Origin of the sequence: Sphingomonas sp. (assembly GCF_017304615.1) — a bacterium.
GTDB lineage: Bacteria > Pseudomonadota > Alphaproteobacteria > Sphingomonadales > Sphingomonadaceae > Sphingomonas.
Map to the genome: position 1 here is coordinate 1009869 of NZ_JAFKLZ010000001.1, position 55896 is coordinate 1065764.

Genomic DNA, 55896 nt, shown 5'->3' on the forward strand with positions numbered 1-55896 from the left:
TTGACGACCAAGGGCGCCTATAAGATCGCCGGCTACGCGACGGTATCGCCCAAGATCGATTTTCTGTCGACGATGCCCAACGTGACGAAAAGCGCGTTTCGCGGCTATATCGACGCGGTCGCGAGGTTTCAGCTCGATCCCAACTGGTCGGTTTCCGGATCGCTGCGCGTGACGACCGACCGCACATTCCTGCGCCGTTACGATATTTCAGGCGACGACCGGCTGCGTTCGACGATCAGCCTCGAGCGGATCGACGCCAACAGCTATTTCGGGATCACCGGCTGGGCGACTCAGACGCTGCGGCTCGGCGACCGGCAGGGTCTGCAGCCGATCGCGCTGCCCGAAATCGACTATCGCCGCCGGATCGACGACGTCGCAGGCGGTCGCGTCGCGCTCCAGCTCAACACGCTGGCAATCACGCGCACCGCCGGCCAGGATACGCAGCGCGCCTTCGCCAGCGCCCGGTGGGATTTGCGCCGCCTGACGCCCTGGGGGCAGGAAGTCACGCTGACGGCCTTTGCGCGCGGCGATGTCTATAACGCGGACGACATCATGGCGACGACGGTCGCCAGCTATCGCGGCAAAAGCGGCGTGCATGCCCGCGGCATCGCCGCATTGGCGCTCGACGTGAAATGGCCGTTCGTCGGTGCGGCTCTGGGCGGCACTCAGCGCATCACGCCGCGCTTTCAGATCGTCGCGTCGCCGCCATCGGGCAATCTTTCGGTTCCCAACGAGGACGCCCGCGCGGTCGATCTGGAGGATTCGAACCTGTTCGCGCTCAATCGCTTCCCTGGTTACGACCGGTGGGAAGATTCGACGCGCTTCACGCTGGGCGTCGATTATGCGCTCGATCTGCCGGGCGTCGCGATCAACGCGACGGTTGGCGAAAGCTACCGGCTGTCGAGCAAGCCGACCATTTTCCCCGATGGAACGGGCCTGAGCGGTCGTTGGTCGGACATTGTCGGGCGGACGGAAGTTCGGGTTCGCGACTTCGTGTCGTTCGTCCACCGCTACCGGTTGGACAAAGACAATCTCGCCGTCCGGCGCAACGAAATCGACATGACCGTCGGATCGAAGAAAACCTATCTGCTGCTCGGTTATCTCCGCCTCAACCGCAACATCGCGCCGACCCTCGAGGATCTGCGTGACCGCGAGGAGGCGCGCGTTGGCGGCCGCGTCGCCTTCGCCAAGTTCTGGTCGATCTTCGGATCGGCGACGATCGACCTGACCGATCGGGCCGAAGACCCGGCGTCGCTGTCCGACGGATTCGATCCCGTGCGCCACCGGCTCGGCGTGCAATATGAGGACGATTGCCTCCGCCTGGGCGTGACATGGCGGCGCGATTATCAGACGACCGGCGACGCAAAGCGCGGCAACAGCTTCCTGTTGACGCTGGCGTTCAGGAATTTGGGTCGCTAAGCAACCGTTCATCCGAATTTGGGCAAGCGCGCGAGGGTTTGAGTGTTTCCCGCGTGTTCATGGGGTTTCTGACTAAGTGACAATTCTCTCGACGTCGTCGCGTTTCGTGCGCGCCATTGCCGGAACCACCATGCTTGCGGTCACTGGTGCCGCGCTCGCGCAGACTGTTCCGGATTCGACTGTGCCCGAAACCGGGCTCGACATTCCGAGCAATCTCCAGATCTTCGGCAAGATCGATCCGAACGTCCGCAAGCCGACCGCGATCGTCAACGGCACCGTCATCACCGGCACCGACGTCGACCAGCGCATGGCGCTGATCGTCGCGGCCAATCAGTTCCAGCTGAAGCCCGAAGAGGCGAACCAGCTTCGCCTCACGGTGTTGCGCGGGTTGATCGACGAGGCGCTGCAGATCCAGCAGGCCAAGACCGAGGACATTACGATCACGTCGGACGAACTCGACCAGGCCTTCGCCAAGGTCGCGACCAATTTCGGCAAGACACCCGCGGAGTTCGGCCCCTATCTGCGCTCGGTCGGCTCCTCGGCGCGTTCGATCCGCAGGCAGATCGAGGGCGAACTGGCGTGGCAGCGTTACCTGCGCCGCACGGTCGAACCGCGGATCAACGTCAGCGACGAAGAAGTGAAAAAGGTTCTCGACGCGATGAACGCGGCCAAGGGAACGCCCGAATTCAACCTGCGCGAAATCTACGTTTCGGCGACCCCCGATCGTGCGGGGGCCGTCGTCGCGGCGCTGCGCCAGGCGATGGAAGACATGAAGAACGGCAAGGCGCCGTTCGATTATTACGCACGGACCATGTCCGAAGCGACCACGTCGAAGAATGGCGGAGCGCTCGGCTGGGTCCGCGCGGCTGCGCTGCCGACCGAACTTGCGGTCGCTGCCGGTGAAATGCAGGTCGGTCAGCTATCTGGACCAATCCCCGTTCCCGGCGGATTTTCGGTCCTCTATCTGGAGGACAAGCGGACGGTTCTGGGTAACGATCCACGCGCCGCGAAATTGAGCCTGAAGCAAATCAAGGTGGCCTTTCCCGCCGGCACCACGCAGGAACAGACGCAGGAGCGCGCCGCGGCGTTCGCCAAGACGCTGCAAGGCATCAACGGCTGCGGCAGCGTGGCGAAGGCCGCCGCCGACATCGGCGCGGAAGTGGTCGACAATGACCAGCTGACCGTGCGGGACTTGCCGCCGGCCCTGCAGGAGATGGTCCTCAAGATGCAGGTCGGCCAGGCGACGCCGCCGTTCGGGTCGCCCACCGAGGGCATCAGCGCCCTGGTGCTGTGCGGCGTGACCGAAGCGACCAACAACCTGCCGAGCGCCGGGCAGCTGCAATATCAGATGGAGCAGCAGCGCGTGAATTTGCGCGCGCAGAAGATCCTTCGCGATCTGCGGCGCGACGCGATCATCGAATATCGCTGACCGAGGTCGCGGCGTGACACTCCCCTCCCCGCTGGCGGTCGCGATGGGCGACCCGGCGGGGATCGGCCCCGAAATACTGGCCAAGGCATGGTCGCGGCGTGGCGAGGAGCGACTCGCGCCGTTCTTCGCGGTCGGCGACGGCCGGGCGATCGCACGGGTGTGGGACGGCCCGGTCGCGCGGATCGGCGCGCCGGATGAGGCCGTGGCGGTATTCGGCGACGCATTGCCCCTCCTGACGGTCGAATGCGCTGGCGAGATCGAGACGGGTCAGCCGACGCTGGAGGGAGCGCGGTGCGCGCTTCACGCGCTGGAACTGGCAACGGGCCTGACAAGCGCTGGTGCCGCAGCCGCTCTGGTCACGGGGCCGGTGTCGAAGGCCCAGATGTATCAGATCGGTTTCACGCATCCCGGCCAGACCGAATTCGTCGCCGAACGCGTGGGTGTCGCGGCCAGCGCGACGGTGATGATGCTCGCCGGGCCGACGCTCCGGGTCGTACCGGTCACCACTCACGTCCCGCTGGCCAAGGTGCCGGGGTTGCTGACGCCCTCCTTGCTGATTGCCAAGGCCCGCGTGACGGCGCGCGCCTTGGCGCGGGATTTCGGCATCGCCAGCCCGCGCCTCGCCTTTGCCGGGCTCAACCCGCATGCTGGCGAGCAGGGCGCGATCGGGCGCGAGGAAATCGAGATCATCGCGCCGGCGATCGAGGCGCTTCGGGCCGAAGGAATCGACGCGACGGGACCGCTTGCCGCCGACACCATGTTCCACGGCCGGGCGCGTGCGACCTATGACGCGGCGATCTGCTGCTATCACGACCAGGCGCTGGTGCCACTCAAGACGCTGCATTTCGATGAGGGCGTCAATATCACGCTCGGGCTGCCGATCGTCCGCACCTCGCCCGACCACGGCACCGCGTTCGGCATCGCCGGGCAGGACCGCGCCGAGCCGGGGGCGATGATTGCCGCTATCCGACTTGCCGCCGACGCCGCTCGTCGCCGCGCCGACGCGCTCGCGACCGCGTGAACCCCGTCGACCTGCCGCCGCTGCGCGAGGTCATCGCGCGGCATGGGCTGTCGGCGTCGAAGGCGCTGGGGCAGAATTTCCTGTTCGATGGTCAGTTGCTCGCGCGGATCGCCGCGATTCCAGGCGATCTGGTAGGAGCCGAGGTGCTGGAAATCGGCCCCGGACCGGGCGGCCTGACTCGCGCGTTGCTCGCGGCTGGGGCGAAGGTTGTAGCCATCGAGCGCGACAGGCGCTGCATGCCGCCGCTCGCCGAACTTGGCGAGGCTTATCCGGGCAGGCTGGAGGTGATCGAGGGCGACGCGCTGGAAATCGACGCCCCCACGCTGTTCGCCGGCCAGCCGCATATCGTCGCCAACCTGCCCTATAATGTCGGCACCGCGTTGCTGGTCCGCTGGCTGTCCGCCGACTGGCAGCCATGGTGGCGGAGCCTGACGCTGATGTTCCAGCGCGAAGTCGCCGACCGGATTGTGGCGGCGCCGGGTAGCGACGCTTATGGTCGTCTCTCGGTGCTGGGGCAGTGGCGATCGACCGCCAGGATCGCGATGACCGTGCATCGATCCGCCTTCACGCCGCCGCCCAAGGTGATGTCGGCGGTGGTCCACATCGTGCCGACCGAGCCGCCCGAAGGCGTCGCGTTCGCCACGCTGGAGCGTCTCACCGCCGCAGCGTTCGGCCAGCGCCGCAAGATGCTGCGACAGAGCCTGAAGGGTGTGCCCGGTGCGGTGGAGGCGCTCGCGGGGATCGGTATCGACCCGGCACGCCGGGCGGAAACGGTGTCGGTCGCGGAATTCGTAGCGCTGGCGCGCGCGCTTACTTAGTCGCTTCGGGAGCTTCCGGCACCTTGGCCGCGGGTTCCGCGCTTGGCGGCGGACCCTTGGCGATCGTCGCGGTGAGCGACGCGGCGTCGGGGCACGCTTTCTTGCCGCACAGGGTCTTGATCCTGGCGAGGTTCTCGCGCGCCGGGCCCATCGCGCCTTTCGCGACCAAGGCTTCGCCCTGTCCACGTAGCGCTGCGGGATCGTTGGGTTCGATCAGCAACGCCTCGCGATACAGCCGGATCGCCTTGCCGGGCAGTTGCTGGTGCTCGGCGACGCTGGCGAGTTCGATGAAGGCGGCATGGTTGCGCGGATCGACCGCCAGCGCGGACTCGATCAGGTCGGTCGCCTCGTCGAGCTTGCCCGCCGCCGCGGCCGCGCGACCTTGCGCAAGCAGTGCCATCGACCGGGCGTCGACCGGGGCATCAGCGTTCTGCGCGCTCAGCGAGGTCGAGACGCTCAGCGCCGCAAAACCTAGGGCGAGTGCGGCGGGGAACAGGCGCATTATCGTCTCCGGGCGGGGCACAATGTCAGGCGGCTAGCATGGCCGGGTCAGCCGCGCGACAAAAAAGCCATCGGTGCGATCATGCAGCGGTGTCAGCCGACGGCCGGGAGTCCGCTCTCGGCCGAAGGGCATGGGCTGTTCGGCGGTCCAGCCGGGATGGTCGGCAAGGAACCGCGCCGCCTGCCCCGCCCCTTCCTCATCGAGCAGCGAACAGACGATATACACCAGCGCGCCGCCGGGCTTCACCAACGGGGCGGCGATGTCGAGCAGCCGCCGCTGCGTCGCGACCAGCCGGTCGATCCGCGCCGGAGTCAGCCGCCATCGCGCTTCCGGATTGCGCCGCCACGTGCCGGTGCCGGAGCAAGGCGCGTCGATCAGGACCACGTCGGCGCGGTCCTTCCAGTCGGCCAGCGCATCGCTTTCGCGATTGGGATCGAGCAACCGCGTCTCGACGATCGACGCACCGGCGCGTTCGGCGCGGGGGGCGAGGCGTGACAGGCGATTGCGGTCGGTGTCGCTCGCCAGAATCGCGCCGCGATTGTCCATTGCCGCGGCGAGCGCCAGCGTTTTGCCTCCCGCGCCCGCGCAAAGATCGATCACAGCCATGTCAGGTTGAGCGCTCGCGGCGAGCGTCACCATCTGGCTGCCCGCATCCTGTACCTCGACTAGCCCGCTGCGGAACGCCTCGGTCGCTTCGATTGACGTCCCGGAGGGCAAGCGTAACGCATCGGGAAGGTCGGCGATCGGTTCCGCGCCCAGATCGGCGAACAATGTACCTCGATTGCCCTTCAATCGGTTGACCCGGACATCGAGCGGCGCGCGAGCGACGAGTGCCGCGGCTTCCGCAGGGTCTATGTCCGACGCCCTGAAGCGTTTGCCGATCCACGCCGGGGCGGTCCCGGCCTTGGCGGCGGGTTCGTCGGGCGTGATCGGAGCAGGGCCGTGCGTCGAGCCGTCGAACGCGGCGGCGAACGTCTCATCATCCCGCGCCAGTCCGACCATTGCCGCGCGGCCATTCTCCGGTGCTTCTCCGGCACGGCGGATCGCGGCGTAAACCAGTTCGCGCACCGCGCGGCGATCCTTCGACCCGGCATAGCGGCGCTCGGCGAAATACCGTGCGATCAGCGTATCCGCCGCCGCCCCGCCCTCGCGCGCGGCCGCGATGATCGCATCGAGCAACTCGATCGCAGCCTGGACACGCGCGCCCGGTGTCATCGGGTCGGGTAATTCGGCGCCTCGCGCGTGATCGTCACGTCATGGACATGGCTTTCGCTCAAGCCCGCGCCGGTGATCTGCACGAACTGGGCGCGCGCCTGCAAATCGGGGATGGTGCGCGATCCGGTATAGCCCATCGCGGCGCGGATGCCGCCGACGAGCTGGTGGATGACGTCCCTGGCCGGTCCCTTGAACGCGACCTGGCCCTCGATGCCTTCCGGCACCAATTTCATCTGGTCCTTGATGTCGCCCTGGAAATAGCGATCGGCGGAACCGCGGCCCATCGCGCCGACGCTGCCCATACCGCGATACGATTTGTAGGCGCGGCCCTGATACAGGAACGTCTCGCCCGGCGCTTCCTCGGTCCCGGCGAGCAGCGAGCCGATCATGCAGGTCGACGCGCCCGCCGCCAGCGCCTTGGCCATGTCGCCCGACGTGCGGATGCCGCCATCGGCGATCACCGGGATGTTCGACTTGGCCGCTTCCTCGGCGCAGTCGATCACGGCGGTAAGCTGCGGCACGCCGACCCCCGCAACGACGCGGGTGGTGCATATCGATCCGGGTCCGATCCCGACCTTGATCCCGTCCGCGCCCGCGCCGATCAGCGCCTTGGCGGCTTCGGCGGTCGCGATGTTGCCGGCGATGACCTGGACCGAATTGCTGAGTTTCTTCACGCGTTCCACGGCGCGAGCGACGTCACGATTGTGGCCGTGCGCGGTGTCGATCACGACCAGATCGACTTCGGCATCGACCAAAGCCTCGGTACGTTCGAAGCCCTTATCGCCTACCGTCGTCGCCGCCGCGACGCGCAACCGCCCCGCCGGATCCTTGGTCGCATCGGGATAGTTCACCGCCTTTTCGATGTCCTTGACGGTGATCAGCCCGACGCAGCGATAGTCCTCATCGACCACCAGCAGCTTCTCGATCCGGCGCTGGTGCAGCAACGATCGCGCCTGTTCGTGCCCGACGCCGACCGAAGCCGTGGCGAGGTTGTCCCTGGTCATCAATTCGCTGACGGGCTGGCTCGGATTGCCGGCGAAGCGCACGTCGCGGTTGGTCAGGATGCCGACCAGCTTGCCTGATGCCTCGGTTACCGGAATGCCGCTGATCTTGTTGTGCGCCATCAGCGCCTGCGCCTCGGCGAGCGTCGCGGTCGGCGCGATCGTGATCGGATTGACCACCATGCCGCTCTCGTAGCGCTTCACTGCGCGGACGGCAGCGACCTGTTCTTCGACCGACAGGTTGCGGTGGAGCACGCCGATCCCACCGAGTTGCGCCATGACGATCGCCATGTCGGCCTCGGTAACGGTGTCCATCGCCGACGAAATGACGGGAATCGCCAGCGAAATATCGCGCGTCAGATGCGTCTGGGTCTGTGCTTCGCTCGGCAGGACTTCGGATTCCGCCGGGACCAGCAGAACGTCGTCAAAGGTCAGGCCGAGCCGGATGTCCATGGGGATGCGCCAATCTGTCGAATCAAAGGTTGGCGGGCCATGTAATCAAGACGGGTGACTCGCGCCAGTCCGCCCGGCCGCCAACGTCGCATTTCGCTATAACGCGCCCGTGGTTCTGCTAGAGTACGGCCACAACGATCCGGGGGAGTATGATGGGCGTGGTAATTGCTGGGCTGCTGCTGGTCCTGGTGCTGATGTTCATGCTCAGCAGCGTCAAGGTGGTGCGCCAGGGTTATCAATATACGATCGAACGCTTCGGCAAGCTGACCAACGTCGCGCAGCCTGGTTTGACCATCATCGTCCCGTTCTTCGACCGGATCGGCCGTCGCGTGAACATGATGGAGCAAGTGCTCGACATTCCCGGGCAGGAGATCATCACCAAGGACAATGCGATGGTCGCGGTCGACGGCGTCGTGTTCTTCCAAGTGCTCGACGCGGCCAAGGCGGCATATGAGGTGAGCGACCTTTACGTCGCGATCATGCAGCTCGCGACCACCAATCTGCGCACCGTGATGGGGTCGATGGACCTCGACGAATTGCTGTCCAAGCGTGACGAGATCAACGGGCGCTTGCTGGCGGTCGTCGATCACGCGACCGAGGCGTGGGGCGTCAAGATCACGCGCGTCGAATTGAAGGACATCCGCCCGCCCGCCGACATCGTCAACGCAATGACTCGGCAGATGAAGGCCGAGCGCGAGAAGCGCGCGACGATCCTAGAATCCGAGGCCGCGCGACAGAACGAGATCAACCGCGCCGAAGGGCAGAAACAGGCACAGATCCTCGAGGCCGAGGGCCGCCGCGAAGCCGCGTTCCGCGACGCGGAGGCGCGCGAACGCGCTGCTCAAGCCGAGGCGACCGCGACCAAGTTGGTGTCGGACGCGATCGAGGCGGGTTCGAGCCAGTCGCTCAATTATTTCATCGCCCAGAAATATGTCGAGGCGGTCAGCCAGTTCGCCAACTCGCCCAATGCCAAGACGATCCTGTTCCCGGTCGAAGCGACGCAATTGATCGGCACGCTGGGTGGGATCGGTGAGCTTGCCAAGAGCGCGCTGGGCAGTGATGGCGGTCTGCCTGGCAACGTCACCGTGCCGCGCACGCGGAGTCCGCAATGACGATCTTCGGCATCGACTTCAGCATGGGCGCGCTGTGGCTCGCGGCGGCATTGGTGCTGGCGATCCTGGAAGTGGTCGCGCCGGGCTTCTTCATGATCTTCCTGGCGCTCGGCGCAGCGATCACCGGGTTCGTGATGCTGATCGCTCCTGGCTTGCACTTGATCGTGCAGGCTTTGCTGTTCGCGCTGTTCACCGCCGGCGCCGTCGCGCTGGGGCGGCGCTGGTATCACCGCAGTCCGTCGACCGTTGGCCCGCCGGGGATGAACGACCGTACCGCGAACCTGATCGGCCGCGTCGTGGAAGTATGCGAACCGATCGTGGGTGGCGAGGGCCGGGTAAAGGTCGGCGACGGCGCCTGGGCCGCGAAGGGTGCCGACATGCCCGCCGGTGCGCGCGTGAAGATCACGGGCGCAGCCGGGAGCGTGTTGCTGGTGGAGCCGCTGGCTTAGGCTCAGCACATTCCACGAAATGCGCTCCGGCGAAGGCCGGAGCGTTGGCAATATGGCGCTTCGATCGCCGGCTCTCCGGCCTTCGCCGGAGCACGGGTAAGATCTTGCAGGATAGCTTTTAGGCTTTGCCGCCGCCGAACAGACCGCCGGCCAAACCGCCGAGCTTGTCCAGGATTCCACCGCCGCCTTCGCCGCTGATCAGGCTGGCGAACTGTCCCAGCGAGCCTTCGCCGCCGATATGGCCGACAATCTGGCTGAGGATACCCGAATCGAGTCCGGTTTCGGTGGCGGCGGTGTCGACCGTATCGCCCGGTTGCGGGTGCGCCTTGGCGAGCGCTGCGATCGCGGCCTCCGCCTGTTCGGGCGAGATGCCGACCTTCGCCGCGAGGTTGGCGACGTCGACGTTCGAGGTGACTTGACTGAGAATGCCGTCGAGTAGGGACATGGACGTTCCTTGCAGGTTGCGCGGGAGCGAGACGCTCACGCCCGCGCAGGATATACCGCCGCGCCGCTGCTAGGAAGCGAGATCGGGCGCGACATAACCCATTCTGGCCTCGACCGAGAACAGCCGCTCGCGCGAATAGAGCGCCAGCGGCCAGTCGCGGCGCCCCTCCGGCGCGGCGAGCAGCGCGTTGACCTTCTCCACGAGCGAAAGCGCTGGATCGCCGCGTCCCAGGAACCTGCGGACCCCCGCCAGGAATGCCATGGTGATAGTGTGATGATAGCCCTGAGTCGTATCGTTCACGCCCCCGACCGCCTCGTTATAGTCGGAGATTATCCCGCGAAGGTCTCGCTCCGGGTTGATGTCGGCGCGCTCGGTCAGCAGCCAAAGACAAGCGGCAAGGTGCGCCTCGTGCGTCCATTCCTCCTTGGGCAGGGTGCGCGCCAGCAGCCCCTCCCCCACATGGCGGACGGCGTCGTCGTCGGCGAAGAAACGGATCGGATGGTCGGTCATGGTCGGGCTTCCAGTTCGGCGGCCCGACGATGATCGGGCCTTGCTATACGGTGACGGCGGAACGGGGGCCGGATTGTCGCACCCCTTCGTCGACCTGGTCCGCGAATTGCGCGAAATTCTCGGCGAACAGGTCGACCAGGGTGGCCGCGGTCGCGTCATATTCGGCCTTGTTCGCCCAAGCCTCCCGCGGGTCGAGGATCGCAGGATCGACGCCAGGCACGTCGACCGGCACCATGAAGCCGAAATTCGGGTCGCGGCGGAATTCCACCGACTTCAGGCTGCCGTCTAGCGCCGCGTTGAGCAACGCACGGGTTGCCTTGATCGGCATCCGCTTGATCCCCGGCATCGTCGCCTTGCCGCCCGACCAACCGGTATTGACCAGCCAGCAATCGACACCGCCCTTGGCGATCCGTTCCTTGAGCAGGTTGCCATAGACCGACGGATGGCGCGGCATGAACGGCGCGCCGAAGCAGGTCGAGAAGGTCGCGTCCGGCTCGGTCACGCCGATCTCGGTCCCCGCCACGCGCGCGGTATAGCCCGACAGGAAATGATACATCGCCTGATCCGGCGTCAGCTTGGCGATCGGCGGCATCACGCCATAGGCGTCGGCGGTCAGGAAGATGACGTTGTTGGGCACTGGACCCATATTCCGTTCCGACGTGTTCGGAATGAAATCGAGCGGATAGGCGCCGCGCGAATTTTCCGCGAGGCTGGCGTCGTCCAGGTCGAGCTGGCGCGTGACGGGGTCCATCACGACATTTTCCAGCACCGTGCCGAAGCGCTTGGTCGTCGCGAAGATTTCCGGCTCGGCCTCGGCCGACAGGCGGATCATCTTGGCGTAGCAACCGCCCTCGAAATTGAACACCGCGGTATCCGACCAGCCATGCTCGTCATCGCCGATCAGCGTGCGGCTCGCGTCCGCCGACAGCGTGGTCTTGCCGGTGCCCGACAGTCCGAAGAACACCGCCGTGTTTGTGCCGTCGTGCGCCATGTTGGCCGAACAATGCATGGGCATCACGCCGTCGACCGGCAGCAGATAGTTGAGCAGCCCGAACACCGACTTCTTCATCTCGCCGGCGTAGCGCGTGCCACCGATCAGGATCAGCTTCTCGGTGAAATTGACCGCGATCACCGTTTCGGTCCGCGTGCCGTGGCGCGCCGGATCGGCCCGGAAGCTCGGCAAGTCGATGATCGTATAGTCGGGGATGAAACCCTTCAGTTCGCGCGCTTCCGGGCGGACCAGCATCGTGCGGATGAACAGATTGTGCCAGGCAAGCTCGGTCACGACACGCACGTTGACCCGGTTTTCCGGCTGCGATCCGCCGAACAGATCCTGGATGTACAGATCTTCCTTGTCGCGCAGGGCGGCCAGGAAGTCTGCCTTCAGCGCTGCGAAATGCTCGGGCGACATTCCCTTGTTGGTCTTGCCCCACCACACGGTCGATTCGGTTTCGGCGTCGCGCACGATGAACTTGTCCTGCGCGGAGCGGCCCGTGTGCCGGCCGGTTTCTACCACCAGCGGGCCGTCTGCGCTCAGCTTGCCCTCGCCGCGCTGAACCGCCGCATCGACCAACCGGGCCGTCACCAAATTCCAGTGGAGGTCGGCACGGGTCTCGATACCCTGCGACTCGAGCCCGGCGTCCGGGATGCGCTCACTCACGATGGTTTTCCTCAATCCGTTCTGTTTTAACCATGCATTCGTATGCATTGGCGTTGATCGCGCCCATATCGCTCGGCCCAATCGGCGTCAAACGGGCCATTGAGCGTTAACTCCCTTTCCTCTACCCAGCGCGGATGACGGCTACGATCGCGCTCGTTGACGACGACCGCAACATCCTGACCTCCGTGTCGATCGCGTTGCAGGCGGAAGGGTTTCTGACCCGCGTTTATTCGGATGGCGAGACCGCGCTGAAGGCGCTCGTCGACAATCCGCCCGACCTCGCGATCTTCGACGTGAAGATGCCGCGGATGGACGGGCTCGAACTGCTCCGACGGCTGCGCGAGAAAAGCCACATCCCGGTGATCTTCCTGACCAGCAAGGATGACGAGCTGGATGAAGCGCTCGGTCTCGCGATGGGCGCGGATGACTATATCGCCAAGCCGTTCAGCCAGCGCCTGCTTATCGCCCGCATCCGCGCGATCCTGCGCCGCACCGACGCCACGCATGCGGTAGGCGGCGAGGAAGCGGTTGCCGACACGCTGATCGTTCGCGGTCGACTGCAAATGGACCCGGCGCGGCACAAAGTTACGTGGGGCGGCGGCAACGTCACGCTGACCGTCACCGAATTCCTGATCCTGGAGGCGCTCGCGCAGCGCCCCGGCGTCGTCAAGACGCGCAACCAGTTGATGGATGCCGCCTATCAGGACGACATCTATGTCGACGATCGCACCATCGACAGCCATATCAAGCGCGTTCGCCGCAAGTTCCGCGAAGTCGACGACGGCTTCGACGCAATCGAAACATTATATGGCGCTGGCTACCGTTTTTCGGAGGAATAGGGGCGACCGCGACGCCGGCGACCTGTCGCTTCGCTGGTCCGGCAGCCTATCCCTCACAACCCGTATCCTCGCGCTGAACATCTTCGCGCTGGCGCTGCTGGCGGGCGGGTTCTTCTACCTCGATTCATATCGCAGCCGCATTCTCGACAGCCGTAGCGCCCAGGCGAGCCGCGAGGCGCGTTTGATCGCCGCCGCCATGACGGCGTCCTCGCCAGACCATCGCGCCGCGCTGGCGTTGCAACTGGCGCGTGACACGGGCGCGCGCGTCCGCTGGTTCAAGCCTGACGGCACGCTGGCCGGCGACACGCGCGCGATGGGCCTGCGCAACGTCCAGCTGATCGACCCGACGACGCAGGACTGGGGACAACAAGCCGGACGCTTCCTCGACGCGGTGATCGATACGGTGGTGAATTCGCCCCGCGCGCCGCTCTATCGCGAGCGCCAGGCGGGGACCGAATGGCCCGACGTTCGTACCGCGCGAACGACCCAGACTGCGTCCGCGACCGTGTGGCGCGCGCCGGACCGCACACCCGTCATCACCGCGGCGGCCGCGCTCGGCGATAGTGAGGTCGTGATGACCACGGTCAATGCGCGCGACATTACCCAGACGGTGCGCAGCGAGCGGCTCCGGTTGAGCATCGTGCTCGCTATCGTGACGCTTCTGTCTATCTTCCTCTCGCTGTTTCTGGCGCGGACGATCGTTCGGCCCCTGCGGCGGCTGGCGCGCGCGGCGGTGCGGGTCAGACTGGGCCGCGCCCGCGAAGTGGTGGTGCCTCGCCTGCCCTCGCGCCGCGACGAGATCGGTAGCCTGGCGCGTGCGCTAAGCGATATGAGCCAGGCGTTGCGGGCGCGGATCGATGCGACCGAAGCCTTCGCCGCCGATGTTGCGCACGAAATGAAAAACCCGCTCGCCTCGATGCGTTCTGCGCTGGAGGGACTCGGCTCGGTGAAGGATCCCGAATTGCGCGAGCGATTGCTGGCGATCCTGCGCGACGACGTGCAGCGGCTCGACCGGCTCATCACCGACATCGCCGAGGCGTCGCGGCTCGATGCACAACTCAGCCGCGCCAAGTTCGACGCGGTCGATGTGCCCGCGATGATCGCCGGTCTGATCGCTCAGCGTAGCGATCGCGGGATTGAGCGTGGCGTGCAGCTTCGATTCGACGACCGGACGTCCGGTGGTGGCACGGTGATGGGAGAAGGTGCCCGGCTGGAGCGCGTAGTCGAGAATTTGTTCGAGAACGGCATTTCATTCTCGCCCGACAATGGCCTGATCATCGTGTCGGCAACAATCGAGCAACGGGAGCTTGTGGTTAGGGTCGAGGATGAAGGACCGGGGGTGCCTGCCGAAGCACGCGAATCGATCTTCCAACGCTTCCAGTCGATCCGTCCGGAGAATGAGGAGTTCGGCAAGCATTCGGGCCTGGGTCTCGCCATTGCGCGGACGATCGTCGAAGGGCATCAGGGCACGATCGTCGTGGAATCGCGTGAGGACCGGCTAAGCGGCGCCCGGTTCGTTGTTCGCCTGCCGCTGTCGCCAAGTCGCTAGGAGACACGCCATCGCCCTGCCCTCGTCCGAAACGCTTCACGCCACTAGCGTCGCGATCGGCGATCGGGCGGTGCTGATCGAAGGCGCGTCGGGTGCGGGAAAGTCCGACCTCGCGCTGCGCCTGATCGATCGCGGCGCGATGCTGGTGAGCGACGACTATACGTTGCTCACGCGAGTTGGCGATGTCCTGATCGCGTCCGCGCCGGGCACGATCGCTGGGAAGATCGAGGTCCGCGGCCTTGGCATTCTGCCGATGGCTTATGTTGAAAAAGCACCCGTCGCGCTGGCGATCAGGTTGAGCGAGGCGCCCGAACGGATGCCCCTGGACGACCAACGTCGCAGCATCGCCGGGGTTACCCTTCCCGAGGTCGCGATCGACGCGCGATCGGCATCCGCGCCGATCAAGGTCGAACTGGCGCTGAGGCACTTTGCCGGAGCCGCCGCTTGACCGATGCTCGCGAGATCCTGCTCGTCACCGGCCTGTCGGGCGCGGGCAAGTCGACGGTGCTCAAGACGCTCGAAGATCTCGGCTGGGAAACTGTCGACAACTTGCCGCTGCGGTTGCTCGACCGCTTGCTGGCATCGCCGCCGGCGGAGGGTGCGGAGGACGATCATCGCCCGCTGGCGCTCGGCATCGACGCCCGTACGCGCGATTTCGATCCCGGTCGCATCGTCAAACGGATCAAGAAGCTGCGCGACGACCATGCCTATGACATCGGCACGCTGTTCCTCGATTGCGGCGGCGCCGAGCTGGAACGGCGCTATTCGGAGACGCGCCGGCGTCACCCGCTCGCGCTCGACCGCCCGGCGAGCGACGGTATTGCCCGCGAACGCGAACTGCTCGCGCCGCTGCGGCGCTGGGCGAACCGAATGATCGACACGACCGACCTGAGCGCCAACGAACTTGCGCAACAGGTTCGTGCGACTTTCGGCGGCGAGGGTCTGGGTGAACCGACGCTGGCGGTGATGTCGTTCGGCTTTGCACGCGGCGTGCCGCGCAACGCCGACCTGATGTTCGACATGCGGTTCCTGCGCAACCCGCACTGGGACGAAGCTTTGCGCCCCGGTACAGGCCTCGACGCCGACGTGTCGGCCTATATCGCCGCCGACCCGGCCTATGAGGCGGCGGTGTCGAAAATCGAGGACCTGCTCCTCCTCTTGCTCCCCCGCTATCGGGCAGAGGGGAAGTCGTATGTGACGATTGCGTTCGGGTGTACCGGAGGGAGACATCGGTCGGTGCATGTCGCGGATCGGGTCGCTCGGCGGTTGCGCGCGGCGGGGTTTTCGCCCACGGTCGCGCACAGGGACTTGGGGGCAGCGCCGCAGGACTCGCTGGAAGGTGCGCCGCGGACCAGTTTGGGATAGTAGGCAAGCATGATCGGGCTGGTTTTGGTGACGCACGGACGTCTGGCGTCCGAATTCGTGACCGCAATGGAACATGTCGTCGGCCCGCAGGAGCACGTCGAATCCATCGCGATCGGCCCTGACGACGATATGGAGGCGCGCCGCGCGGACATCGCCGCCGCCATCGCGAAAGTCGATCTCGGCCAGGGCGTGATCCTGTTGACCGACCTGTTCGGGGGCACGCCTTCCAACCTCGCCATCTCGCTGCTCGAACGCGGGCGAGTAGAGGTAATTGCGGGTATCAACTTGCCGATGCTGATTCGCTTGGCTTCCGCCCGGAAGACGATGAAGGTCATCGACGCCATTGCCGCGGCGCGCGAGGCGGGACGCAAGTACATCTCGGTCGCCTCCGAAGTGCTCGGCGAGGCCGCCGCTTGATGACGGTCAGCCGCAGCGTCCAGATCACCAACAAGCGCGGCCTGCACGCGCGCGCCTCCGCCAAATTCGTGACGCTGGCCTCCGGCTTGCCGGTCGAAGTCATCGTGGTGAAGGACGGCCCCGGCGTCACCGGCACGTCGATCATGGGGCTGATGATGCTCGGTGCGGCGATGGGCGACACGATCACGATCAGCGCTGAGGGTGAAGGCGCGGAGAGCGCGGTCGGTGCGTTGTGCGAACTGGTCGAGGCCAAGTTCGGCGAGGACTAAGGGTCCAAACTCAAGTGGCACGAGGATCGTGATTGCCCATGGAGGCCCGCCGACAAGGAGCGCAGCGCAGTCGCGTAGCAGAAGCTACGCGCAAGCAAGCGACGATGCTCGGCGGGCTTCCATGGGCAACCGCTGAGCGGCGGGCCGATTTTGGCCCCAGGACATCGTCGCTCCTCGATCACGATGCCTCCTGCATCGCTCTCTCGTCGCTCCTAGCCTGGAACCAAAATCGGCTCCGTCACGACATCGTGTCAATTGAGTTTGGACCCTAAGCATGCTCGAAGTGTTGCGCAACGCGCTGGCGAACAACAACAATATCCTGATAGTGCGGATTTGCACCGCCGGGCAGAAGATCCCCAACGAACGCGCGATTATCGCCGCCGACGAGATCGGCGTCGCTGTCCAGGGCGCGCAGGACGGCGAGTTCTACGTCCAGCCATGGAGCAACATTGCGTGGATCGCGGTGTCGTGAACCGCTAGGCGACCGTCGATGCCGCGCGAAATCACCGCCTTTTCCAACACGCTCGTCAAACGCGTTCGCAGCCTGCGCGACAAGAAGCACCGCCGCGCCGAAGGGTTATTCCTTGCCGAGGGCCTGCGCATCCTGACCGAGGCGCGCGAAGCGCGGCGACTGCCTGAATATCTGTTCTTCACGGCGGAGGGCGCGCGGCATCCGCTGGCGGCGACGCTGATCGACGCGGTCGAAGACAATGGCGGCGAGGCGATCCAGACCAGTCACGATATCCTGTCCAAGCTTTCCGGCAAGGATAACGCCCAGGCGGTGGTCGGCGTGTTTCCCGAATTCACCACCCCCCTCGCCGACCTAGACCGCGCCGCCTCGCCGATCTGGCTGGTCGCCGAGCGGCTGCGCGATCCGGGCAATCTCGGCACGATCCTGCGTACTGGTGACGCGGTCGGTGCTGGGGGACTGATCCTGGTCGACGATTGCGTCGATCCGTTTTCGGTGGAGGCCGTGCGTGCGAGCATGGGGGCGTTATTCACCGTCCCGATCGCACAGGCGCGATGGGAAGAATTCTTGCCATGGTTGCGGTCGGGGCCCGGTCAGCTAGTCGGGCTCAGCCTCCAGACCGAATTTGGCTACCGCGATGCGTCATACACCTCGCCGACGTTCCTGCTGACGGGAAACGAAGCGCAGGGTCTGCCCGAGGCATATGAAGCGGAGTGCGATTTGCTGGTGAAGCTGCCGATGCTCGGGAAAGCCGACAGCCTGAACGCGGCGGTCGCGACCGCAGTGATGGCCTATGAAGTGCTCGCCCGGCCGCGCGGCTGAGCGCTACACCGTCAGCTTGCGCTGCTCCTGGATATATTCGAGCTCGCGCGGCGAATCCTCGTCGTCCGGGTTGATGTTGAGGCACTTGCGATACGCCGCTTCCGCCGCGTTGAAGTCCCCGAGTTCGACGAGGTCATACCCCACTCCCTTGAGCGCCAGGCACCGTTCCTCCTTGGCGCGATCCGGCGTCAGGTCGGCGGCCGCCTCGGCGCGGCGATAGAGATCGAGTGACTGCTGCCACTTCTTCTGCTTCATGAAGATGTAGGCGAGTTCGTTGAGATAGCGCGAATTCTGCGGGGCAAAGCGGACCAGCCGTTCGAACGCGGTCTGCGCCTCGGTCATTTTTTCGAGATCGATCAGCGCATAAGCGGTGACGTATTGCGCGCGGCACCAGCCGGGCTCGATCGTCACCGCCGGCCGGTTCGCCTTGGCGGCCTCGGCGAGATAGCGAGTCGATTGTTCCGGGGTAAGCGCGCAAAATATATCACGCTTTTCCCCCGCATATTGCTTCTCGAAGTCCGCAAGAACCGGACGCATCAGCTCAACGGCCTTGCCTGGGTTCTTGGCGCGGATCGCGGCCATTCCGGCGTCGTATTTGGCGTCGAACGCGGACGAGCGGCCACTTCGATCACGCACCGCGACGGAGGGCATGTCATCGTCGCGGTCGGGCGTGCGCCGGGACGGTTTCACCGCTGGTTCGCCGTCATCGTCATTCTGGGGCACCGGCGTCGCGCGCTCGACAGATTTGCCCGGCGGCTGCTGTTTGATCGTCTGGCCGGCCGCGAGCGGCGTCGCCATGACGATCGCCGCCATGCCTATCGCACTACCCCCAAACACCCCAAAACGCATCGCCCGCTACTCCGACGAATCAAGCTTCCGCCGAACGATCCGCTATCTCGCTCACCGACGCAAGCTTCACGAGGGGGCGCGGCGTCTGTTCGACGATCGGCGGCGATTCGATCGAACGGCCGGCGGTATCGATGTTGAACTCCTCGAAGCGCTTGGCCTGGGTCAGCACTTGTGTCTCCAGGCTGCCGACGAACGCGTTATAGGCGTCGTTCGCGAGCCCGATATTGCGCCCGAGCTTGGCGACATGTCCGCCCATCACCGCAAGCCGCGCATAGAGTTCCTTGCCCAGTTCGGCGATCTGCCGGGCCTCGCCCGCCAGCTTCTCCTGCCGCCATACCGCCGCCACGGTGCGCGCGATGGCGATCAGGTTGGTGGGCGTCGCGAGCAGCACGCGCCGGTCGAACGCAAAATCCCATAGCGTCGGGTCCTGCTCGAGCGCGGCGGACAGGAAATGCTCGCCGGGCACGAACATAATGACATAGTCGGGCGCGTCGTCGAACTGGCTCCAATACGCCTTGGCGCCAAGCGAATTGACGTGGCTGCGCATCGACTGGGCGTGGCGTTGCAGCCCCAGCGCTCGTTCAGCGTCGTCGATCGCGCCGAATGCGTCCTGATAGTCGTTGAGCGAGACCTTGGCGTCGATCACCAGCGCATTCCCGCCGGGAACGCGAATGATCACGTCAGGGCGCAAGCGCCCTCCCTCGCCGTCCGCAACGCTGACTTCAGCCTGGAAATCGGCATGTTCGCTGAGGCCACAGCTTTCGAGCACATTGCGCAATTGCTGTTCGCCCCAGCGCCCGCGCGCCTTGGGTGCGTTACGGAGCGCGTTGACCAGCTTGGACGCTTCGGCGCGGACCGATTCGCTGCCCGCGCGCATCGATTCGATCTGACCCTTTAGGTCGCCGAACGCGTCGCGCCGCTCGGCCTCGACCTTCGCGACACCCTGCTCGTAGCGTTCGAGCCGTTCGTGGACGGGTTGCAACAGCGCCTTCAGATTCTGCCCGCTGGTCGTCTCCGCCTCGCGAAACCGCTCGTCCGCGCGCTGCAGGAACTTGGCCTGCGCCTCGTCGAGCAACTTCTGACCGACTTCGGCGAACTGGCTCGCCAGCGCATCCTTCGCCGCCACCAGCTCGGCGAGCCGCGCCTCGAACGCCTTTTCGCGTTCCGCCGTCGCTGCACGATGCGAATCGAGCGACCGCATCGCGGTGTCGCGTTCCTCGGTCACCTCGGCCAGCAGCTTGCGCGTCAGATCGTGCTGATCGGCATGAACCTTCGCCGCCGCCAGTTCCGCAACGCCGTTCCGCGAGGCAAGGAGCCAACCCAACGCGACACCCACCACGAGAGCGCCGAGCGCCGCCAGAATGATCTCAGTCATGTGCGGAACATAGATCGAACGACCAAGGGATGACAGAGGGATTTTCGCGCTCGGCTTGCCGACGCAGAACCGCGCGCTAGGAACGGATCATGCTGTCCGACATAGAAATCTCCCGCGCCGCGACGCTTCAGCCGATTCAGGCCATCGCCGACAAGGCCGGCATCCCGGCCGATGCGGTCGAGCCTTATGGGCGGTTCAAGGCCAAGCTGACGCGCGAGCATCTTCCCGTCCCGCGCGACCTCGGCAAGCTGATCCTGGTGACGGCGATCAGCCCGACTCCAGCCGGCGAGGGCAAGTCGACCACCTCGGTCGGGCTTGCCGACGCGCTCAACCGGATCGGTAAGAAGACCATGCTCGCGCTCCGCGAACCGAGCCTCGGCCCGTGTTTCGGCACCAAAGGCGGCGCGACCGGCGGCGGTTACGCGCAGGTCGTGCCGATGGAGGACATCAACCTCCACTTCACGGGCGATTTCCACGCCATCACCAGCGCGCACAACCTGCTCGCGGCAATGATCGACAACCACATCCATTGGGGCAATGCGCTCGATATCGACGTGCGGCGGATCGGGTGGCGGCGCGTGCTCGACATGAACGACCGGGCGCTACGTGACATCGCGCAATCACTCGGTGGCACCGCCAACGGTTTCCCGCGTGAAAGCGGCTTCGACATCACGGTGGCCAGCGAAGTAATGGCGATCCTGTGCCTCGCTGACGATCTTGAGGATCTCGAATCGCGGCTCGGGCGGATCGTCGTCGCCTATACGCGCGACAAGAAGCCGATCACCGCCAAGGACTTGAAGGCGGATGGCGCCATGGCGGTGTTGCTGGCGGAGGCGATCAAGCCGAACCTGGTTCAGACTCTGGAGGGCAACCCGGCGCTGGTCCATGGCGGGCCGTTCGCCAATATCGCGCACGGCAGCAACTCGGTGATCGCGACGCGGACGGCGTTGGGCCTGGCGGATTATGTCGTGACGGAAGCGGGGTTCGGCGCCGATCTGGGCGCCGAGAAATTCTTCGACATCAAATGCCGTCAGGCCGACCTGAAGCCATCGGCCGCGGTGATCGTTGCGACGGTGCGTGCGCTCAAGATGAACGGCGGCGTGGCGAAGGCCGATCTCGGCATCGAGGACGTCGCGGCGGTGACGCGGGGCGGGGTCAATCTGGCTCGGCATATCGAGAATGTCCGCCAGTTCGGCGTGCCGGCGGTGATCGCGATCAATCGCTTCCCTACGGATACCGGTGCCGAACTGACCGAGGTCATCGCGATCGCGAAGGCGCACGGATGCGAGGCGGTGGTCTGCACGCATCATGCGAATGGTGGCGCAGGCGCGGAGGGCCTGGCGAAAGTCGTCGCCGAATTGGCCGATACGCCCTCGCAATTCGCGCCGCTCTACGACGACGACCTGCCGCTGTTCGACAAGATCAATACCGTCGCGACCCGCATCTACCGTGCGGAAAGTGCGACTGCCGAACCCAGCGTACTGGCGCAACTGGAGGGTTGGGAGGATGCCGGTTACGGCCACCTGCCTGTATGCATGGCGAAGACGCAGTACAGCTTCTCGACCGATCCCGCCGCGTTGGGCGCGCCGACCGGACACAGCGTCCCGGTGCGCGAGGTAAGGCTGGCGGCGGGCGCGGGGTTCGTCGTGGCGATCTGCGGAGAGATCATGACCATGCCCGGCCTTCCTCGCGTACCCGCGGCAGAAGAAATCAGGATCGGCGCGTCGGGGAAGATTGAAGGCTTGTTCTAGAGCGCGAAAGGCGGGCGGCGGCGACTAGAGCGAGAGCCGCGACCAGCAAGCCGATCGAGCCGATCCCCAGCGCCCAAATCACGATGCGCGCGACGTCGTGGATCATCGCAGCCAAACCGACCGCCAGCGCGAAGCTGGCGACGCTGAGCAGAAACAACCAACCGACGATGCTTTTTTCCATCACATGCCCTCTTGTGTATCATGGTCTTAATACACTCAATGGACAGCTATCGCAAGATCAGGCGGCCTTCCGCAACTTCGCGAGTTTCTTCATCAGCATGTCGCGCTTCAGCTTGCTGATATGATCGGTGAACAGCACGCCGTTCAGGTGATCGATCTCATGCTGAACACACGTCGCCATCAGGCCGTCGAGTTCTTCTTCATGGGCGCCGCCATCGGCATCCTGCCATTTAAGGCGGCAGCGCGCCGGGCGCTCGACCTCGGCATATTGTTCGGGGATCGACAGGCAACCTTCGTTATAGGTTGAGGTTTCGTCGCTAACCGACAGAATTTCGGGGTTTATAAAGGCCATCGGTTTGCGCACGGGCTCGCCGTCCTCTTCTTCCGGCTCCTGCAAATCCATCACGAAGATGCGCTGTTCGATCCCGACCTGGGTCGCGGCGAGGCCGATGCCGCGCGCGTCGTACATCGTCTCGAACATGTCGGCGATTGTCGCGCGTACGCCATCGTCGATCGCCTCGACCGGCTTGGCGACGGCGCGGAGGCCGGGATCGGGAACTTCGAGGATAGTGAGGATGGTCATGCTGGTCAGCTATTGAAGGCGCGCCAGAGCGTCAAGCGACGGGTCGCCGCGCCCGCATCGCCTGGGCGAGCGTGCCCTCATCGAGATAGTCGAGCTCTCCACCCACGGGGAGCCCGTGCGCTAGCTGAGTCAGCCGCACCGGGAATTGCTCGATGCGTTCGGCTATGTAGTGCGCGGTCGTCTGGCCTTCGAGCGTCGCGTTCATCGCCAGCACGACCTCGTCGATCCCACCCGCCTCGACCCGACTGACGAGCCGCGCGATGCCAAGATCCTCGGGTCGAACGCCATCGAGCGCCGACAGCCGCCCGCCGAGCACGTGATACCGCCCCGGGAAGAGCCGCGAACGTTCGAGCGCCCAAAGGTCCGCTACTTCCTCCACCACGCACAGGCTGTGCTGGTCGCGGCGCGGGTCAGCGCACACCGCGCACGGGTCACTCGTGTCGATATTGCCGCAGACCGAGCAGGTCGCGAGCCGGCGGTCGACCGCCTCCAGCGCCGACAGCAAAGGCGCCAACGCCCCTTCCCGCTTCTTCAGCAGATGCAGCACCGCGCGCCGCGCCGATCGCGGACCCAGCCCGGGGAGCCGCGCCAGCGCCTGCGTCAGCGCCTCGATTTCCTGCGATGCCATGACGGAACAGATAGGGGGTTGCGCCCCACCCTGCCAAGCGGTGAAAGGCGCGGCATGCGGACGGAGCGGAGCGGATTGTGAAAATCGTCTTCATGGGAACCCCGGATTTCGCCGTTCCGACGCTCGAGGCGCTGGTTTCGGCGGGTCACGAGGTTGTCGCGGCGTACAGCCAGCCGCCGCGGCCTGGCGGGCGCCGTGGGCGCGAACTGACGCCATCGCCGGTCCATGCGCGCGCCGAGGCGCTGGGAGTTGCCGTCAGGACACCAACAAGCTTGCGGAACGTAGAGGCGCAGGCTGAGTTCGCCGCGCTCGATGCCGATGTGGCGGTGGTCGCAGCTTACGGGCTGATCCTGCCCCAGGCGGTGCTCGATGCGCCCAGGCATGGCTGCCTCAACGTCCATGGCTCGCTGCTTCCCCGCTGGCGGGGCGCGGCGCCGATCCAGCGTGCGATCTTGGCCGGCGACGAGGAGACTGGCGTTGGGATCATGCAGATGGAGGCGGGGCTGGATACCGGGCCGGTTCTGCTCGAAGGCCGAATCCCGATCGGCGGCAAGACCGCGGGTGAGTTAACCGAGGTACTGGCGCGGATGGGCGCTCGCCTGATGGTGGAGGTACTGGCGGACTTGCCCGCTTTCCCACCCCGGCAGCAGCCCGAAGAAGGCGTCACCTACGCTAAGAAGATCGACAAGGCCGAGACGCGGCTCGATTTCGCGCACCCCGCGGAAGTCGTGGAGCGGCAAGTCCGTGCCTTCAATCCGCCGGGCGCTTTCGTCGAAATGACGGGGGAGCGGATCAGAATCCTCGCAGCCGACGTCATCGCGGGCGACGCGACACCCGGCACGGTCATCGAGGGGCTGACGGTTGCCTGTACAACCGGCGCCCTCCGCCCCACCCTCGTCCAGCGGGCGGGGCGGGGCGTCATGACGTCGGACGAGCTTTTACGCGGATTTTCCGTGGCTCCCGGCACCTGCCTGTGACTCGCTTTGCCCTGACCGTGGAATATGACGGCCGGCCGTTCATGGGCTGGCAGCGGCAAGATCATGGGCCGAGCGTGCAGGGCGCGATCGAGCGGGCGGCGCACGACATCACCGGCGAGACGATAACGGTGCACGCCGCCGGGCGCACCGACGCGGGGGTGCATGCTCTGGGGATGCGCGCGCATCTCGACGTCAATCGGGCGATCACGCCGTTCAGGCTTATGGAGGCGCTCAACGCGCGGCTGCGGCCCGATCCGGTCGCGGTGCTGGCATGCGAGTCGGTGCCGGACGACTGGCACGCGCGCTTCTCGTGTCTGGCGCGGCATTACGAATACCGCATCGTCACCCGCCGTGCGCCGTTGACGTGGGAGGCGGGGTTAGCTTGGCGCGTGCCGCAGCCACTCGACGCCGTCGCGATGCACGACGCCGCGCAAGTGCTGGTGGGGCGTCATGATTTCACCACCTTCCGATCGGCGCATTGCCAGTCGGACAGTCCGGTCAAGACTCTCGACCGGCTCGATGTCATGGCGGCGGATGACCGGATCAGCGTGTTCTCCTCCGCGCGATCGTTCCTGCATCATCAGGTGCGGTCGATGGTCGGGTGCCTCGCGCTGGTCGGTCAGGGAAAATGGACGCGCGATGACCTCCAGGCGGCGATGGAGGCTACGAATCGCGCCGCCCTCGGTTTCAACGCGCCGCCCGACGGGCTGTATTTCCTGCGCGCTGACTATCCTACCGGCTGAACCGCGCTGCGAGTTCGACATGGGTCGACCAGCGGAATTGGCCGACCGGCTGAATCCAATCGAGGCTGTACCCACCATCGCACAACGCCCGAGCATCGCGTGCGAAGCTACTAGGATTACAGGAAACATAAGCGATGGAAGGAGTGCGCGCCGCCGCCAGCGCCGCGGCCTGATCCCGCGCGCCTGCCCGCGGCGGATCGAGAACGATCGCCTCGAAGCGATCGAGTTCCTGCACGGTCAGGGGGCGACGATATAGATCGCGGTGATCGGCAAAGACTTGCCGCCCTGCCCGCGCGTTTGCGCTCTTGAGCGACAGGATGGCGTCACGCGCCGCCTCCGCCGCATAGATCTTGCCGTCGAGCGACAAGGCGAAGGTGCCGAGGCCCGCAAACAGGTCGGCGATGGTTGCAGCGGAACCGATCGCCTCGCGCGCTGCCGCGACGAGCGCCGCTTCGCCGTCCGCCGTCGCCTGGAGAAAGGCGCCGTGAGGAAACGGCACCGGAACGCCGCCAAGCGTTACCGTCACCGGCTCCGGCTCCCACCGCGTTTCGGGGCCGAGACCGTCGTCAACGGCGAACCGCGCGATCCCATTGTCCTGACAGAAGGCGATAATCGCTTCCGCCGCCGCCAGCCCCTCCGCGCGGCAACCGACCAACAGATCGACGCCTTGGTCGCAAGAGGTCATCTGGATGTCCGCGCGGCGTTTCATCCCCAACCGAGCGAGCAACTTGCGTAGCGGCGCCACGACCGCGAACAGTTCGGGCGCGAGAACGTGGCATTCCTGAATATCGACCAGCGCGTGGCTCGTTTGCTCAGCAAATCCGATAGTTATGCGGCCACCCTTCGTTTCGGCATGAAGCGTCGCACGGCGGCGCGAGCGCGGCGGCGACAGGATCGGCGCGCGAATGTCGGCCTCCAGATCGTGCGCCGCGAGCGCCCTGGCGATGCGATCGACGATGAACTGCGCGTAGGCCGCATCGTCGAGATGCTGGAGCTGGCATCCGCCGCAAACCGGGAAATGGCGGCACGGCGGCGTCTGATGATGCGGCCCGTGCGTCAGCGATCCATCGGCGTTGAGAATGTCGCCCGGCGCGGCCAGCGCGGCATGCCGCCCGTCCGCCGTGACGCCATCGCCGCGCGCAGCGACGCGGACGATCGTGTCCGCACTCATAGCAACGCTCGCACGGCTGAAAGCTCGCGCGCGAGGTCGTCGGCGATGAACGCCCCGCCAAGCCGCCGCGCCGCTTCGCCGTGCATCCAGACCCCCGCGGCCGCGTCATCGTCATGCGCGCATGAGCAGATGGCGGCGGCAATCGTTCCTGCCAGCACGTCGCCCGACCCCGCGGTCGAAAGCCACTTGCTGCCGGCGAGCGTAACCACGGTGGACCCGTCGCGGCCAGCGATCACCGTGTCTGGGCCCTTGAACACCACTGTCGCGCTCGCGCGCGCTGCAGCTTCGCGCGCAGCGTTTATCTTGGTGCCCGACCAGTTCCCGAAGGCCGCAGAAAACTCACCGGTGTGCGGCGTCATGACCACGCTGTCGCGCCAGTCGCGCCTCGCGAAATTCGCAAAGGCGGCGTCGTCGAGCAGATGCAGCGCATCGCCGTCGATGACCAACGCCCGTCCGGTCCCAATCGCCGCAGCCAGTTTCTCTCGCGCCTCTTCATCGCGGCCCAGACCCGGGCCGATGACGATCACCACATTGGCCTTCCCTGCAACTAGATCATTCAATGCGGTGGGGTCCCACTCGCGCCGGACGATCGCGTCGGGCAGCCCTGTAGGTTCCCCTTGGTCGCCAAACAGTACCAAATAGCCCGCGCCGGCATGCGCCGCCGCCTTGGCGGCAAGATGCGCCGCGCCCGGCATCCGGCCCGCAATGACGACGACCAGTCCTCTTGAATATTTGTGGCTGAGCTGCGTCGGAAGGAAGAATTCGGGTCGCTGGATCACAAGTGGAAGTGGTTCGTCGGGATGGACCAGGTAAGAATCTATTCCGATGTCGATCAGCCGAACGGCGCCGCAATATTCGGCCGCCGGCATCAGCAGGTGCGCGGGCTTTACCGCGCCAAGCGCGAGGGTAAGGTCCGCAGGTGGAATTCGGTCCTCGTTGAAGACCTGTCCTGTGTCGGTCGCGACATGGCTGGGCAGATCGACGGCGATGGTAAGGCGCGCCTGCTTCCCAAGCTTGCCGACCTGTTCCGCCAGACTGTCATCGAGCGCGTCGCGCAACCCGGTCCCAAAGATCGAATCGACTATCAGCGAGCATGCCGCTGCGGTGTCGATCGGTTCGGTCGGGCCGTCCCATCGCGTTCGGGCAAGGATGGCCGCCTCGGTCTTCGGCTCACCCGTCGCGGCGACGCGCACGTCCACGCCATTCGCCTTCAGCACGCGCGCCGCGACATAGCCGTCGCCGCCATTATTGCCGGGCCCGCACAGGATCAGGACGGGCGACCCGGCGGCGAGGCGGCGGACGGCCTCCGCGACGCCGGCCCCGGCGCGCTCCATCAGCCCCTCGACGCTCGATCCGGCAGCGATCGCCCGCTCCTCCGCCGCGCGCATCTGCGCGGCGGTGAGGATCGGCTGGCCGTTGATCGGGATCATTTGCCGCCCCTTGCCTTTACGGTCGCAGGCAGCCGATAGCGGTCGCCGCCGATCGCGACCTCTATCCGGCCGTCGCCGATGACCGTAACCTTCGCTTCTTCCGCGCCGTCGGCGGCGATCACGCCGCGGCCGTCCTTGACGACGAGCAAGCGGTGAAAGCCGTTATCGGGGCGGCGAACGGTCAGGATCAGTCCTTCGGCCAACTCGGTGCGCTCCACCGTGCAGTCACGCGCAAATGTCGCTGCACCGGCGGCGGCGCATTCGATCCGGTCGTCGCCACCCGCCGCCGCCTGGGCGTTGTCGATGGCGTTGGACATCGCGCCTGGATCGGCCCGCTGGCTACATGACGCCAGCGCGAGAACCGACAATATCGCGCTAAATATCCGCATAGACGTGCGTTTCGGCCGCCGCCCCAGGATGCGTGACCGCGCCCTGCGACGCCGGACCGACGGTGCGCGAATACCGCCACAACACACCCGACTGATAGTCGTTCACGCGTGGCTTCCATGCGGCACGGCGCTCAGCGAGCGCAGCGTCGGGCACGTCGAGGTCGATCGTTCCCGCCTCGGCGTCGATGCGGATCGTGTCGCCGTCCTGGATCAGCGCGATCGGTCCGCCATCGGCCGCTTCAGGTCCGACATGGCCGATGCAGAAGCCGCGCGTCGCGCCGGAGAAGCGCCCGTCCGTGATCAGCGCGACCTTCTCGCCCATGCCGAGACCGTAAAGTGCCGCGGTGGTCGACAGCATCTCGCGCATCCCGGGACCGCCCTTGGGCCCTTCGTAGCGGATGACCAGCACTTCGCCTTCGTTGATCGATCGCGCCTCGACCGCGGCGAAACAATCTTCCTCGCAATCGAAGCAGCGCGCCGGGCCTTCGAACTGCAGCCGGTGCATCCCGGCCACCTTGACGATCGCACCGTCAGGCGCGAGCGACCCGCGCAGGCCGACGACGCCACCGGTCGGGCTTAACGGCGTCCTGACGTCGTAAATCACCTTCTGATTGGGATTCCACGTAACTTCGTCGATATTCTCGCCCAGCGTCTTGCCGGTGACGGTCAGGCACGAGCCGTCGAGCAGGCCATTATCCAGCATCGTCTTCATCAACATGTAGACGCCGCCGGCCTCGTACATGTCCTTGGCGACATACTGCCCGCCGGGCTTGAGGTCGGCGATATAGGGCGTCGACTTGAACGCTTCGGCGACGTCGAACAGATCGAAATCGATGCCGGCCTCGTTCGCCATCGCCGGCAGGTGGAGCGCGGCGTTGGTCGAGCCACCGGTCGCCGCCACGACACGCGCGGCGTTGACGAAGGCCGATCGCGTGCAGATGTCGCGCGGGCGCAAGTTACGCTCCAGCAAGTCCATCACCTGATGCCCCGCCGCGACCGCGATCTGTTCGCGCGTCGTGTAAGGAGCCGGAGCCATATTGCTGTTCGGCAAGGATAATCCGATCGCCTCGCCGACGCAGGCCATTGTATTGGCGGTGAACTGGCCGCCGCACGCGCCATGGCCGGGGCACGCGACCTTTTCGAGAGCGTGCACTTCGCTCAGCGGGCATGTCCCGGCGGCATATTTGCCGACCACTTCGAACACATCGACGACGGTCACGTCCCTATCGTGGAAACGGCCGGGCAGGATCGATCCACCATAGACGAAGATCGACGGGATATTGAGGCGGAGCATCGCCATCATCATGCCGGGCAGCGACTTGTCGCACCCGGCAAACCCAACCAGCGCATCGTAGCAATGCCCGCGTACGCTGAGTTCGACCGAATCGGCGATGACTTCGCGGCTGACGAGCGAGGATTTCATCCCCTGATGCCCCATCGCGATGCCGTCGGTCACGGTGATCGTGTTGAAGCGCCGCGGCATGCCGCCGTTCTGGATCACGCCCTCGCGGGCGGCGTCGGCCTGGTCGTCGAGGCGCGTATTGCACGGGGCGCTGTCATTGCCCGCGCTGGCCAGCGCGACGAACGGGCGGGCGATGTCATCCTCGGTCAAGCCCATCGCGTAGTAATAGCTGCGATGCGGAGCGCGTTCGGGGCCGACCGAGACGTGGCGGCTCGGCAGGGTCGATTTGTCGAAACGATTGGTCATGGCGCGACCGCCTATGTCGCCTGAGGGGGCTTTGGCGCAAGACTATTACGCGAGGGTGGATTCGAGTTGCCACCAATTGGGGTGTGTCGTCGCGATAGCGCTATGTGCCTCAGCCCTGGCGATTTCGCTGTCGAACAGCGCGAAGCAGGTGGCGCCGGAGCCGGACATTCGGACTAACCAGGCATCCGTCTTGCGCAACGCGGTCAGGACGTCGGCGATCTCAGGGCATAGCTCGATAGCAGGTTGCTCCAAGTCGTTGCGTCCGGCCATCGCAATTTCTCGCGCCGTACCTTCGAACAGACCGCCACGATCGACACCATCCCACGCCGCAAATACCGGACCGGTCGCGAGCGGCACGCGCGGGTTGATTAGAAGCACCGGGCAGCGTTCAAGATCAGCAGACGCCATATGGAGGTCAGTGCCCACCCCCCTTCCGATCCGCGTGCGGCCGACGATGCAAGCCCCGACATCCGCGCCGAGATGCGCCGTCGTCAAAACCAGTTCCTTGTTGTCTCCGTTGTGGACGTAGCGCCGGTCGAGCAGCCGGATCATCGCCGCCGCGTCGGCCGATCCTCCACCAACCCCCGCCGCGACGGGCAAATTCTTGGTCAGCGTGACGGAAAGTGGCGGAATATCGCCCAGTTCCCGCATCGCGGCCAAGGCGGACAATATCAGGTTGTCGGTGGTCGAAAGGCCGTCCGCGAACGGCCCGACGATGGTCAATTCGTCAGCCTGCGCCTCCTCGACTTTCAGCAGGTCGCCGTCACGACAGAACGCGAACAGCGTTTCGATCTCGTGATAGCCGTCCGGCCGGCACGCGCGGACGTGGAGCGCGAGGTTGATCTTGGCGGGGGCGCGTGCGGTGATCGTCACGAGCCACCCCATATTATGTTCCCGCGAAGGCGGGAACCCAGGGTCAAGCAATATGCCGGTCGCGATATAACCCTGTGCTCCGGCCTTTGCGGGAGCAAAGGCTGCGTCACATATTCGGGTAATTGGGGCCCCCGCCCCCTTCGGGTACCACCCACACGATATTCTGCGTCGGATCCTTGATGTCGCACGTCTTGCAGTGAACGCAGTTCTGGGCGTTGATCACGAACTTCGGATCGCCCTCTTCCTGGCCGACGATCTCATAGACCCCCGCCGGGCAGTAACGCTGCGCCGGTTCGTCATACATCGGCAGGTCGTAGTCGACCGGGATGTTCGGGTCCTTCAGCGTCAGGTGGACCGGCTGGTCCTCCTCGTGATTGGTGTTCGACAGGAACACCGATGAGAGGCGATCGAAGGTCAGCACGCCGTCCGGCTTGGGGTAGGCGATCGGCTTGACCAAGTCCTTACGCCACAGCGTTTTGTGGTCGGCATGGTGCTTCATCGTGAAGGGCATTTTGATGCCGAAACTTTCGAGCCACATGTTGATGCCCGCCAGCACCGTGCCGAACAGCTCGCCGTATTTTTCAACCAGCGGCAGGACGTTGCGGACGACACTGAGCTCCTTCTTCACCCAGCTATCGTCATAAGCGGCGGTATAGGCGGTAAGTTCGTCGCCTTGGCGCTGCGAATGGACGGCGTCATAGGCGGCTTCGGCGGCCATCATGCCCGATTTCATCGCGGTGTGCGTGCCCTTGATCCGCGGCACGTTGAGGAAGCCGGCGGTGTCGCCGATCAGCGCTGCGCCTGGCATCACCAGCTTGGGCACGGACTGATAACCGCCATCGCTGATCGCCCGCGCGCCGTAGGATACGCGCTTGCCGCCCTCCAGGATCGCGGCGATCGCCGGATGGGTCTTCCAGCGCTGCATTTCCTGGAACGGCGAGAGATAGGGATTCGAATAATTGAGCCAGGTCACGAAACCCAGCGCGACCTGACCGTTCGCCTGGTGATACAGGAATCCGCCGCCGTTCGACCCGCTCTCGCTGAGCGGCCAGCCCTGCGAGTGGATCACGCGCCCGGGGGCGTGATTTTCCGGCTTGATGTCCCACAATTCCTTGATGCCGAGGCCATAGACCTGCGGCTCGCAATTCGCGCGGAGGTCAAAACGGTCGACCAGTTGCCGGGTCAGGTGGCCACGCGCGCCTTCCGAGAAGAAGGTGTATTTGGCGTGGAGTTCCAAGCCCGGCTGGTAGTCGCCCTTGTGGCTGCCGTCGCGCGCGACGCCCATGTCGCCGGTGGCGACGCCCTTCACGCTGCCGTCGTCATTATAAAGGATTTCCGCCGCCGCGAAGCCGGGGAAGATTTCGACCCCCAGCTCCTCCGCCTGCCCAGCGAGCCAGCGGCACAGATTGCCCAGGCTGCCGGTGTAGGTGCCCTTGTTGTGCATGAAGCCGGGGGTGAAGATATGCGGCATCGAGAACCGCTTCTTCTTGGTCAGGATCCAGTGCTGGTTGTCGTTGACCGGCACTTCGGCAAGCGGACAGCCCTTGTCGCGCCAGTCGGGGATCAGTTCGTCGAGCGATTTCGGATCGATCACCGCGCCCGACAGGATGTGCGCGCCGACTTCCGAGCCCTTTTCCAGCACGCATACGCTGATCTCGCCGTCTTTTTCCGCGGCAAGCTGTTTCAGCCGGATCGCCGCCGACAGGCCCGCCGGCCCTGCGCCGACGATCACCACGTCGTACGGCATCGATTCGCGTTCGCTCATCCCCAACTCTCCAAACGCCTGTCGTCGCTGAGCGACAACGGAATATCCCCGAAAGCGGTGCCCGCGAATTGACCCCGCCGTCAACTCTCGTCTCTATGTGCATTATATGGGGGCCGACCAGCACAACGATTGGCGCGCGAGCGTCGCCAGCACTCTCGAATGGTGGCGCGACGCCGGGGTCGATTGCGAAATCGATGACGCGCCGCGGGATTGGTTGGCGCGGATGCCGTCTCCGGACAAATCGCCCGCCGTTGTGCAGGACGCGCCTGTCGAAGCCCCCAAGCTGCCCGACACGCTCGCCGAGTTCGTCGCGTGGCGGGTCGGGCCGAGCGCGCCGGAATCCGGCTGGCCCGGTCAGGCGCTCGGCGTGCAGGGCGACGCCGCCAGCGGACTGATGATCGTCGCCGACATGCCCGATCGCGAGGACGACGGGGCGGGCGTCCTGTTGTCGGGAAGCGCCGGGCGATTGTTCGACCGTATGCTCGCAGCGATCGGACGTGATCGCGCCTTGACCTACCTTACCGCCCTTGCCGTGAAGCGTCCGCCGGCCGGTCGCGTGACCACCGACGCCGGGCAAAAACTCGAAGCGTTGATCCGTCATCACATCGCTCTAGCGGCGCCGAAACGCATCCTAGCGCTCGGGAATGCGGCGAGCCGTGCGATCACGGGGATGGATGTCGCCGATGCGCGTGGAAGTTTACGCGTCGTTAGTCATGATGGCGGGACAAGTGAGGTGGTTGCGAGCTTTCATCCGCGCTTCCTGTTGGAGCGGCCCGCGGCAAAGGCCGATGCGTGGAAGGATTTGAGACTGCTGATCGGGGGATTCGAGTGAAGATTGCCTATCTGATTGCCGCCAGCGTGCTCGCGCTGACCCCGGTCGTGGCAAGCCCGGCGTTCGCCGCGGGCGATCCGCCCGCAGCCGCCACGATGAGCCGCGGCATTCCCGCTCAACTCGATGCCGACCAGCGCGCCGGCTATCGCGCTGTGTTCAAGGCGATCCGCGAACAGCGCTGGGTCGATGCACAGATTCAGCTCACCACGATGAAGCCGGGGCCGCTCCATTCGATCGCGGCGGCTGAACTCTACCTCGCCAAGGGATCGCCGAAGGTCGATAACGACCCGCTGCTCGCGGTCATTTCCAACGCCCCTGAACTGCCCCAAGCCCCCGCGATCGCGAAGATCCTGGCATCGCGCGGCGTGGTGGCGCCGGGTCTGCCGGTGCCGCAGAAGCTCGTCTGGGCCAATGGCGCTTCGACTCGCGGTCGCGCCAAACCGACCAAATATGACCTCGCCAGCGCCGAACTCGCGCTCAAGATGCAGCCCTTCATCAAGGGTGACATGGGGCCGGAGGCGCAGGCGTTGCTCGAAGCGACTCCCAACCTCACCCCCGACGCGCAGACCGAATGGCAGCAGCGCGTCGCGTGGATCTATTTCCTGCAAGGCGACGACAATAACGCTCGCATGATGGCGGCGAAAGCAGCGCTTGGCTCCGGCGATTGGTCGGTTCAGGGCCAATGGGTCGGCGGACTCGCGGCGTGGCGTCAGGGCGATTGCACCGCGGCTGGCGAGGCGTTCGTGAAGGTCGCGGCGCGCGCCAGCGACGTCGAATTGCGCGCGGCGGGGCTCTATTGGGCGGCACGCGCCGACATGAAGTGCGACCGGCCGCAACTGGTCGAAGGGCGGCTGAAGAACGCCGCGCAACTCGACGAGACTTTCTACGGCATGCTCGCGCGGCAACAGCTCGGCATCAAGGAACAGCCGCGGAGTTCTGATGAGCTGATGCTGGCGGACTGGGACAAGCTGCAGAACCGCCCGAACGTCCGGGTCGCCGCGGCCCTGGTCGAAATCGGCGAGACCGACCTCGCCGACAGCGTTCTCAAGCAACAGGCCAAGATCGGCCCGACGCTGGAATATGCCTCGCTCGTGCGCCTGACGGAAACGCTGGATTTGCCCGAGACCCTGATGTGGCTCGGCAACAATTGCCCGCAGGGAGCCAAGCCGCCGACCATCGCGCGCTTTCCCGCACCGAAATGGACGCCCGATGGCGGTTGGACGATCGACAAGGCGCTGGTCTATGCTCACGCGCTCCAGGAATCACGGTTCAAGCGTAACGTCGTCAGTCCCGCCGGCGCATACGGCCTGATGCAGATCATGCCGGCGGCGGCGATCGATTATGCCCGGGAGCGCGGAATCACGGTCGATCGCGGCGCGCTGACGATGCCGTCGGTCAATATGGCGGTCGGTCAGCGCACGCTCGAGCGATTGGCCTCGCAAAGCTTTGCCAACGGATCGCTGATCAAGGTGATGGCGGCCTACAATGCCGGGCCCGTGCCGGTCACGGAATGGAATTCGATCGTCAAGGATGGCGGCGATCCGTTGCTTTACATCGAATCGATCCCCTATTGGGAAACGCGTGGGTATGTGACCACCGTGATGCGCAATTATTGGATGTACGAAGCCAAGGACGGCCGCCTGAAATCGCCGAGCCGCGAGGCGCTAGCGCAAGGCAAATGGCCGAAGTTTCCCGGGGCGAAGTAAGCTCTGATATTCCCGCGAAAGCGGGAATCCAGAATCACGCGCGATGCGGTCCTTGACCCTGGGCTCCCGCCTTCGCGGTAGCACCGTTGGGTGATATGGCACGCGCCATGCCCATCGACGAAACCCGCGAATTCCTGCCCGTCCGCATTGCGGTGCTCACCGTCTCCGACACGCGCGGCCCCGCCGAGGACAAATCGGGGGATACGCTGGTTGATCTTCTGACTGCCGCGGGCCACATCCTTGCCGATCGCGCGATCGAGCGCGACGATCTCGAAGCGATCGTCGAACGCCTTGCGCATTGGATCGCCGACCCCGACGTCGATGTCGTCATCACCACTGGCGGCACCGGCGTCACTGGCCGCGACGTCACCCCCGAAGCAATCGAGGCGGTCGCCGAGAAGATGATCCCCGGCTTCGGCGAAGCCTTTCGCTGGTTGAGCTACGCCAAGATCGGCACCTCGACCATCCAGTCGCGCGCCTGCGCTTGCGTCACGGGCGGCACCTACGTCTTCGCACTGCCCGGCTCGACCGGCGCGGTAAAGGACGGCTGGGATATGATCCTCAAGGATCAACTCGACAGCCGTTTCCGCCCCTGCAACTTCGTCGAACTGATGCCACGTCTCTCTGAACGCTAATTCATCCTTTGACGGGATGCCCGTCGAACTGTTTGGCATCGTCGCATATCATGACCCATGCCGGCTTTTCCGCGACGAACTCGTGGAAACGCACTCGGACACCGGGATCCACATCGAGCGTATCGGCCGCGATCGGGAAGCTGTCGGCATCGGACCCAACCTCGCCCAACGCGGTGCCGCATGTACCGCAGAACGCGCGGGTGTACTTGTAGGGAGCAACAGGCTGGAACCGCACGACGGCGTCGTCGCCGGCAATCCACCGGAAGGTCTCACGCTTGACAAAGACGAACGTGCTCGCGCCCAGCTTGCGGCACCGCGAGCAATGGCATGTCGCCATCATCGACGGTGGCTCGCTCAATTCAAAACGGATCGCGCCGCAGCAACAGCTCCCCGGGATCGTCATGCGTGCGTGTCCGGCTGCATCGCCGCCAGTTCGTTGCCGTTGGGATCCCGGAAGTGGAACCGCCGCCCACCAGGAAAAGCGAAGATCGGCTGCGAGATAGTGCCCCCTGCCCCGGTCACCGCGGCCAAGGTCGCATCCAGATCGTCGACCTGGATCACCGGCAGCGGCGCGCTGGTCCACTCGGCACGGTCGCCTTGCAGGCCCAGATCGCCCTCGCCGGTCTGGGTCGCGGCATAGGTCGGGCCGTAATCGGCGAAATCCCAACCGAACGCGTCGGCGAAGAACGCCTTGGTGGTTTCAGTGCTCTGCACGGGCAGTTCTACATAATTGAGCTTGGCCATTCCCGTCTCCAATGTTCTTGCTATGTTCTACTCCGATCCCTACACCATGGCAATGGCAAAAGCCCGTTCCGTCCGCGGCGCCACGGTCAACCGCGAAAGCAGTCGCTTCAACCTGCCCGAGCGGCTGGCCGATGGCGACTGGCTCGACGCGCTGGAGGAGGTCGACGGAGCGCCGCCCAAGCTGAAAACGACGGTAACGGTCGAAACGCCGCGCACGATCATCACGCGCAACCAGTCGCCGGACATCGGCTTCGACCGCTCGATCAATCCGTATCGCGGGTGCGAGCATGGCTGCATCTATTGCTTCGCGCGGCCGACCCATGCCTATCACGACCTGTCGCCGGGGCTCGATTTCGAGAGCAAGCTGTTCGCCAAGCCCAACGCGCCGGTGCTGCTGCGGGAGGAACTGAGCAAACGCGGCTATGTCTGCCGCCCGATCGCGTTCGGGACCAACACCGATCCGTATCAGCCGATCGAGGCGCATTGGCGGATCACGCGCGAGTGCATCAAGGTACTGGCCGAAACCAGCCATCCGCTGACCATCACCACCAAGTCCGACCGTGTCGTGCGCGACATCGATCTGCTCGGGCCCATGGCGGCAAAGGGGCTGGCGGCGGTCGCGGTGTCGGTGACGTCGCTCGACCCTAAGATCGCCCGCACCGTCGAGCCCCGCGCGCCGCACCCCGAACGCCGGCTGACCGCGGTGAGGCGGCTGGCCGATGCCGGCGTGCCCGTGTTCGTGTCGATCGCGCCCGTCATTCCCGCCATCACCGACCATGAGATCGAGCATATCGTCGAGCGCGCGGCCGAAAGCGGCGCGAAGGGCATCAATTTCCTTCCCGTCCGCCTGCCCCACGAAGTCGCGCCCCTGTTCCGCGCTTGGCTCGACGAACATTTCCCCGACCGCGCGGGCAAGGTCATGGCGATCATCCAATCCCTGCGCGGCGGCCGCGACAACGACCCCGATTTCTTCACGCGGATGAAGGGGCAAGGACCGTGGGCGGATTTGATCCGCACGCGCTTCCAGATCGCGATCCGCAAGCACGGGCTGAACCGGGAGCGGCTCAGCGTGCGGACGGACTTGTTTCGGCCACCGAGCGGAGCGCAGGGGGAGTTGTTCGACTAACGCCCCGATCGCAGAGCTATCACTTTGCGCACCATGTGATCTATCGCATCGATGACGAGTTCGGGCTTGTCGCGCATGACGTGATGGCCGCTCCCGGCGGCGAACACAGAAGATCGCGCTCTGTCCTCCGCGACGAATTGCGCGTGCGCGGCGCGCCAGCGAGCAAGCGCCTCGTCGGTCGAAAGCCAGCTTTTTTCGGCGACGATGTCGATGATTGGCAGGCCACGCGGCAACCGCGTCGCGCGCAGGGTGGTCGCGCTGGTCGGATATGCTTCAATGACCGGAATCAACGTAGCAGCCAGGGCCGGCGCCTGGCGGCGCACGGCGTCATATTGAGGGCGATATTCGGCCAAGATCGCGTCGGTCTCCGCGCGATCGAAAAAGCCCGGCACATTCGCGTCAACCAAAACCAGGCCCCGCACCCGCCTGTCACGTGCCGCCGTGCGCAACGCGATGAAGCCGCCGTAAGAATGTGCCGCGATCACGATCGGACCCCTTACTCGGCAAGCCGTCAGCAGCGCGCGCAGATCATCGACATCCCGATCGATCGAATATCGGCCACGTCGCGGGGAACTCGATCCCAGGCCGGCGCGATCATAGACCAACGTCCTGACGCCCATTGCTCGCGCTCGCGCCACGACACCGGCCCACGCGTCCGCCCCCTCCCCGTTGCCCGATTCAAAGACGACCGTGAGGGTTCCCGTTCCCTCGAGGTCGGCATGGATCTTGGATTGGCCAATTGTAACCGCGGCGTTCGCGCATCCTGCGGCGAATGCTGGTTGAGCGGAGGCGAGCGCCAGCAGGGCACTCATTCCGACAAACACCGCTTTTATCATGGCTTTCCCCATATGTGTATTGTACGAATAACACACATATGGATTGCAGACAATCCTGCCTAGCGCGCTGTCCGACTCTTCATCAGCGGCTGGATCTTCGTCCCGAAATCCTCGACGCCTTGGACGAAATCATCGAAGGTCAGCAACACGCCGCCGGTATTCGGCACCTCGGCCATTTCATCGAGCATCCGCGCGATGCTGGCGTAGCTGCCGACCAGCGTCCCCATGTTGATGTTGACCGCACCCTCCGGCGCGGCGAGCTGGCGGACGTTGGTGGTGGCGTTGACCTTGTCGGCGGCGCCCTGATCCTTGAGCCAGGCGATCGCGTCGAGATCGACCCCGGCATTGATGTGCTTCCACCGCGCCATCGCTTCCTCGTCGGTGTCGGCGGCGATGATCATGACGAGGACGAAGACCGACACATCTCGGCCTGTCTTCGCGGTTGCTTCGGCCAGCCGCTCGTTGTTGAACGCGAACGCGGTCGGGGTATTGACGCCCTTGCCGAGACAAAACGCGTAATCCGCCCACTTGGCCGAGAAGGCGAGCCCCTCGTCGGACGAGCCGGCGCAGATGATCTTCATGTCGCCTTCGGGCTGCGGCCGGACGAGGCAATCGTCCATCTGGTAATAATCGCCCTTGAAGTCGCTCCGCCCGGTCTCCCACAATTCTCGCAGGATGTGGGCATATTCGTCGAGCATCTTGTAGCGGTTGCGGAAATGCTCGTCGCCGGGCCACAGTCCCATCTGGCTGTATTCGGGGCGTTGCCAGCCGGTGATCAGGTTGAGCCCGAACCGCCCGTGGCTGATCGAATCGATCGTGTTGCACATCCGCGCGGCAAAGGCGGGCGGGATGACCAGCGTCGGGCAGGTCGCGTAGATCTTGATCTTGCTCGTCACCGCCGCGAGCCCCGCCATCAGCGTGAAGCTTTCCAGGCCGTATTCCCAGAACTCGGTCTTGCCGCCGAACCCGCGCAACTTGATCATCGACAGCAGGAAATCGAGCCCATGCTTTTCCGCCGACTGCGCGATCTGCTTGTTGAGATCGAACGACGGCATGTATTGCGGCGCGTTCTCCGAAATCAGCCAGCCATTGTTGTTGATGGGCACGAAAACGCCGACTTGCATGGGCTTAGCTCCTGAGTGAGTCATCGTCCGCCAACCAAGGCAGCACGTGATCGTAAAAATCTTCGGGCTCGGTGATGTTGGATGCATGCCCGCCGTAAAACTGCAGCATCCTGGTATGGTTGGGCAGCAGGTCGCAAAGACCGCGTGCCGCATGCGTTGGGACCAGGTGGTCGTCACCCGTTGCCAGCACCAGCACCGGGTTCGTCACCGCTGCCAGTTGTGCGCCAGGTTCCCATGCACGCAAAGCAGCGACGCGTTTTTCTACATTTTCGCGCCCGGGAAACTGCTCGAGTTGATGCGCGGCTTCATTGTCGAGCATTTCCTCGTGGATCGTGATCCATTCGGGTGGATATAGGAACAGTGGCTGGGCGCGAATGAATGCTTCGGGACCGCTATCGCGCAACAGCGACAGACGGGTATCGAAACAGCGCGCCGTGAACGGGTCCAGCCTTGCCCAGCCGTTGATTACCGCGATCCGGTCGAGCCGGTCGGTCGCTCGCATCGCCAGTGATAGGCCGATAATGCCACCCAGCGCATGCCCTATCAGATGCGCGCGCGGAATATCCAGCGCGTCGAGAACGAGCAGAACATCGTCCGCCATATCCGCGATCGAGAGCGTCGTCGGAAGCGCACGGTCGCTGCGCCCGGTGCCACGATGATCGTAAAGGATCACGCGGAACAGCTTGGTCAGCTCCGGCAGGTTCGGCGTCCAATAGTCACCCGATCCACCCAGTCCTGCGGACAGGATCAGCGGCGGCGCGCCCTCCGCGCCGTGCACCTCATAGTAGATCCCGCCCGCTTCGGGCATCAGCCAATGTGCGCCACGCTGGCGATTTCGACCAGGCAATCGGGCTTCACCAGCTCGCACTTGATGCAATAGCGGGCCGGCTTCGCGCCGGGAAAATACTCGGCATAGACCTGGTTGAACGCGGCATAGTCGGCCAGGTCTTTCAGGAAGATGTGGTTCATCGCGACATCCGCCATCGTCGCCCCGGCGGCTTCGAGCGTGGTCTTGATCACCTCCAGCACGTGCCGCGTCTGCGCCGCCGCATCACCGACATGGAGCACCGCCCCGCCCTCGCCCAGCGCCAGCACACCCGAGACGTAGACGATGTTCCCCGCCTTTGCGCCCGCGGAATAGGGCGCGATCGGGGTCGGGAATTGCGGCGGGTTGATGGGCTCGAACGCCATGACGTCAATCCTTGTCTGTCTGTTGAGGAAGCTGGCCGAAACTGCCGCAGAAATCCGCGACCGTGCTGACCCAGCCGAAGAATTTCTCAACGTTGTAAACGGCCGCATCCTGCATCGCAGGCGGGCCGAGATGGTGGGTCGCGTCCTCCAGCATCACCCCGAAATATTCGAGGTGAAAGCCATCGCGCAGCGTGCTTTCGACGCAGACATTGGTCGCGATCCCGACGAACACGATGTTGCGGATACCCCGCGCCCGCAGCGTGCTGTCGAGCTGCGAGTTGAAAAACGCCGAATAGCGCGTTTTGTGGAGCGAAATGTCGCCCGGCTGCGGCTTGAGCGCATCGACCAGCGCGTAGTCCCACCTGCCGCGCGCGAGGAGTTGCCCCGCCAGTTCAGGCCGCGCGCGCATGGTCTTGAGCGCGTTCGACTTGTGCCAGTTGGGCGATCCCGGCCCGCCGGCTTCCTTGTAGTCGGCGTCCCAGCCGTTCTGCAGATACACCACCTGCACGCCCGCCTTGCGCGCAGTGTCGAGCACCGTCGCGATCTTGCCGATCACCCCCGCTGCGCCCGAAATGTCGAACCCGGCCAGATCGACATAGCCGCCCTCGCTCGCATAGGCGTTCTGCATGTCGATCACGACGACCGCGGTTTCGTGCGGTGCCAGCCGCAGCGCTTCGGGCCGCGCCGCCAGTGTCACGCCATTCTCCCCGGCGGTGCCGGTCGTCACGATGTCCATTTCGCCGAAGCTGCCGTTGTGCGGCGCAAAAGGCAAGCGCGTGCGGCTGGCTGTTTCCGACTTACGACGTGGCGCATCATAGCAAAAGCATCACACTATCATCGCAAAACGATCACACGACTCCCGCACCTTCCTCCGACGGTTGCCGATCCGCGGCGACCGATTCTGGAGAAACGCCATGGCCGACCCCATCCTGACCCCTGACGACGAGATCGAAAACGCCGAGCATGACGAAAGCGGACAGCCCGACGGCACGCACGACCATGGCGAGGCCGAGAGCGACGAACTCGACGAGGAAGAAGACGAAGCGGAAGAGGATGACGGCGAAGCCTGATCCCTCCACCGGCCGAAAGGGCGGGCCTCTCCCGCCCTTTCACCCCGTCACGCCGCGCTGGCGAGCTTATAGTCCTTGTAACGCGTGCGCAGTTCGGTCTTCAGGATCTTGCCCGTCGCGGTGTGCGGCAGTCCATCAACGAACAGAATCTCGTCGGGCAGCCACCATTTGGCGACATGCTCCGCCAGATGCCCGGTAATTTCCTGAGGCGACACCGTGCTACCCGGCTTGCGAACGACCAGCAGGATGGGCCGCTCGTCCCATTTCGGATGATAGACGCCAATCGCCGCCGCCTCATGCACGCCAGGACAGCCTACCGCGGCATTTTCCAGATCGACCGAGCTGATCCATTCGCCGCCCGACTTGATGACGTCCTTGGCGCGGTCGGTGATCTGCATCGTGCCGTCGGGATGGAGCACTGCGACGTCGCCGGTATCGAACCACTGATCCTTGTCGACCGCGTCCTGCTCTGCCTTGAAATAACGCTTCACCACCCAGGGGCCGCGCACCTGCAACCGGCCGGAGCTGACCCCATCGCGCGGCTGGATATTGTCTTCATCGTCGAGCACGCGCAGTTCGATCCCGAACGGAATCTGCCCCTGCTTGCTGACGAGATCGAGCTGCTCGTCGAGCGTCATGTCGTCCCAGTGCGGCGGGGGCGTGCCCGCGGTACCGATCGGCGAGGTCTCGGTCATGCCCCACAAATGCTTGACGGTTACTCCCATCCCCATGATCCGCTCGATCATCGCGCGCGGGGCCGCCGATCCCCCGATCGTAACCTGCTCGAGATAGGCCGGGACTTCGCCGGTCGAATCCATGTGCTGGAACATCGCCAGCCATACGGTCGGCACACCGGCCGAATGCGTCACCCTTTCCTGGTTCATCAGCCGGCACAAAACGGTGGCATCGTTGGTCGCAGCATAGACCAGTTTCGCCCCCGACAGCGCGCACGCGAACGGCAGCCCCCAGGCGGCGGCATGGAACAACGGCACGACCGGCAGCACGACGGCGCGCGGACTGAGGTTAAATACCCAGGGCGCTACCTCCGCCATGGCATGAATGACGGTCGATCGATGCTCGTACTGCACGCCCTTCGGGTTGCCGGTCGTCCCGCTGGTGTAGCAGATCATGCACGGGTCGCGCTCCGGCCCCTCGTGCCAGGTATAATCTCCGTCCTCGGCGTCGAGCAGCGCCTGAAAACCCTCGGCTCCAAGGTCGTCGAACGCGACATAATGCTCGATCGTCGTCCATTGCGGCTTCAACCGATCGATGATCGGCTGGAATTGCTTGTCGTAGAACAGCACGCGGTCTTCGGCGTGGTTGGCGATGTAAACGAGTTGCTCGTCAAACAGCCGCGGATTGATGGTGTGGATCACCCCGCCCATCCCGATCGTGCCGTACCAGGCGGTCAGGTGATGATGGTGGTTCATGGCGAAGGTCGCGACCCGATCGCCGGGCTTGATTCCCCTGGCTTCGAGCCATTGCGCCAGCTTGCGCGCGTCGCGGTGGATGCCCGCCCAATCGGTCCGCGTCTCGCGCCCGTCCGCCCAGTGGCTGACCAGCTCGCGCGTCCCGTGCTCGCGCGCGGCATGATCGAGCAGCCGCATCACGCGCAACTCGAAATCCTGCATCGCGCCTAGGCTCATGATACTCTCCAACTTCTCTCGTTGGAGCGCACTATTCCGCGCCTAGCCCACCAGCGCAAGGCGTTGCGGCGGGGCGATTGAAATCCGGGCGGACGTGACCCCAGGCAATTGCTCGATTCGATCCGCCAATTCCGCGTCGAGCAGGAAGTCCCGGCCGATCAGAACCGTGGCGGTGCCCCCGTCGGGCAATGCAGCAATGACACGCGCTTCGCCCCGCGCGTCCCGTGCTTCGGACAGCAATGCGCCGATTGCCGGAATGGCTGATGCGTCATCCACGGTGATGTCGAGCAGCATCCGTGTCGTATTCGCCAAGGTTTCGAACGGCTGGATGCGCTTGATCGTGACGCGCGGGGCTTCCTCACCCGCGCGGCGATCGAGCTCGACGGTCAGCAAGCCACAGCCGCCGTTGCGCGCGGCTTCCTCCAGATCGCCCGCCACGACATCGTCGAAGCAGGTTGCGATGAACTGTCCCGAGGGATCGGACATCGTCGCCATCATGTAGCGCCGCCCCTTGGCCGATGTGCGCCAGCGCGCTTCCTCGACCATCGCGGCCATCACCGATCCCGCGCGCCCGCTTTCGGGTATCTGAATATCGCCCAGATCGGCGAACCGCCGCGCGCCGTGCATATTGGCGAGTTGCTTGAAACGGTCCACGGGATGCGCCGAGAAATAGAAGCCGAACGCTTCCTTTTCCTGCTCCATCCGCTCGGCCAGGCTCCAGCGCGCGGACAGCGGCAGCTTGATATGCGTGCCCGATGCTTCGCTCTCGCCGAACAGGCCGCCTTGCCCGCTCGTCTTCTGATCATGGACGCGCGCGGCGGTGGCGAGGATCGTCTCCGCACAGGCGAATATTCCTGCGCGGTTGACGTCGATGCCGTCGAACGCCCCGGCGGCGGCGAGCGTTTCGAGTTGGCGCTTGTTGAGCAACCGCGGATCGACCCGGTGGGCGAACGCGTCGAGGCTGTCGAACGCCCCGTTGGCGTCTCGCTCCTCGACCAGTTTCTCCATCGCCCCCTCGCCCACCGACTTGAGCGCGGCGAGGGCATAGCGGACGCCCAGGCCTCCCTCGGTCGGCTGCACGTCGAACTCTGCCAGGCTGGCGTTCACATCCGGCGGAAGGATCTCGACGCCCAATCGACGCATGTCATCCACGAACACCGCCAGCTTGTCGGTCAAGTGCAGATCGTAGCACATCGACGCGGCGAAGAATTCCTCGGGGTGATGCGCCTTCAGCCAGGCGGTCTGGTACGCGAGCAACGCATAAGCGGCGGCGTGGCTCTTGTTGAAACCGTAGCCGGCGAACTTGTCGATCAAGTCGAACAGCTCGTTCGCCTTGGCCGCGTCGATTTGGTTGTGTTCCTTGCAGCCCGACACGAACAGATCGCGCTGCGCGTCCATTTCGGCCTTGATCTTCTTGCCCATCGCGCGCCGCAGCAAGTCGGCGCCACCGAGCGAATAGCCCGCCAGGATCTGCGCGGCCTGCATCACCTGTTCCTGATAGACGAAGATTCCGTAGGTCTCGGCGAGGATTCCCTCGAGCAGGGGATGCGGGTAAGTGATCGGCTCCTGCCCGTTCTTGCGGCGGCCGAAGCTCGGGATGTTGTCCATCGGGCCTGGGCGATAGAGCGAGACGAGCGCGATGATGTCGCCGAAATTGGACGGACGGACGGCGCTCAGCGTGCGGCGCATCCCTTCGGATTCCAACTGGAACACGCCGACCGTGTCGCCCTTCTGGAGCAACTTATAGACGCCCTCGTCGTCCCAGGTCAGCGCGTCGAGATCGAGCGTGATGCCACGCTTGGCGAGCAGCTCGACCGCCTTCTTCAGCACCGATAGCGTCTTGAGGCCGAGAAAGTCGAACTTCACCAGACCCGCGCCTTCGACATATTTCATGTCGAACTGCGTGACCGGCATGTCGGATCGCGGATCGCGATAGAGGGGGACCAATTCGGCCAGCGGCCGGTCGCCGATCACCACACCGGCGGCATGGGTCGAGCTGTGGCGCGGCAACCCTTCCAGCTTCATCGCCAGGTCGAGCAAGTGCCGCACATCCTTGTCGCCGCGATATTCGCTCGCGAGTTCGGCGACGCCGTTGAGCGCGCGATCTAGTGTCCAGGGATCGGTCGGATGGTTGGGAACCAGCTTCGCCAGCCGATCGACTTGGCCATAACTCATTTGGAGCACACGGCCGGTGTCCTTGAGCACCGCGCGCGCCTTCATCGTCCCGAACGTGATGATCTGCGCGACTTGCCCGCGCCCGTATTTCTCCTGGACGTAGCGGATCACTTCGCCTCGCCGCGTTTCGCAGAAGTCGATGTCGAAGTCGGGCATCGACACGCGTTCGGGATTGAGGAAACGTTCGAACAGCAGGCCCAGCTTGATCGGGTCGAGATCGGTGATCGTCAGCGACCACGCGACGACGCTGCCCGCGCCCGATCCACGGCCCGGCCCGACCGGAATGTCGTTCGATTTCGCCCATTGGATGAAATCCGCGACGATCAGGAAATAGCCCGGGAATCCCATGCTGATGATGACATCGAGTTCGAATTCGAGCCGGTCGCGATATTCCTTTTCCCAGCCCGCGTCGCGCATTTCGAGTTCCTCGATGCGATCGATGCGGCGCTGGAGCCCTTCCCGCGCCGCGACGCGCAGCGCCTCCGCCTCGCCGTCGCGGTCGCCCGCGAGGCTGGGCAGGATGGGCTTGCGCTTGGGCGCCGCCACGCCGCAACGCTGCGCGATGACGAGGGTGTTGGCGATGGCCTCGGGCAAGTCGGCGAACAGCGTCCGCATTTCCTTGGCCGGTTTCAGCCAGGCATCCGGCGAACTGCGCGGACGATCCTCACTGGCGATGTAACTGGACGAGGCGATACACAGCATCGCGTCGTGGGCCTCGCCGAATTCCTGGTCGGCGAAGCAACAGGGATTGGTCGCGACGATCGGCAGGTTGCGGGCGTAGGCCAAGTCGAGCAACTCGGCTTCGGCCTTGCCCTCGACGGGATCGAGCCGGCGACTGATTTCGATATAGAGTCGGTCACCGAAAATCGCCTGCAAGCGATCGGCATAGGCCAGCGCGCGATCAGGCTGGTCCTCCGCGAACAACCGGGCGAGCGCGCCCTCGCCGCCCGCGGTGAGCGCGATCAGTCCCGCGGCGTGCGCCGCCAGCATGTCCGTATCGACGTGCGGCGCCTGATCGAGCGGCCGGCCGAGATGGGCCTCGCTGACAAGCTTGCACAGGTTTAGATAACCGGTCTCGTCCTGTGCATAGAGCGCGAGCCAGTCGATTGCGACCGCCGCCCCATCCGGCATATCGGGTCGCGCGACCCCCAGCATCGCGCCGATGATCGGCTGCACGCCCGAATCGATCGCCGCGTCGGAAAACTGCATCGCCGCGAACAGCCCGTTTCGATCGGTCAGCGCGGCGGCGGGAAACCCCAGCGCACGCGCCGCCTTGGCGATCGCCTTCGGCTCGATCGCCCCGTCGAGCATCGTGTAGCAGGAGAAAATTCGTAAGGGGACGAAGCCGGAATGGGGCATGGCCCCACGTTAGGCACTGCGGCGCGGCATTGAAAGCGGGCGGGAGCGGTTATCCACAGCGTTCGTCGGTTCCGCGCGATGGCTTGCGAGCGCGCCGGCGGCGATGATCGCGGGCCAGAAGATGAAGCCGTTCATCGCGGCGTCCAAGGCGGACAGGAGCGCAACGATCGCGACCGCGCCAACCATCCCCAGGACACCGCCTCGGACAAGCGCCAGGACCGGCGCAATCAGCATCACCGCCACGACCAGCGCCAGCCCGATCAACCCGAACTGCCCGACCACCAGCATCGGCACGCCCCAAGGCCGGAACCCGACCGGCGTCCACCAATCCCAACGTCCCCAGCCGATCAGCAAATGCTGGTGGATCAGCGGCATGACTTTCTGGTCCTGCGACACGCGCCAAAGCACCGATCCGCGGCCGGTGCCGCGAACAATCGCCAGGATATGCGCACCCACCGAAGTATGCCTCGCGATCCGTTCGAACGGGACGAGGCCCGATAGGTAGAGCGCTGCGCCCGCCCCGGCGGCAACCGCGCCCGTCTTCCACCAGCGTGCGGGGATGCGAACGCGACCGCTCAGTGCGATCACGCCTATTGCCAACAGGATGATGGCCCCTACCGACTGGCTGACGAGCGACGCGACAATCAGGACGATCGCGGCGGCTCGCCATCGATATTCTTGTCGCGCCAGTGAGAGCGCCGCCACCGCCGCCATCGCCATCCAGACGCCATATTGATTGCCGTCTTCGAACATCGCGAGCGGGCGGTAGCCGATGTAGCGGACGATTCCGTCCATGCTGAACGGGTGGCGACCGTAGAGCGACGTGTAAACGATCGGGCCCGTGACCAGTTCGAGGAGAGCGACCGGGAGAAGGGCGACGCCGCTCCAGGCAATCGCGCTCAACAGCGCCGCAGCGCCATGCTTGCCGACGAAATAGAGTTTGCCGAGCAGCCAACTGCCGCCCCAAGCGGCGATCAAATAGGCAGCGGGCGAAAGCCCCGCCGCCGGATCGCCCGTCGCCATCGCCCGGACGAGCGGCCAGGCGCACCATGCAACCATCGCAATATCCAGAGGCCGCAATCGGAGCGTGGCCCAGCGCCGGAAATCCACGATCAGGCTGGCGAGGCATGTCAAAAGCGCCACCGCCGCCGCCTTGCTGACCATCATGTTGGACGGCAGCACGAGCCCCATGATCCTGATCGGGGTATTGTCCATCGACTGGATAAATGACGGATAGGAGGCGACCGGAAGGATCAGCCAGCCGCCGAAATAGCTCCACGCCGCCGCCTCGCGCGCCGGCCTCAACACGAACAGCGCGACAGCGACGGCCGCGAAGCCAGCGTAGACCAAGGCTATACCGTGCGTGTCGATCGCCCTATCCCCCTATCGCCAGCTTTGGAGCAGTGATGAACGCCACGCAACTCGCCGGGACGATCGCCTGTGCCACCGCGGCACTCGCCTGCGCGTCGCGACGGGGTGTGCGCTGGTATGTGCCCTCCGCCGCATTCGCCCTGATGGTCGTCGATCTGCAAGTTCAGGGGCGATATGCCGTGCGGACGATCGTGGAGAACTTCCTGTTCGCCCACGGCCTGGCAGCAGCGAACAGAAGACCGTTTCAGGTGATCGTGCTGATCGTCGCGGTGGTTGCGCTGGCATGGCTCATTCGACGCTTCGCACGAGGCCCCGGAGGCCTGCGCGAAGCGCGGCTGGGGGCGATCTTGATCCTTGCATTGTGGGGACTGGAAGCGGTCTCGCTCCACCAGACCGATCACATCATGTGGTTGCAGGCAGGGCCGATCCTGCTCGGCGGGTGGCTGTGGATCGCGGCAAGCGCGCTCGCGACGTATGGTGCATTGTTCGGGCGCGGACGCCGTCGCTGATCACAGCAGCTTTTCGATGTCCGCCGCAATGTCCTCGGGCTTGGTCGTCGGTGCGTAGCGTTCAACCACCTTGCCGTCGCGGCCGATCAGGAACTTGGTGAAGTTCCACTTGATGCCGTCCATTCCGACGAACCCCAGCATCCCGGGTGCCTGCTTCTTCAGCTCGTTATAGAGCGGATCGGCGTTCGACCCGTTGACATCGATCTTCGCGAAGACGGGAAAGGTCACGTCGTAGGTCAGCGAACAGAAATTCGCGATCTCCTCGGCGTTGCCCGGTTCCTGCGCACCGAACTGATTGCACGGAAAACCAAGCACCTCGAAGCCCCGGTCGGCATATTGGCGGTGCAGCGCCTCCAGCCCCTCATATTGCGGGGTAAAGCCGCATTTCGACGCGACGTTCACCACCAGCAGCACCTTGTCGGCGAACTCGCTTAGGTCGACGTCGCCGCCATTCGCGCCCTTGACGTGGAAATCGGTGATCGCGGTCATTGGCCTCTCCCTATCCGAGGCGCCCGTCATGCAGGCGCACCACGCGGTCCATCTTTGCGGCGATGCGCTCGTTGTGTGTCGCGATCAAGGCCGCCGATCCTTGCTGCCGCACCAGCCGCAACAATTCGGCCAACACGACATCTGCTGTCGCTTCGTCGAGGTTGCCCGTGGGTTCATCGGCGAGGATAAGTGCGGGGCGATTGGCGAGCGCGCGGGCGACGGCAACGCGTTGCTGCTCGCCGCCCGACAGTTGGCTTGGCTTGTGGGTCAGACGGTGGCCGAGACCGAGAGAGGTCAGCAACTCGGTCGCGCGCGCGTCGGCGTCGGTCCGCAACGCGCCATGGACGAGCTGCGGCAGGACGACGTTCTCGATCGCGTTGAAGTCGGGCAGCAAGTGATGGAACTGATAGACGAAACCGAGTTGGTCGCGCCGCGTCATGGTGCGCGCTGCGGCATCCTGCTGCGCGACCTCGACCCCGGCGATACGGATCGACCCGCCAAAGCCGCCCTCCAGCAGGCCGACGGCCTGAAGCAATGTCGATTTGCCCGACCCGGACGGACCGAGCAGGGCGACGATCTCGCCGGGCGCAATCGACAGGTCGACGCCGCGCAAGACCTCGATTGTTTCCCCGCCCTGGCTGAACGAGCGCGTCAGGCCGCTGGTGGCGAGAACCGGGACGCCGTCGGACGCGGCAAAGCCGCCCCGGTCGTGCGCCGCTTCGCTTGCATCACTCATAACGAAGCACCTGCACGGGGTCGGTGCTCGCCGCCTTGAACGCCGGATAGAGCGTCGCCAGGAACGTCAACAGCAAGGCGATTAGCACGACGGCGGTGATCTCCACCGGGTTGGGCTTGGACGGCAATTCGGTCAGGAAGCGGATCGACGGGTCCCACAGATTTTGCCCCGACAGGCGCTGAACGAAATCGACGATCGGCTGGCGGAAATGCAGCAGCACGAAACCGAGGATCAGGCCCAGCACCGTGCCCAGCGCGCCGATCGACGTACCGACCGTCATGAAGATCCGCACCATCGCGCCCCGCGTCGCCCCCATCGTGCGCAGGATCGCGATGTCGCGCGTCTTGGCGCGGACCAGCATGATCAACGACGAGGCGATGTTGAACGCGGCGACCAGGATGATGATGCACAGGATCACGAACATCGCGACCTGCTCGACCGCGAGCGCTTCGAACAGTTCCGAATTCATCTGGCGCCAGTCGTTGATGACCGCCCGACCCTCGACCTTCGCCGCCAGCGGACGAAGGATGTCGCCGACCTTGTCGGGATCGTTCGTCTTGACCTCGATCATGCCGACCGTGTCGCTGGGCAGCAGCAACAGGGTCTGCGCGTCCTCCATTGGCATCAGGACGTAGGACTTGTCGTAATCGTACACCCCGACCTCAAAGATCGCGCCGACGGTGTAGGCGACCATCCGTGGCACGGTGCCGAACGGCGTCGACTGGCCGGCGGGGTTCCAGATCGTGATCTGGTCGCCGATCCGCGCGCCGAGCGACTCGGCGAGCCGCGATCCGATCGCGACGCGGTTGCTGCCCGTCGTGATATTGGCGAGATTGCCGACCACGACATTGCCGGAAACCGCCTTGTTCTTGCGGATGTCGTCGACCTGCATCCCGCGCAGCAGGATGAATTCGACCCGGCCGTTGAAGGTCGCCATCAAGGGCTGTTCGATCAGCGGCGTCGCACTGACCACCCCCGGCGTCGCCTTCGCGTCGGCCAACACGGCGCGCCAGTCGCGCAACTGACCGTTATAGCCCTGGACCACGGCATGGCCGTTCAGCCCGACGATCTTGTCGAATAATTCGGCGCGAAAGCCGTTCATCACGCTCATCACGATGACGAGCGCGGCGACGCCGAGCATCACCGCGACCAGGCTGAAGCCCGCGACGAGCGCGATGAACCGCTCGCCCTTGCCTGGAAGCAGGTAGCGCCGAGCGATCATGCGTTCGTAGCGCGACAGGAGTATCAAACGTTCCTCACAAGTCCGCCCCCGGATGGCGTTGCTCTAGGGGGCGGGGCGGTGGCTGGCAACCAAGGCGATGCTGTGGCGGATTCGACACAGGGATGCCGCAATCGGTGACCGCGCCCCCGTTTTGCGATGACAAATCCGCCCTCCGAGCCTAGCAACCGTTCTCACGAAACGCAGGTCACAGGCCGTGGTTCGGGGATTGCTTTCTGCTCCGCCTCACAAGGCGTGCGGGCGAAAGCTTCAAGGGGGCTGACGAGCAATCGTCACGCAGGCGACCGGGTCGGAAACGATCCGGTCGTTTGCGTTTAGGCTAAGCTGATTAAGCGAGCTTGATCAGCGGTGCGCACCGCGCATCGCCCAAACCGGCCGCCGGACCGCACTGCGGCCCGAGCGACGGCGGTTCGGCCGACCGGCGCTTAATTCGAAGGGAATGAGGGTCTTCTCCGAGCTTCCAGTAAGAAGAAGACCCCCACCCCCTTTTTCCCGCTGGCGCGGGATTCGCTTAGAAACTGACCCGGAATGTCGCGCCGTAGGTGCGCGGGTCGCCGGGTTGCCCGACGATCAGGCCGGTGCTGCCCGATTGCGTGCTCAGCAACTCGAAATAATCCTGGTTGAAGACGTTCCGGACCCAGCCGTAGAGGTTCCACTTGTCGGTGCGGAAACCGGCTCGGACGTTGGACAGCGAATAGCCGTTGATGTCGGTGTAGAGCGACCGTGAGGGGTTGGACGAGAATTTCGACCGCCAACTGCCGTCATAGCCGACATACGCCTTGCCGTCGCCGACCGGCACGTTGAACTCGCCGCCCCAGGACAGCGCCCATTTCGAGATGCCGGGCAGAATCTGGCCGGAAATGTCGCAATAGGCCGGGCTGCGCCCGCCGGGTGTGCCCGCCGGATCGGTCACGCCGCCCGGGGCGGTCGCGGTGCCGCCCGACAGTTCGGGCGGGCACGGCGCGTTCTTGAAGTCGGTATATTTGGCGTCGGTAAAGGCGCCATTGAAATAGAGGCTGAGCTGCTTCGACGGGCGGAACGACGAATCCCACTCGACGCCGCGCACGCGCACTTCGCCAGCGTTGGAGAGGTATCCGCGGATCACGTTGATCGCGTTGTTGTTCACCGTCGCCTGATAGTCCTTGATCTGGTCCCAGAAGCCCGCGACGTTCACCGTCACCTTGCGGTCGAAGAACTGCGTCTTCAGCCCGACTTCGAAATGGTTCACCTTTTCGGGCTTCACCGTCTGCGTGCTGAGATCGACGCCGGTGCTGGTCGAATTGAGGGGCAGGCCGGACAGGTTGATGCCGCCCGATTTGAAGCTGCGCGCGTAGGTCGCGTAGAAATGGACATCGTCCGTCGCGTCATAAGAGACCGTGAAGTCGCCCGACACGTTCCACGCGCTGAACCGCGGGCTGTAGCGTTGCGGGGCCAGCGTGTTGATCTGGTTCTGGAACGTCGTGCGCCCCGCGCTGGGGTTCGGGAACGACGCCAGCAGCGCCGCGACGTTATCGGCGGTCGCGGTGAAATTGTACTGGCTGTTGGCGATGCTGACGACCGATTCGTAGAACCCCGATTTCTTGTCGAAATTGACGCGAAGGCCGGGCTGCAGATGCAGCTTGTCGGTCACCGCCCAGTTGAGCTTGCCGAACACCGCGAAGCTGGTGTTGTCGAAGCTGATCGTATTGGTCGACGTCAGCCCGTTGAGCACGTTCGGGTTCGACGCATCGGCCCCCGACAACAACCAACGGCTCGCCGCCGTCCCCTGCACCTGAGATCCTTGCGTGTTGATCGTCTGGTGGAAAAAGAACGCGCCGAGCGTGTAATTGAGCTTGTTCTTGCCATTCGACGAGATGCGCAGTTCCTGCGACCATTGCTTCTGCTGCGACGGGTTCTGCGACACGGTGGTGATCGGCAGGCCGATGAAGTCGCGATCGTTGGCGGGCAGCCAGTCCCAGTAGCGCCATGCGGTGACCGACGTGATCGTCGCCGGGCCGATATCCCAATTGCCGACCAGCGAAACCCCGCCGACTTCCTGCCGCGAATTGATCGTCGCATCGAGATCGGTCACGCGATCGAACGGGTTCGTGCTGGGCGGCGCATAGCCGAGTGCGGCCGCCAGTGCCGTATATTGCCGCGCCAGCGGACGCTGCGTCGCGCCGACACGCGCATAATATTGGATGCAGCAATAGGGGTTCTGCAGGCTGAAATCGCCCGACAGGGTCAGGTCAAGACTGGGCGTCGCTTGCCACAGCAACTGCCCGCGCACGCTGAAATTGTCCTGCTTCTGCAGGTTCTCGTCCTTCTTCGTGTCGTAGATCGTGCCGCCGCGCTTGGTCACCGACGTCGATACGCGCACCGCCAATTTGTCGGCGGCGATCGGCGCGGAGGCCGAGCCCTTGATCTGCACCAGCCCGTAATTGCCGGTGCTGATCTCGAACGTCGCCTCCGGCTCGAAGCTCGGCTTCTTGGTGGTGATGTTGACCGCGCCCGCCGTGGTGTTCTTGCCGTAGAGCGTCCCCTGCGGCCCGCGCAGCACCTCGACACGCTCAACATCGACAAAATCGAAAGTCGAAGCGCCGACACGGCCGATATAGACTTGGTCGATATACAGGCCGACACCCTGTTCGATGCCGTCATTGGTCAGGCCGAATGGCGCGCCGAGACCGCGGATGTTGATCGCCGAATTGCGCGGGTTGCTCGAATAGAATTGCAGCGCGGGCTGGAGCGTCTGGAGCCGATTGACGTTGAACGCGCCGGTGTTCGAGATCGTCTCGCCACTCAGTACGGCGACCGCGATCGGCACGTTCTGCAACCGCTCCTCGCGGCGGCGCGCGGTGACGACGATGTCTCCATCGGCCTTTGGAGCGGCCTGGGGATCGACTTGCGAGTCTTCCGTCGCCGATGTTGCAACCGGCGTCCGAGCCGGTGCGGTATCGGCCAGCGCGATCGCTTGCGGAGCGGCGGCGGACAACAGAAGCGGAAGCGTCGCGAGCATCATCGATTCCCCTGGTTTCTCGATGGAGCTAAATCCCCACTTAATTGCTATGAATAAAAGCAAGTTCGCTTGCGTGGCAGGCCAAGCGAAACTTTATCGCAATTGAAATTGCACGATATTTTGTCCGACCCGCCCTCTTGAACATGCGACAGGACCCCCCAGATAAACGGTGACGCGACGCCCGGATGGGGTCGCGTCGTTCGTGAAATCGCTCTTTTGGAGGATCACAATGCGACAGTTCGACCTGACTCCCTATCGCCGCTCGACGATCGGCTTCGACCGCCTGTTCGACATGCTCGAGGCGTCGGCGCGCCAGACCGGCGACAATTATCCCCCGTTCAACCTCGAGCGCACCGCCGAGGACCATTACCGCATCACGCTCGCCGTCGCCGGTTTCCGCCGCGACGAGATCGAGATCGTGGCCCAGCAGAACCTGCTGACCGTCAAGGGCAAGAAGGACAAGGACGGCGACCAGTCGGCGTTCCTGCACCTGGGCATCGCGACGCGCAGCTTCGAGCGCCGCTTCGAACTGGCGGACTTCATCCGGGTCGAGGATGCGCGGCTGAACGACGGGCTGCTGACGATCGACCTCGTCCGCGAAGTGCCCGAGGCGCTGAAGCCTCAGACCATTGCGATCAAGACCGGCGCTCCGCTGGCCGCGATCGAAACCGACGTCGTCGAGGAAACCAAGGCGGCGTAACGCTCAGGCGCTTCCCCGCTCCCTTGGAAAGCGCCGAGAAGGCGTCCGGGCCAGAGGGCTCGGGCGCCTTTCGTTTTTGTCCCCAGAGGGCACGCAAAGAAAAACGCGCTCAGGCCGTGACCCGAGCGCGTTTTTCTTTGTCTTGTGTATGCGGCCGGATTGGCCGCGCACTCGATCAGTTCAGGCGGCCAGCAACTCGCCGGCCTTGCGGCGGCGCAGGCTGGCGCCCATCAGGCCGAAGCCCATGATCATCATCGCCCAGGTCGCCGGTTCAGGCACCGCCGGAGTCGACACGGTGAACGACGACAGCTTGAAGCCGTCGTTGCGATCGCTCGTCAACTGCGACGCGCTGACCAGCCAGACTTTCGAGAAGCCCGTGGCGCTGTCGGACAGGTAGGTCGAGGACGAATTGCCCGCCGTGTTCGACCACGCGCCGCTATAGCTCGTCAGGTTCATGTTGGCGTTCCACGTCACCGGCGCGATGCCGGCGCCGTTCGAGAAGCTGATGTCGCTGTCATAGACGTTGTTGATGCCAAACATCGCAACGTTCACGCCGTCCAGGTGAACCGCAGTGTTGAACTGCAGCAGCACGAAGTCGGTGTAGCCGTTGACGTTGTCGATCTGGTGGAGGTTGCCGCCACCGTTCTGGTCTTGCAAGCCCGTCACGCCGAAGCCGTGGTCATAGGCACCGAGGAAAGCGGACGTGATCGCGGTGGTCGTCTGGTTGATCTGCCAGGCGCTGATCTTCATCTGCACCGACGAACTGGTCGTGCTGTTCAGCGTGACCGTGTTACCGTACGACCCGTTGGTCGAGGTGCACGCTGCGGTGGTGCTGGTCGCGCTCGAGGTGCAAATACCGTTGAAGATATAGGTCGCGGCCTGCGCGCTCGCAGGAGCAAGGAACGCCAACGCGGCGGCGGCAACATAAGAAAGCTTCATTTCAACCCCCAAAAGGAAACACAGCCCCCTCCCCGGGGACACAGATTCGATACGGGGGCTTTATGATTTATTTACCACGATGAATAGGATTGATGCGTCGCCGACTGTTCAACTTCGGGACGATTTAAAGTCGCTAGACTAGGCGACTCTTGTTTACCGCCGCCGCAATGAAGCTCGCGAACAGCGGATGCGGATCGAACGGCTTGCTTTTCAGTTCGGGATGGAACTGGACACCGACGAACCAGGGATGATCGGGCCGCTCGACGATTTCCGGTAGCATCCCG

The 55896-nt window shown here is 64.8% G+C and carries 57 protein-coding genes (2 of these 57 running past the window's edge); 24 read left to right on the plus strand and 33 right to left on the minus strand.

The genetic code is table 11. The annotated features are described in order from the left end of the window. The 4 genes from lptD to rsmA all read left to right on the plus strand — a co-directional run. Positions 1–1419, plus strand: partial view of an LPS assembly protein LptD gene (lptD, locus tag J0J06_RS05080; RefSeq protein ID WP_294040839.1) — the 3' portion only. Its footprint begins 768 nt before the window's first position; the window shows 1419 of its 2187 coding nt (coding positions 769–2187); its start codon lies off the left edge, out of view; it ends in the stop codon at positions 1417–1419. 76 nt (positions 1420–1495) lie between these two features. Beyond that, positions 1496–2848: a peptidylprolyl isomerase gene (locus J0J06_RS05085; protein WP_294040245.1), complete on the plus strand. Its 1353-nt coding sequence runs from the start codon at positions 1496–1498 to the stop codon at positions 2846–2848. A 13-nt stretch (positions 2849–2861) separates the two neighbouring features. Beyond that, on the plus strand, positions 2862–3869 hold the full coding sequence (gene pdxA / locus J0J06_RS05090; protein WP_294040246.1) for a 4-hydroxythreonine-4-phosphate dehydrogenase PdxA: 1008 nt from the start codon (positions 2862–2864) through the stop codon (positions 3867–3869). Continuing rightward, the gene (rsmA, locus tag J0J06_RS05095) at positions 3866–4687 is read left to right on the plus strand and encodes a 16S rRNA (adenine(1518)-N(6)/adenine(1519)-N(6))-dimethyltransferase RsmA (RefSeq protein WP_294040247.1); all 822 of its coding nucleotides are present in this window, start codon (positions 3866–3868) and stop codon (positions 4685–4687) included. Before pdxA ends, rsmA begins: the two co-directional genes overlap by 4 nt. Here rsmA and J0J06_RS05100 read toward each other — a convergent pair. Genes J0J06_RS05100 through guaB form a run of 3 tightly spaced genes read right to left on the minus strand, consistent with a single transcriptional unit; the run spans position 4680 to position 7858 of the window. Next, a complete protein-coding gene (locus J0J06_RS05100; protein ID WP_294040248.1) occupies positions 4680–5189 on the minus strand; it encodes a tetratricopeptide repeat protein in 510 nt (169 codons plus the stop codon). The genes rsmA and J0J06_RS05100 overlap by 8 nt on opposite strands. Before the next feature lie 33 nt (positions 5190–5222). Beyond that, complete coding sequence (locus J0J06_RS05105) at positions 5223–6404, minus strand: RsmB/NOP family class I SAM-dependent RNA methyltransferase (protein WP_294040249.1); 1182 nt, start codon at positions 6402–6404, stop codon at positions 5223–5225. Then, entirely contained in the window at positions 6401–7858 is a 1458-nt protein-coding gene (gene guaB / locus J0J06_RS05110; RefSeq protein WP_294040250.1) for an IMP dehydrogenase, read from the minus strand. Before guaB ends, J0J06_RS05105 begins: the two co-directional genes overlap by 4 nt. Positions 7859–8010: 152 nt before the next feature. Here guaB and J0J06_RS05115 point away from each other — a divergent pair, with 152 nt between their 5' ends. Both J0J06_RS05115 and J0J06_RS05120 read left to right on the plus strand, forming a co-directional pair. Beyond that, the gene (locus tag J0J06_RS05115; protein ID WP_294040840.1) at positions 8011–8970 is read left to right on the plus strand and encodes an SPFH domain-containing protein; all 960 of its coding nucleotides are present in this window, start codon (positions 8011–8013) and stop codon (positions 8968–8970) included. Then, positions 8967–9419 carry an NfeD family protein gene (locus tag J0J06_RS05120; protein ID WP_294040251.1) on the plus strand — a complete coding sequence of 151 codons (453 nt, stop codon included), beginning with the start codon at positions 8967–8969 and terminating at the stop codon, positions 9417–9419. Before J0J06_RS05115 ends, J0J06_RS05120 begins: the two co-directional genes overlap by 4 nt. Positions 9420–9537: 118 nt before the next feature. Here the strand turns inward: J0J06_RS05120 and J0J06_RS05125 are convergent, their stop codons facing one another. The 3 genes from J0J06_RS05125 to J0J06_RS05135 all read right to left on the minus strand — a co-directional run bounded on the left by J0J06_RS05125 (position 9538) and on the right by J0J06_RS05135 (position 12034). After that, positions 9538–9864, minus strand: coding sequence for a hypothetical protein (locus J0J06_RS05125; RefSeq protein ID WP_294040252.1), 327 nt, complete (start codon positions 9862–9864; stop codon positions 9538–9540). A gap of 69 nt (positions 9865–9933) precedes the next feature. Beyond that, the gene (locus J0J06_RS05130) at positions 9934–10374 is read right to left on the minus strand and encodes a hypothetical protein (RefSeq protein ID WP_294040253.1); all 441 of its coding nucleotides are present in this window, start codon (positions 10372–10374) and stop codon (positions 9934–9936) included. A gap of 43 nt (positions 10375–10417) precedes the next feature. Next, entirely contained in the window at positions 10418–12034 is a 1617-nt protein-coding gene (locus tag J0J06_RS05135; protein ID WP_294040254.1) for a phosphoenolpyruvate carboxykinase, read from the minus strand. A gap of 134 nt (positions 12035–12168) precedes the next feature. On the opposite strand from J0J06_RS05135, the gene J0J06_RS05140 reads away from it, so the two are divergent. The 8 genes from J0J06_RS05140 (at position 12169) to J0J06_RS05175 (ending at position 17764) form a co-directional block, all read left to right on the plus strand. After that, positions 12169–12873: a response regulator transcription factor gene (locus J0J06_RS05140; protein ID WP_294040255.1), complete on the plus strand. Its 705-nt coding sequence runs from the start codon at positions 12169–12171 to the stop codon at positions 12871–12873. Then, on the plus strand, positions 12842–14422 hold the full coding sequence (locus tag J0J06_RS05145; RefSeq protein ID WP_294040256.1) for a stimulus-sensing domain-containing protein: 1581 nt from the start codon (positions 12842–12844) through the stop codon (positions 14420–14422). Before J0J06_RS05140 ends, J0J06_RS05145 begins: the two co-directional genes overlap by 32 nt. Before the next feature lie 10 nt (positions 14423–14432). After that, positions 14433–14870, plus strand: coding sequence for an aldolase (locus tag J0J06_RS05150; protein ID WP_294040841.1), 438 nt, complete (start codon positions 14433–14435; stop codon positions 14868–14870). After that, positions 14867–15787, plus strand: a complete 921-nt coding sequence (rapZ, locus tag J0J06_RS05155) for an RNase adapter RapZ (RefSeq protein WP_294040257.1) — start codon at positions 14867–14869, stop codon at positions 15785–15787. The genes J0J06_RS05150 and rapZ overlap by 4 nt, the downstream gene beginning before the upstream one ends. Positions 15788–15796: 9 nt before the next feature. Further along, positions 15797–16204, plus strand: coding sequence for a PTS sugar transporter subunit IIA (locus J0J06_RS05160; RefSeq protein ID WP_294040258.1), 408 nt, complete (start codon positions 15797–15799; stop codon positions 16202–16204). Beyond that, positions 16204–16473, plus strand: a complete 270-nt coding sequence (locus J0J06_RS05165) for an HPr family phosphocarrier protein (RefSeq protein ID WP_294040259.1) — start codon at positions 16204–16206, stop codon at positions 16471–16473. Before J0J06_RS05160 ends, J0J06_RS05165 begins: the two co-directional genes overlap by 1 nt. 274 nt (positions 16474–16747) lie before the next feature. Further along, positions 16748–16945 (plus strand): hypothetical protein, encoded by a 198-nt coding sequence (locus tag J0J06_RS05170; RefSeq protein WP_294040260.1) that lies wholly within the window; start codon positions 16748–16750, stop codon positions 16943–16945. Positions 16946–16963: 18 nt separating this feature from the next. Beyond that, on the plus strand, positions 16964–17764 hold the full coding sequence (locus J0J06_RS05175) for an RNA methyltransferase (RefSeq protein ID WP_294040261.1): 801 nt from the start codon (positions 16964–16966) through the stop codon (positions 17762–17764). Between the two features lie 3 nt (positions 17765–17767). Here J0J06_RS05175 and J0J06_RS05180 read toward each other — a convergent pair whose 3' ends face one another. Both J0J06_RS05180 and J0J06_RS05185 read right to left on the minus strand, forming a co-directional pair. Beyond that, a complete protein-coding gene (locus tag J0J06_RS05180; RefSeq protein WP_294040262.1) occupies positions 17768–18577 on the minus strand; it encodes a tetratricopeptide repeat protein in 810 nt (269 codons plus the stop codon). 55 nt (positions 18578–18632) lie between these two features. Further along, entirely contained in the window at positions 18633–19988 is a 1356-nt protein-coding gene (locus tag J0J06_RS05185) for a DNA recombination protein RmuC (protein ID WP_294040263.1), read from the minus strand. 89 nt (positions 19989–20077) lie between these two features. On the opposite strand from J0J06_RS05185, the gene J0J06_RS05190 reads away from it, so the two are divergent. Beyond that, positions 20078–21739 carry a formate--tetrahydrofolate ligase gene (locus tag J0J06_RS05190; RefSeq protein ID WP_294040264.1) on the plus strand — a complete coding sequence of 554 codons (1662 nt, stop codon included), beginning with the start codon at positions 20078–20080 and terminating at the stop codon, positions 21737–21739. Here J0J06_RS05190 and J0J06_RS05195 read toward each other — a convergent pair. From J0J06_RS05195 to recR, 3 genes are read right to left on the minus strand one after another with little or no spacing between them, the layout of a single operon-like run. Next, entirely contained in the window at positions 21699–21920 is a 222-nt protein-coding gene (locus J0J06_RS05195) for a hypothetical protein (RefSeq protein ID WP_294040265.1), read from the minus strand. The genes J0J06_RS05190 and J0J06_RS05195 overlap by 41 nt on opposite strands. Positions 21921–21977: 57 nt before the next feature. Then, on the minus strand, positions 21978–22502 hold the full coding sequence (def, locus tag J0J06_RS05200; protein ID WP_294040266.1) for a peptide deformylase: 525 nt from the start codon (positions 22500–22502) through the stop codon (positions 21978–21980). A gap of 31 nt (positions 22503–22533) precedes the next feature. Next, the gene (gene recR / locus J0J06_RS05205; protein WP_294040267.1) at positions 22534–23130 is read right to left on the minus strand and encodes a recombination mediator RecR; all 597 of its coding nucleotides are present in this window, start codon (positions 23128–23130) and stop codon (positions 22534–22536) included. Between the two features lie 77 nt (positions 23131–23207). On the opposite strand from recR, the gene fmt reads away from it, so the two are divergent. Both fmt and truA read left to right on the plus strand, forming a co-directional pair. Next, positions 23208–24107, plus strand: a complete 900-nt coding sequence (fmt, locus tag J0J06_RS05210; protein WP_294040268.1) for a methionyl-tRNA formyltransferase — start codon at positions 23208–23210, stop codon at positions 24105–24107. Continuing rightward, positions 24104–24850, plus strand: coding sequence for a tRNA pseudouridine(38-40) synthase TruA (gene truA, locus J0J06_RS05215; RefSeq protein WP_294040269.1), 747 nt, complete (start codon positions 24104–24106; stop codon positions 24848–24850). Before fmt ends, truA begins: the two co-directional genes overlap by 4 nt. Here the strand turns inward: truA and J0J06_RS05220 are convergent. The 6 genes from J0J06_RS05220 to J0J06_RS05245 all read right to left on the minus strand — a co-directional run bounded on the left by J0J06_RS05220 (position 24840) and on the right by J0J06_RS05245 (position 32186). Beyond that, the gene (locus J0J06_RS05220; protein WP_294040270.1) at positions 24840–26021 is read right to left on the minus strand and encodes a class I SAM-dependent RNA methyltransferase; all 1182 of its coding nucleotides are present in this window, start codon (positions 26019–26021) and stop codon (positions 24840–24842) included. The genes truA and J0J06_RS05220 overlap by 11 nt on opposite strands. Then, the gene (locus J0J06_RS05225) at positions 26018–27451 is read right to left on the minus strand and encodes an NAD(P)H-hydrate epimerase (RefSeq protein ID WP_294040271.1); all 1434 of its coding nucleotides are present in this window, start codon (positions 27449–27451) and stop codon (positions 26018–26020) included. Before J0J06_RS05225 ends, J0J06_RS05220 begins: the two co-directional genes overlap by 4 nt. Next, entirely contained in the window at positions 27448–27768 is a 321-nt protein-coding gene (locus J0J06_RS05230; protein WP_294040272.1) for a hypothetical protein, read from the minus strand. The genes J0J06_RS05225 and J0J06_RS05230 overlap by 4 nt, the downstream gene beginning before the upstream one ends. 58 nt (positions 27769–27826) lie before the next feature. After that, the gene (gene ilvD / locus J0J06_RS05235; protein WP_294040273.1) at positions 27827–29548 is read right to left on the minus strand and encodes a dihydroxy-acid dehydratase; all 1722 of its coding nucleotides are present in this window, start codon (positions 29546–29548) and stop codon (positions 27827–27829) included. Positions 29549–29593: 45 nt separating this feature from the next. Next, positions 29594–30433 carry a 4-(cytidine 5'-diphospho)-2-C-methyl-D-erythritol kinase gene (locus J0J06_RS05240; RefSeq protein WP_294040274.1) on the minus strand — a complete coding sequence of 280 codons (840 nt, stop codon included), beginning with the start codon at positions 30431–30433 and terminating at the stop codon, positions 29594–29596. Between the two features lie 94 nt (positions 30434–30527). Further along, positions 30528–32186 (minus strand): electron transfer flavoprotein-ubiquinone oxidoreductase, encoded by a 1659-nt coding sequence (locus J0J06_RS05245; protein WP_294040275.1) that lies wholly within the window; start codon positions 32184–32186, stop codon positions 30528–30530. Between the two features lie 106 nt (positions 32187–32292). On the opposite strand from J0J06_RS05245, the gene J0J06_RS05250 reads away from it, so the two are divergent. The 3 genes from J0J06_RS05250 to moaB all read left to right on the plus strand — a co-directional run bounded on the left by J0J06_RS05250 (position 32293) and on the right by moaB (position 35359). After that, on the plus strand, positions 32293–33018 hold the full coding sequence (locus tag J0J06_RS05250; protein ID WP_294040276.1) for a uracil-DNA glycosylase: 726 nt from the start codon (positions 32293–32295) through the stop codon (positions 33016–33018). Next, positions 33015–34724 carry a lytic transglycosylase domain-containing protein gene (locus J0J06_RS05255; protein ID WP_294040277.1) on the plus strand — a complete coding sequence of 570 codons (1710 nt, stop codon included), beginning with the start codon at positions 33015–33017 and terminating at the stop codon, positions 34722–34724. Before J0J06_RS05250 ends, J0J06_RS05255 begins: the two co-directional genes overlap by 4 nt. A 107-nt stretch (positions 34725–34831) precedes the next feature. Beyond that, positions 34832–35359 (plus strand): molybdenum cofactor biosynthesis protein B, encoded by a 528-nt coding sequence (gene moaB, locus J0J06_RS05260; protein ID WP_294040278.1) that lies wholly within the window; start codon positions 34832–34834, stop codon positions 35357–35359. A gap of 1 nt (position 35360) precedes the next feature. On the opposite strand, the gene J0J06_RS05265 is transcribed toward moaB, so the two are convergent. Continuing rightward, the gene (locus J0J06_RS05265) at positions 35361–35717 is read right to left on the minus strand and encodes a GFA family protein (protein ID WP_294040279.1); all 357 of its coding nucleotides are present in this window, start codon (positions 35715–35717) and stop codon (positions 35361–35363) included. A gap of 41 nt (positions 35718–35758) precedes the next feature. Then, the gene (locus J0J06_RS05270) at positions 35759–36103 is read right to left on the minus strand and encodes a VOC family protein (RefSeq protein ID WP_294040280.1); all 345 of its coding nucleotides are present in this window, start codon (positions 36101–36103) and stop codon (positions 35759–35761) included. 52 nt (positions 36104–36155) lie between these two features. Here J0J06_RS05270 and J0J06_RS05275 point away from each other — a divergent pair, with 52 nt between their 5' ends. Continuing rightward, positions 36156–37229: a PA0069 family radical SAM protein gene (locus J0J06_RS05275; RefSeq protein WP_294040281.1), complete on the plus strand. Its 1074-nt coding sequence runs from the start codon at positions 36156–36158 to the stop codon at positions 37227–37229. Here J0J06_RS05275 and J0J06_RS05280 read toward each other — a convergent pair. From J0J06_RS05280 to rutB, 5 genes are read right to left on the minus strand one after another with little or no spacing between them, the layout of a single operon-like run. After that, positions 37226–38077: an alpha/beta hydrolase gene (locus J0J06_RS05280; RefSeq protein ID WP_366931193.1), complete on the minus strand. Its 852-nt coding sequence runs from the start codon at positions 38075–38077 to the stop codon at positions 37226–37228. The two genes, J0J06_RS05275 and J0J06_RS05280, sit on opposite strands and share 4 nt — an antisense overlap. A 47-nt stretch (positions 38078–38124) precedes the next feature. Then, positions 38125–39189 (minus strand): pyrimidine utilization protein A, encoded by a 1065-nt coding sequence (gene rutA / locus J0J06_RS05285; RefSeq protein ID WP_294040283.1) that lies wholly within the window; start codon positions 39187–39189, stop codon positions 38125–38127. Between the two features lie 4 nt (positions 39190–39193). Then, on the minus strand, positions 39194–39997 hold the full coding sequence (rutD, locus tag J0J06_RS05290; RefSeq protein ID WP_294040284.1) for a pyrimidine utilization protein D: 804 nt from the start codon (positions 39995–39997) through the stop codon (positions 39194–39196). Then, entirely contained in the window at positions 39997–40380 is a 384-nt protein-coding gene (rutC, locus tag J0J06_RS05295) for a pyrimidine utilization protein C (RefSeq protein ID WP_294040285.1), read from the minus strand. Before rutC ends, rutD begins: the two co-directional genes overlap by 1 nt. Positions 40381–40384: 4 nt before the next feature. After that, a complete protein-coding gene (gene rutB, locus J0J06_RS05300) occupies positions 40385–41116 on the minus strand; it encodes a pyrimidine utilization protein B (protein ID WP_294040842.1) in 732 nt (243 codons plus the stop codon). Positions 41117–41294: 178 nt separating this feature from the next. Here rutB and J0J06_RS05305 point away from each other — a divergent pair, with 178 nt between their 5' ends. Next, positions 41295–41450 carry a hypothetical protein gene (locus J0J06_RS05305; RefSeq protein ID WP_294040286.1) on the plus strand — a complete coding sequence of 52 codons (156 nt, stop codon included), beginning with the start codon at positions 41295–41297 and terminating at the stop codon, positions 41448–41450. Between the two features lie 47 nt (positions 41451–41497). Here the strand turns inward: J0J06_RS05305 and J0J06_RS05310 are convergent, their stop codons facing one another. The 3 genes from J0J06_RS05310 to J0J06_RS05320 are packed head-to-tail and all read right to left on the minus strand — an operon-like array spanning position 41498 to position 47980. After that, entirely contained in the window at positions 41498–43096 is a 1599-nt protein-coding gene (locus tag J0J06_RS05310; protein ID WP_294040287.1) for a long-chain fatty acid--CoA ligase, read from the minus strand. A 42-nt stretch (positions 43097–43138) separates the two neighbouring features. Continuing rightward, a complete protein-coding gene (gene dnaE / locus J0J06_RS05315) occupies positions 43139–46630 on the minus strand; it encodes a DNA polymerase III subunit alpha (protein WP_294040288.1) in 3492 nt (1163 codons plus the stop codon). A gap of 9 nt (positions 46631–46639) precedes the next feature. Beyond that, complete coding sequence (locus J0J06_RS05320; protein ID WP_294040289.1) at positions 46640–47980, minus strand: hypothetical protein; 1341 nt, start codon at positions 47978–47980, stop codon at positions 46640–46642. A 56-nt stretch (positions 47981–48036) separates the two neighbouring features. On the opposite strand from J0J06_RS05320, the gene J0J06_RS05325 reads away from it, so the two are divergent. Further along, positions 48037–48510 carry a hypothetical protein gene (locus tag J0J06_RS05325; RefSeq protein ID WP_294040290.1) on the plus strand — a complete coding sequence of 158 codons (474 nt, stop codon included), beginning with the start codon at positions 48037–48039 and terminating at the stop codon, positions 48508–48510. Here J0J06_RS05325 and J0J06_RS05330 read toward each other — a convergent pair whose 3' ends face one another. From J0J06_RS05330 to J0J06_RS05345, 4 genes are all read right to left on the minus strand, one after another. After that, positions 48511–48999 carry a glutathione peroxidase gene (locus J0J06_RS05330; RefSeq protein ID WP_294040291.1) on the minus strand — a complete coding sequence of 163 codons (489 nt, stop codon included), beginning with the start codon at positions 48997–48999 and terminating at the stop codon, positions 48511–48513. It abuts the gene before it with no gap. Positions 49000–49009: 10 nt separating this feature from the next. Further along, positions 49010–49735, minus strand: a complete 726-nt coding sequence (locus J0J06_RS05335; RefSeq protein ID WP_294040292.1) for an ABC transporter ATP-binding protein — start codon at positions 49733–49735, stop codon at positions 49010–49012. Further along, positions 49728–50981, minus strand: coding sequence for a lipoprotein-releasing ABC transporter permease subunit (locus tag J0J06_RS05340; protein WP_294040843.1), 1254 nt, complete (start codon positions 50979–50981; stop codon positions 49728–49730). The genes J0J06_RS05335 and J0J06_RS05340 overlap by 8 nt, the downstream gene beginning before the upstream one ends. Positions 50982–51486: 505 nt before the next feature. Further along, positions 51487–53973, minus strand: coding sequence for a TonB-dependent receptor (locus tag J0J06_RS05345; RefSeq protein ID WP_294040844.1), 2487 nt, complete (start codon positions 53971–53973; stop codon positions 51487–51489). A 229-nt stretch (positions 53974–54202) separates the two neighbouring features. Here J0J06_RS05345 and J0J06_RS05350 point away from each other — a divergent pair, with 229 nt between their 5' ends. Continuing rightward, entirely contained in the window at positions 54203–54673 is a 471-nt protein-coding gene (locus J0J06_RS05350) for an Hsp20 family protein (protein ID WP_294040293.1), read from the plus strand. Between the two features lie 180 nt (positions 54674–54853). On the opposite strand, the gene J0J06_RS05355 is transcribed toward J0J06_RS05350, so the two are convergent. Continuing rightward, positions 54854–55612 carry a PEPxxWA-CTERM sorting domain-containing protein gene (locus tag J0J06_RS05355; RefSeq protein ID WP_294040294.1) on the minus strand — a complete coding sequence of 253 codons (759 nt, stop codon included), beginning with the start codon at positions 55610–55612 and terminating at the stop codon, positions 54854–54856. 133 nt (positions 55613–55745) lie between these two features. Then, positions 55746–55896, minus strand: the final stretch of a protein-coding gene (locus J0J06_RS05360) for a CTP synthase (protein WP_294040295.1). Its footprint extends 1484 nt past the window's final position; only the last 151 of its 1635 coding nucleotides appear in the window; the start codon falls outside the window, past its right edge; it ends in the stop codon at positions 55746–55748.

What these genes read in the sequence shown, in the direction of transcription:
- J0J06_RS05100 (WP_294040248.1), bottom strand. Translation starts at nt 5,189, where the DNA reads ATGCGCCTGTTCCCCGCCGCACTCGCCCTAGGTTTTGCGGCGCTGAGC.
- J0J06_RS05105 (WP_294040249.1), bottom strand. Translation starts at nt 6,404, where the DNA reads ATGACACCGGGCGCGCGTGTCCAGGCTGCGATCGAGTTGCTCGATGCG.
- guaB (WP_294040250.1), bottom strand. Translation starts at nt 7,858, where the DNA reads ATGGACATCCGGCTCGGCCTGACCTTTGACGACGTTCTGCTGGTCCCG.
- J0J06_RS05115 (WP_294040840.1), top strand. Translation starts at nt 8,011, where the DNA reads ATGGGCGTGGTAATTGCTGGGCTGCTGCTGGTCCTGGTGCTGATGTTC.
- J0J06_RS05120 (WP_294040251.1), top strand. Translation starts at nt 8,967, where the DNA reads ATGACGATCTTCGGCATCGACTTCAGCATGGGCGCGCTGTGGCTCGCG.
- J0J06_RS05125 (WP_294040252.1), bottom strand. Translation starts at nt 9,864, where the DNA reads ATGTCCCTACTCGACGGCATTCTCAGTCAAGTCACCTCGAACGTCGAC.
- J0J06_RS05130 (WP_294040253.1), bottom strand. Translation starts at nt 10,374, where the DNA reads ATGACCGACCATCCGATCCGTTTCTTCGCCGACGACGACGCCGTCCGC.
- J0J06_RS05140 (WP_294040255.1), top strand. Translation starts at nt 12,169, where the DNA reads ATGACGGCTACGATCGCGCTCGTTGACGACGACCGCAACATCCTGACC.
- J0J06_RS05145 (WP_294040256.1), top strand. Translation starts at nt 12,842, where the DNA reads ATGGCGCTGGCTACCGTTTTTCGGAGGAATAGGGGCGACCGCGACGCC.
- J0J06_RS05160 (WP_294040258.1), top strand. Translation starts at nt 15,797, where the DNA reads ATGATCGGGCTGGTTTTGGTGACGCACGGACGTCTGGCGTCCGAATTC.
- J0J06_RS05165 (WP_294040259.1), top strand. Translation starts at nt 16,204, where the DNA reads ATGACGGTCAGCCGCAGCGTCCAGATCACCAACAAGCGCGGCCTGCAC.
- J0J06_RS05170 (WP_294040260.1), top strand. Translation starts at nt 16,748, where the DNA reads ATGCTCGAAGTGTTGCGCAACGCGCTGGCGAACAACAACAATATCCTG.
- J0J06_RS05175 (WP_294040261.1), top strand. Translation starts at nt 16,964, where the DNA reads ATGCCGCGCGAAATCACCGCCTTTTCCAACACGCTCGTCAAACGCGTT.
- J0J06_RS05180 (WP_294040262.1), bottom strand. Translation starts at nt 18,577, where the DNA reads ATGGCGGCGATCGTCATGGCGACGCCGCTCGCGGCCGGCCAGACGATC.
- J0J06_RS05185 (WP_294040263.1), bottom strand. Translation starts at nt 19,988, where the DNA reads ATGACTGAGATCATTCTGGCGGCGCTCGGCGCTCTCGTGGTGGGTGTC.
- J0J06_RS05190 (WP_294040264.1), top strand. Translation starts at nt 20,078, where the DNA reads ATGCTGTCCGACATAGAAATCTCCCGCGCCGCGACGCTTCAGCCGATT.
- J0J06_RS05195 (WP_294040265.1), bottom strand. Translation starts at nt 21,920, where the DNA reads ATGGAAAAAAGCATCGTCGGTTGGTTGTTTCTGCTCAGCGTCGCCAGC.
- def (WP_294040266.1), bottom strand. Translation starts at nt 22,502, where the DNA reads ATGACCATCCTCACTATCCTCGAAGTTCCCGATCCCGGCCTCCGCGCC.
- recR (WP_294040267.1), bottom strand. Translation starts at nt 23,130, where the DNA reads ATGGCATCGCAGGAAATCGAGGCGCTGACGCAGGCGCTGGCGCGGCTC.
- J0J06_RS05220 (WP_294040270.1), bottom strand. Translation starts at nt 26,021, where the DNA reads ATGAGTGCGGACACGATCGTCCGCGTCGCTGCGCGCGGCGATGGCGTC.
- J0J06_RS05225 (WP_294040271.1), bottom strand. Translation starts at nt 27,451, where the DNA reads ATGATCCCGATCAACGGCCAGCCGATCCTCACCGCCGCGCAGATGCGC.
- J0J06_RS05230 (WP_294040272.1), bottom strand. Translation starts at nt 27,768, where the DNA reads ATGTCCAACGCCATCGACAACGCCCAGGCGGCGGCGGGTGGCGACGAC.
- ilvD (WP_294040273.1), bottom strand. Translation starts at nt 29,548, where the DNA reads ATGACCAATCGTTTCGACAAATCGACCCTGCCGAGCCGCCACGTCTCG.
- J0J06_RS05240 (WP_294040274.1), bottom strand. Translation starts at nt 30,433, where the DNA reads ATGGGGTGGCTCGTGACGATCACCGCACGCGCCCCCGCCAAGATCAAC.
- J0J06_RS05245 (WP_294040275.1), bottom strand. Translation starts at nt 32,186, where the DNA reads ATGAGCGAACGCGAATCGATGCCGTACGACGTGGTGATCGTCGGCGCA.
- J0J06_RS05250 (WP_294040276.1), top strand. Translation starts at nt 32,293, where the DNA reads ATGGGGGCCGACCAGCACAACGATTGGCGCGCGAGCGTCGCCAGCACT.
- moaB (WP_294040278.1), top strand. Translation starts at nt 34,832, where the DNA reads ATGCCCATCGACGAAACCCGCGAATTCCTGCCCGTCCGCATTGCGGTG.
- J0J06_RS05270 (WP_294040280.1), bottom strand. Translation starts at nt 36,103, where the DNA reads ATGGCCAAGCTCAATTATGTAGAACTGCCCGTGCAGAGCACTGAAACC.
- J0J06_RS05275 (WP_294040281.1), top strand. Translation starts at nt 36,156, where the DNA reads ATGGCAAAAGCCCGTTCCGTCCGCGGCGCCACGGTCAACCGCGAAAGC.
- J0J06_RS05280 (WP_366931193.1), bottom strand. Translation starts at nt 38,077, where the DNA reads ATGGGGAAAGCCATGATAAAAGCGGTGTTTGTCGGAATGAGTGCCCTG.
- rutA (WP_294040283.1), bottom strand. Translation starts at nt 39,189, where the DNA reads ATGCAAGTCGGCGTTTTCGTGCCCATCAACAACAATGGCTGGCTGATT.
- rutD (WP_294040284.1), bottom strand. Translation starts at nt 39,997, where the DNA reads ATGCCCGAAGCGGGCGGGATCTACTATGAGGTGCACGGCGCGGAGGGC.
- rutC (WP_294040285.1), bottom strand. Translation starts at nt 40,380, where the DNA reads ATGGCGTTCGAGCCCATCAACCCGCCGCAATTCCCGACCCCGATCGCG.
- rutB (WP_294040842.1), bottom strand. Translation starts at nt 41,116, where the DNA reads ATGGACATCGTGACGACCGGCACCGCCGGGGAGAATGGCGTGACACTG.
- J0J06_RS05305 (WP_294040286.1), top strand. Translation starts at nt 41,295, where the DNA reads ATGGCCGACCCCATCCTGACCCCTGACGACGAGATCGAAAACGCCGAG.
- J0J06_RS05310 (WP_294040287.1), bottom strand. Translation starts at nt 43,096, where the DNA reads ATGAGCCTAGGCGCGATGCAGGATTTCGAGTTGCGCGTGATGCGGCTG.
- dnaE (WP_294040288.1), bottom strand. Translation starts at nt 46,630, where the DNA reads ATGCCCCATTCCGGCTTCGTCCCCTTACGAATTTTCTCCTGCTACACG.
- J0J06_RS05325 (WP_294040290.1), top strand. Translation starts at nt 48,037, where the DNA reads ATGAACGCCACGCAACTCGCCGGGACGATCGCCTGTGCCACCGCGGCA.
- J0J06_RS05330 (WP_294040291.1), bottom strand. Translation starts at nt 48,999, where the DNA reads ATGACCGCGATCACCGATTTCCACGTCAAGGGCGCGAATGGCGGCGAC.
- J0J06_RS05335 (WP_294040292.1), bottom strand. Translation starts at nt 49,735, where the DNA reads ATGAGTGATGCAAGCGAAGCGGCGCACGACCGGGGCGGCTTTGCCGCG.
- J0J06_RS05345 (WP_294040844.1), bottom strand. Translation starts at nt 53,973, where the DNA reads ATGCTCGCGACGCTTCCGCTTCTGTTGTCCGCCGCCGCTCCGCAAGCG.
- J0J06_RS05350 (WP_294040293.1), top strand. Translation starts at nt 54,203, where the DNA reads ATGCGACAGTTCGACCTGACTCCCTATCGCCGCTCGACGATCGGCTTC.
- J0J06_RS05355 (WP_294040294.1), bottom strand. Translation starts at nt 55,612, where the DNA reads ATGAAGCTTTCTTATGTTGCCGCCGCCGCGTTGGCGTTCCTTGCTCCT.